The sequence below is a fragment of the Mycobacterium sp. E2238 genome (assembly GCF_001672665.1).
Lineage (GTDB): Bacteria > Actinomycetota > Actinomycetes > Mycobacteriales > Mycobacteriaceae > Mycobacterium.
Window position 1 is genome coordinate 54,264 of the sequence record NZ_LZKF01000148.1, and the last position, 42,714, is coordinate 96,977.

Below are 42,714 nucleotides of genomic sequence, written 5' to 3' on the forward strand. Positions count from 1 at the left end.
TCCAACGGTGACGATTCCGGCCTGACTCCCAATCGTTAGCCAACCGCGATGTGAAGCTCCGGCCGTGACAGGCGAATCGAGCCCTCCCCACGTGTTTCACTGCCCAGCGAACAGATTCGACCGCCGCACATGGCAGATGAAAGTTGGGATGGGTAGAGAGCTATGAAGTTCTTCGAAGAGTTGCGGAAGTTGCGTGGCGCCGCGGCGACCATGCCGCGCCAGCTGGCGGTCGCGGCTGTGGGGGCTGCCCTGGTGTCCGGCCTCGTCACCGCCGCAGGCGGCGCGGCCACCGCGGGGGCGTTCTCGAAACCGGGGCTGCCGGTGGAGTACCTGGAGGTGCCGTCACCGTCGATGGGCCGCAACATCAAGGTTCAGTTCGAGGGCGGCGGACCGCACGCGGTGTACCTGCTCGACGGCCTGCGGGCCCAGGACGACTACAACGGCTGGGACATCAACACCCCCGCCTTCGAGGAGTTCTACCAATCCGGCCTGTCGGTGGTGATGCCGGTCGGCGGGCAGTCCAGCTTCTACACCAACTGGTACCAGCCGTCGTCGGGCAACGGTCAGAACTACACCTACAAGTGGGAGACGTTCCTGACCCAGGAGATGCCGCTGTGGCTGCAGGCCAACAAGCAGATCTCCCCGGCCGGCAACGCCGCGGTGGGCCTGTCGATGTCGGGCGGCTCCGCCCTGATCCTGGCCGCGTACTACCCGCAGCAATTCCCTTACGCCGCTTCGCTTTCGGGCTTCCTCAACCCGTCCGAGGGCTGGTGGCCGACGCTGATCGGGCTGGCGATGAACGACTCGGGTGGCTACAACGCCAACAGCATGTGGGGACCGTCCACTGACCCGGCGTGGAAGCGCAACGACCCGATGCTGCAGATTCCGCGGCTGGTCGCCAACAACACCCGGATCTGGGTCTACTGCGGCAACGGGACCCCCAGCGACCTCGGCGGCGACAACATGCCGGCCAAGTTCCTGGAAGGCCTCACGCTGCGCACCAACCAGCAGTTCCAGAACACCTACGCGGCCGCGGGCGGACGCAACGGGACGTTCAACTTCCCGGCCAACGGGACGCACTCGTGGCCCTACTGGAACCAGCAATTGCTCGCGATGAAGCCCGACATCCAGCAGGTGCTGCTGGCCAGCAACACCACGGCCCAGCCGGCGCAACCGGCGCAGCCGGCACAGCCAGCCGCCTGACCCCCGACCAGCATCGGCAGTAGCGCACCGGTCAGCGCTACTGCCGATGCTTTTTGTCGGACCGTTGCATCAACAGAGCGCGCCGGTCCTGGTGAAAGTAGGTGTACCCGGTCGTTACCGCACAAAGGGACGTGGCCATCACCAGCATCCAGGTCCCGTTGACGACCACGCTGATGAAGCCGCCCACCGCCGCGCCCACGACAAAGCTGGCCAACAGCAGGAAGTAACCGAGCCAGTCCGAGACGCTTCCACCACCAGCGATGTGACGCTCGATGCCCTGGCCCATCTTGACGGTCGTGCCGGTCACATAGCTCAACGGCACCGAAACCTCACCATCTTTGACAAAAGAGGTGTTCAACGCCCCGGTGCCGAACGCCAGCAGCATCATCGGCAAGAAATCGACGAGATTCTCTTCCCAGCCCTCATCAAGGACGTCGACCACGGTGGCGGCCGCCAGACTGAAGGTGGTCAGCACCGTCGGGCCGTGCGGATGGTCCACCCAGAAAAATCGCCGGCACAGTGACGCAACGATCACGCCGACGACGAACGCCGCAATGAGCAGCCCCGCGCTTGCGGCTAGCCAGCCTTGCCCGGTGAAGTACCCGAGCACGGCACGTTGGGCGTTGCCGGTGATGAAAACCACGAAATAGCCCGCGGAGTGGGTGAAGGAGATCGCGCCGACCACACCGGCCAACACCGCCAGCACCCACGACAACCGCGCTTCGCTATTGAAGGTTTCGCTCGCCACGCTGACATGCTGTCAGAAGCTCGCCGCCCCCGCAGGGCACGCATAGCGAACTCCTATCTCGCACCTACGAGCCGGTGAGCCGGGCGATGGAGCGCAGCGGGATCGGCAGCCAGCCGGGCCGGTGTCGCGCCTCGTATCCGGCCTCGTACACGGCCTTGTCGAGCTCGTAAGCGGCCAGCAGCTCGGCCGAATCGCGGGGGTCGGTGCCCGACGCGGCGGCGTAACCCTCGCAGAAAGCGGTCCGGTTGCGTTCGACCCACTCCCGGGCGCGGGCGGCCAGTTGCTTGTCGGCCGCCTGGTCCACCAGGGGCCCGTACGCGGCGTATTCGAAGGACCGCAGCACGCCCGCCACGTCGCGCAACGGTGAATCCGGCGCCCGGCGCTCATCGAGTGGCTGCCCCGGTTCGCCCTCGAAGTCGATGAGCAGCCAGCTTTCGGGCGTGCGCAGCACCTGCCCGAGGTGCAGGTCGCCGTGTACCCGCTGGACGGTGATCGTCTGGTCCGCGAGCTTGGCGAATCGCTCCTCGATGGTTGCCGCGTACTCCTGCAGCTCGGGCACCTTCGCCACGGTCGACGACAGCCGTCCTAGCACGGTGTCGACCGGGAAGGCCGACTGCGCCGTTCCGAGGGACTCGGCCAGCGTGGCGTGCACGGACGCCACGGCCTCGCCGAGCCGGCAGGATTCGCCGGCAAAGTCACCGCCGACTTCGTGGGCATACAGGTCACCTTCCGCGAACAGGTCGCGAACGCTGGCGGTGGCCATCGCCCACCCTTCGGCCGCGTTGGACGCGAACTCGGTCACCATGCCGAGCGGCCAGGCTTCATCGGCCGTCCCGTCCGGGGCGGCCATCTCGTAGGTGCCGAGCAGCCGGGCCACGTGCGGATTACCCGCGCGGGCCAGCACCCGGTTCAGTTCGATGTCCGGGTTGATGCCGCTGCTGACGCGACGGAACGCCTTGAAGATCGCTTCCCGGTCGAAGATCACGCTGGTATTGCTCTGTTCGGCGTCGGACACATGCGGCATCGCCTCCAGCGGCAGCACCGCGTCGGGTTCCTTGTCGAACCTCACTTCGGTGCCCGACGCGGCCCGAACGCCCGACGAATCGATCAGCGACAGCAGAAACTGCGGCGCCTCGGTGTCGTACAGGCCGTCGAATCCGGTGCGGTCACCGGCGGCGCCGATGGTGGCCACGGTGCTGTACTCGGAGACCGGCGCGGTATCCCACCGCACGACCACCTGGTAACGCTCGGACGAGCCGTCGGCGTACTGGGCGTCGACCAGCACCAGGTCGAGGTCCTCCCGCAGCGGGACGACCACGGCGGCCTCGGCGGAGGTCAGTTCTCGATTGCGCCCGGCGTACCACCGCTGCTGTGGGAGCCAGTCCGACCAGGGCAATTTGGCTGGCTCAGTCATGTGCGCCGCTCCTCTTCATCCTCACATGCGGTCAGCTGGAACCAGTAGAACCCGTGCCCAGGCAACGTCAGCAGGTAGGGCAGGTGCCCGATCCGCGGAAATTCGACGTGCCCGGTCAGTTCCACCGGTGTGCAACCGCTCCAGTGCTGCAGATTCAATTCGATCGGCTGAGGGAACCGCGACAGGTTGTTGACGCACAACACCGTGTCGCCCCCGTCGGGCGCCTGGCGCACGAACGCCAGCACCGACGGGTTGGAGCCACCGAGCTCCTCGAATGTGCCGATCGCGAAGGCCTCGTGGCGACGCCGCACCGCCAACATCACGCGGGTGAAGTTCAGCAGCGACGTGGACGTGTCGCGTTGGGCCTCGACGTTGACGGCCTGATAGCCATAGACCGAGTCCTGGCTGGCCGGCAGGTAGAGCCGGCCCGGGTTGGCCTTGGAGAACCCGGCGTTGCGGTCCGGCGTCCACTGCATCGGGGTGCGCACACCGTCGCGATCACCCAGCCAGATGACGTCGCCCATGCCGATCTCGTCGCCGTAGTACAGCACCGGCGATCCGGGCAGCGACAGGAGCAGCGCGGTGAACAGCTCGATTTGGTTGCGGTCGTTGTCGAGCAGCGGTGCCAGCCGGCGCCGGATCCCTACGTTCGCCTTCATCCGGGGATCCTTGGCGTACTCGGAGTACATGTAGTCACGTTCCTCGTCCGTGACCATCTCCAGCGTCAACTCGTCGTGGTTGCGCAGGAAGATTCCCCATTGCGCCATGTCGGGAATTTCCGGCGTCTGCGCCAGGATCTCCGAGATCGGAATGCGCGACTCCCGGCGGACCGCCATGAAGATGCGCGGCATCAGCGGGAAGTGGAACGCCATGTGGCATTCGTCGCCGCCGGTGCTGGTGTCGCCGAAGTACTCGACCACATCGGCCGGCCACTGGTTGGCCTCGGCCAGCAGCACGCGGCCCGGGAACTCGTCGTCGATGACCTTACGGACACGCTTGAGGAAGGCGTGCGTCTCGGGCAGGTTCTCGCAGTTGGTGCCCTCCCGTTCGAACAGGTAGGGCACCGCGTCCAGGCGGAACCCGTCGATACCCAGGCCGAGCCAGAAGCGCAGCACGTCGATCATGGCTTCCTGCACGGCCGGGTTTTCGTAGTTCAGGTCCGGCTGGTGCGAGAAGAACCGGTGCCAATAGAACTGTTTGCGCACCGGGTCGAAGGTCCAATTGGACTCCTCGGTGTCGACGAAGATGATTCGGGCGTCGGTGTACTTCTCGCTGGTGTCGCTCCACACGTAGAAGTCGCCGTACGGGCCGTCCGGGTCGTGCCGCGACTCCTGGAACCAGGGGTGCGAATCCGAGGTGTGGTTCATGACCAGATCGGTGATGACCCGGATGCCCCGCTCGTGCGCAGCGTTCAGCAGCGCGACGAAATCCTCGACCGTGCCGAACTCGGGCAGCACCTTGTAGAAGTCCCGGATGTCGTAACCGCCGTCGCGCAGCGGCGAGTCGTAGAACGGCGGCAGCCAGATGCAGTCGATGCCCAGCCACTGCAGGTAGTCCAGGCGCCCCAGGAGCCCCCGCAGGTCGCCCGACCCGTCCGCGTTGGCGTCGAAGAATGCCCGCACCAGCACCTCGTAGAAAACGGCGTGCTTGAACCACGTCGGGTCGGTGGGCAGCGCGGCGGCGTTGTCGAAGTCATCGGACTCGGGGTGCTCGACGACACCGCCCTGGACGTGACTGCCCCCTGCGGGATGGTGCTCGACAGCTTCTCTTGCGTCGTTCATCAAATCCACGATGCCACGGGTACCCGAGGCGCGACATTCGGAATCACGCCTACTGACATGTGACGAAACACGCCCGGCGCCAAGAGAATTGGCCACCCGCCGAGCTTCGTCGACATGGGAATCAGGCCGGCGGTCCGTCCGCCAGCGTCACGTTTGTGGTGCGGTCGCCACCCCCGGCCGAGCGATAGCGCACCGTGATGTTGTCGCCGGGGTGGTGCGGAACGAGCACCTCGGTCATCGACGTGGCCCCGGTGATCGCGACGTTGTCAACCCCGGTGATGACGTCGCCGGGGGAGATCCCGGCCGCCGCCGCGGGGCCGCTGGTGACCACGCGCTCGACGCGCGCGCCGTTGCCGTTGCTGTCGGTCACACCCAGCCCGAGGAACGCGGTTGGGCCGATGTGCACGGTGTTCGAGCCGGCGCCCGACCTGATCTGTCCGGCCACGCCCATCGCGTGGCCGATCGGGATGGCAAAGCCCTGTCCGCCCGACATCTTGTAGTTGTCGGTGGCGGCGGTGTTCACGCCGACGACCTGCCCGTCGTTGTTGACCATCGGTCCACCGGAGTCACCGGGCCTGATCGGCGTGTCGGCCTGGATCAGCCCGCCCAGTGATTCGTTGGCGCCGGTCAGGGTGTCGGTCGCCGACACGCTTTGGTTGAGCGCGACGACTTTGCCGGCCACGGCGCTGGGCGTTCCGCCCTGGCCGCCCGCGTTGCCCATCGCCACGACCGGCTGGCCCACCGTGACCCCGCCGCCGATCGCGGCGGTCGGCAGCCCGGCGGCCCCGCGGAGTTGCAGCACCGCGACGTCCTGGCTGCGGTCGTAGCCGACCACGTCCACGGCGTAGGTCTGCCCGTTGCCGACGTCGAACGCGCTGATGTCCGTAGCGCCGGAGATCACGTGATTGTTGGTCAGCACGACCCCGTTGGGGTCGATGACGATGCCGGTCCCGGCCCCCACCGCGTTGTTGTAGCCGAACTTGGTGCTGATGTTGACCACTTGCGGCCCGACCTGGCCGACTAGTGCCGCAGCGTCGATCGGAGCCAGCGGCCGGGTGAACGGCGTCGCGGCCGCCGGCACGGTGCCCAGACCGAGGCCCAGCCCGACCACCGCCAGCACACTGACCAACCATGACCACCAGACCGAGCGGTGGTGCGATTTGCTCATCCGACACCCTTCCTGCTTCGCGGTAACACCAAACTGTCCCGGCCGTGCGGTTCTGGGCGGCACAATTATCTGTATATAACCGTAATGCAGGTAGCTATTCATGGCAGTGGCAAGGCCCCGATCCGCCTAGGCTGACACGGTGGGCGAATTCGACCCCAAGGCCAGCTTCACCCGATCCCCGGTGGCCCGGCTGGCCACGGTCACGCCGGAAGGCCTCCCCCACCTGGTGCCGGTGGTGTTCGCGGTCGCCGACGACTCCCCCGACGTGGTGTACACCGCCGTCGACGCGAAACCCAAGACCACGCGGCGGCTGCGGCGGCTGGCCAACATCGAAGAGAACCCCCTCGTGAGCCTGCTCGTCGACCTTTACGCCGACGATTGGACGCGGCTGTGGTGGGTGCGAGCCGACGGCGCGGCCACCGTCCACGCCCACGGGCCGGTGATGGAGGCCGCATACCGGTTACTGCGCGCCAAATACCCTCAGTATCAATCCGTTCCGTTGGACGGGCCGGTGATCGCGATCGCGGTGCGCCGCTGGTCGAGCTGGCACGCCTGACGACCGACGCTCCCTTCCCCGCCAGACCGACGCAAATGTGGCCCGCCCGTGGCCTTGTGTTGGGCCGCGGTTGGGGGAAAAGTTGCCAGTAGACCCTGTGAGCTAGGACACACCACGCTGGGCGCACCCACCGGCGACGTCACCGGGGAGAACTGGAGGAAGGACATGGCGGACAAGGCGAATGCCTCCCAGGGCGCGGCGGCCGCCCCCACCGCGAACGGTCCCGGCGATGTGCGCAACATCGTCCTCGTGGGGCCCTCGGGCGGCGGCAAGACCACCCTGGTCGAGGCGCTGTTGGTCGCCGGCGGGGTGCTGAACAGAGCGGGTTCCGTCACCGACGGCAGCACGGTATGCGACTACGACGACGCCGAGATCCGCCAACAGCGGTCCGTCGGCGTCGCTGTCGCCTCCCTGGCGCACGACGGCATCAAGATCAATCTGGTCGACACCCCGGGATACGCCGATTTCGTCGGCGAGTTGCGGGCGGGCTTGCGCGCCGCGGACTGCGCGCTTTTCGTGATCGCGGCCAACGAGGGCGTCGACGAACCCACCAAATCGCTGTGGCAGGAATGCGATCAGGTCGGCATGCCCCGCGCCGTGGTGATCACGAAGCTCGACCACGCCCGGGCGAACTACTCCGAGGCGCTGGCCGCCGCGCAGAACGCGTTCGGGGACAAGGTGTTACCGCTTTACCTGCCGACCGGCCTGCCGTCTTGCGAAGGCTTGATCGGGTTACTGTCGCAGACCCGCTACCAATACGCCGACGGCAAGCGGACCATGCAGTCGCCCGATCCATCCGACGCGGACCGGATCGAGGAGGCGCGCGGCACCCTCATCGAAGGCATCATCGAGGAATCCGAGGACGAATCGCTGATGGATCGCTACCTCGGCGGTGAGTCCATCGACGAGGCGGTGCTGATCGAGGACCTGGAGCGGGCCGTCGCCCGGGGGTCGTTCTTCCCGGTGATCCCGGTATGCAGCAGCACCGGCGTCGGCACCCTGGAACTGCTGGAGGTCGCCACGCGCGGATTCCCGTCGCCGATGGAACATCCACTCCCGGAGGTGTTTACGCCGCAGGGCGCCCCGCACGCGACGCTGACCTGCGATGCCGACGCGCCCCTGCTCGCGGAGGTGGTGAAGACGACGTCGGACCCCTACGTCGGAAGGGTCAGCCTGGTCCGGGTGTTCTCCGGGACCATCAGGCCCGACACGACGGTCCATGTGTCGGGCCATTTTGCGTCGTTCTTCGGCGCGGTCAACGGGAACGGCAGCACGCACCCCGACCACGACGAAGACGAGCGCGTCGGAGTCCTGTCCTTCCCGCTCGGCAAGCAGCAGCGCCCCGCACCGGCCGTGGTGGCGGGCGACATTTGCGCGATCGGCAAGCTGAGCCGGGCCGAAACGGGCGACACCCTTTCGGACAAGGCGGAGCCGCTCGTGCTGAAACCGTGGACGATGCCCGAGCCCCTGCTGCCGGTGGCGATCCAGGCGCACGCCAAGACCGACGAGGACAAGCTGTCGGTCGGGCTGGGACGGCTGGCCGCCGAAGACCCGACGCTGCGCATCGAGCAGAACCAGGAAACCCACCAGATCGTGTTGTGGTGCATGGGCGAGGCCCACGCCGGTGTCGTCCTCGACGCGCTGGCCAACCGGTACGGCGTCACGGTCGACACCGTCGAGCTCCGGGTGCCGCTGCGAGAAACGTTCGGCGGCAAAGCAAAAGGCCACGGCCGCCACGTCAAGCAGTCCGGCGGGCACGGTCAATACGCGGTGTGCGATATCGAAGTGGAGCCGCTGCCCGAGGGCTCCGGCTTCGAATTCCTCGACAGGGTGGTCGGCGGGGCGGTGCCGCGGCAATTCATCCCGAGCGTGGAGAAGGGCGTGCGCGCACAGATGGAGAAGGGTGTGCACGCCGGCTACCCGATGGTCGACATCCGCGTCACGCTGCTCGACGGCAAGGCGCACAGCGTCGACTCCTCGGATTTCGCGTTCCAGATGGCGGGCTCCCTGGCACTGCGCGAGGCGGCCGCGGCGACCAAGGTGAGCCTGCTCGAGCCCATTGACGAGATCTCGGTCCTGGTGCCCGACGATTTCATGGGCGCGGTGATGGGCGACCTGTCGGGCCGCCGCGGTCGCGTGCTCGGTACCGAGACCGCCGGCCACGAGCGCACACTGGTCAAAGCCGAGGTGCCGCAGGTGGAATTGACGCGCTACGCCATCGACTTGCGCTCACTGGCCCACGGCGCGGCGTCGTTCACCCGGGCCTTCGCCCGCTACGAACCGATGCCGGAAACCGCGGCCAGCCGGGTGAAGGCCACGGTCTGATTCGTCACGCACCGAACCGCTGGGCCACGGCACGGCGATCCAGTGACCCTTTGGCGGTGTGCGGCAGCTCGGTCGCCTGCCGGAAGCTGCCCGGCACCTCGAAAGGGGCCAGCCGGTCGCGGGCGAACGCGGCGAGTTCGTCCGCGGTCGGTGCGGCGGCTCCGCGGGGAACGATCACCGCTGCCACCGTCTCGCCGTACAGCTTGTCGGGAATCCCGAAGACCGCCACCTCCAGCACCCCGGGGTGGCTGCCCAGGACGCCCTCGACGCGTTCCGGGGAGATCTTCTCTCCGCCCCGGTTGATGAGCTCCTTGATGCGGCCGCGGATGATCAGCTCGTCCGTCGCCGACAGCGTTCCCAGGTCGCCGGTGCGCAGCCATCCGTCGGTGAAATTGGCTGCGGTGATTGCCGGGTCGCCGAGGTAGCCCCGGACCACGGTGGGACCGTGCAGCCAGACCTCACCGACCTCCCCCGTGGGCGCGGGCCGGCCGTCGGGCCCGACGATCCTGATTTCCGGCCCGGTCGAGCGGCCGACGAGGCCCGGTGTGGCAGCCGGGTTTTCGGTGTGGCCGATTTCTGTTGTGGCGACCTGGTGGGTCGCTTCGGTCATGCCGAAGGCGCACACCACCGGGGCCGAGAACGTGTCCTGCAGGGCCTGCGCCGTTTCGGCGGTGAGGGGGGCACTGCAGCTGCGGATGAACCGCAACGCGGCGTCGCCCGGTCGGTCGGTTTCGGCCCGCTCCAACAGGATCTGGTGAATCGTCGGGACTGCCGTGTACCAGGTGGCGCGCACGGCGCCGATGTCGTCCCAGAAGGTGTGCGCCGAGAACCGTCCCCGCGCGGGAAGCAACACCGCTCCCCCGGACACCAGGGTCCCCAGCAGCGCGGCGAGTAGCCCGTGGCCGTGGTAGAGCGGCATCACCGCCACCGTGGCGTCCCTGGGACCGAGCCCGTATCCGTCGATGATGGCCCGCACCGAGGCGGCGATGTTGGCGCGGGTCCAGGGGACCATCTTCGGCACCCCGGTGGTGCCGCCGGTGAACATGATCATGGCGTCGTCTGCGCGCAGCCCCTCCGGCGTCGAAAAGTGTTGTGCCGGAGCGCTGGTCACGTCCAGGCGCACCGCTGGGACGCCGAGTGTCACCGCGAGCGGCCACCACGGCGGAGCCGGTTCCCCTTGATCGATCGGCGCGTCGCCGTCGATGAGCACCGCCCGCGCCCCGACCGCCTCGCTGCGGGCCCGCTGGTCGGCGACCGGAAGGGCCGGGTCCAGCGGGACCGCGACCAGGTCGGCCCGCGAGGCCGCCAACAGTCCGACGACGAATTCCGCGTTGCTCCCCGAGCGCAGCGCGACGCGATCGCCGGGCCGCAGCCCGGCCCGCTTCAGCTGCGCGGCCAGGTCGTCGGCCAGCCGGAGCAGATCGTGGTAGCTGACCGGTACCCGGTCGGAGGTGGCGACAAGCGCGGGAGCGGCCGGTGACCGGCGTGCCGCCTCCTCGACCAGGTCGGCGATGCGTGGGCCCGGTGTCTCCGCCGTGGCGTGGCCGCCGATGATCGCCTCAGATTTCATCGCCGCACTCCTTCTCTCTTGGTCATCACCTGCTCGAACCATGCCGGGTGGCCGCTCCGTGCGTCCAATATCGATTCACTCACGACCGATAACCGTTGGCTATCGACGCTGGGAACCCGGCTGGCCAGCGGCGATAGACGGCGTGAATCGCTGCATAGCGGCTCGGTCTTGGACACCCGCCGGGCGGCCGCGCCACAGTATGGCTGAGGCTTTACCCAACCTCCGACCACACACGAGGAGTCGGCACCATGACCGCAGTTTCGGCATCTCCCGGCCAGGGGCACGAGTCCACGCGCCTGATCGACGGCTTCCACCTGGTGGTGGAAGCGCTCAAGGCCAACGACGTGGAGACCATCTACGGGATCGTCGGCATCCCGGTCACCGACCTCGCCCGCGTCGCGCAGGCGTCGGGAATCCGCTACATCGGCTTCCGGCAGGAGACTTCGGCCGGCAATGCCGCCGCCGCCGCCGGATTCCTGACCGGCCGACCCGGTGTGTGCCTTACGACATCGGGGCCCGGTTTCCTCAACGGGTTGCCGGCCCTCGCCAACGCCACGGCGAACTGCTTCCCGATGATCCAGATCTCGGGTTCCAGCAATCGGGCGCTGGTCGACTTGCAACGCGGTGACTACCAGGACATCGACCAACTCAACGCCGCAAGGCCGTTCGCGAAGGCGGCCTACCGGATCAGCCGGGTCGAGGACATCGGGCGCGGCGTCGCGCGTGCCATCCGCACCGCGATCTCCGGCCGGCCCGGTGGCGTTTACCTCGACATCCCCGGCGAGGTGTTGGGGCAAGCCATGGACGCGGCGGCCGGTGCGGAGACGGTCTGGCGGATCGTCGACCCCGCGCCCCGGCAGCTGCCGGCGCCCGACGCGGTCGATCGCGCGCTGCGGATGCTGGCACAGGCGCGGCGACCCTTGATCGTGCTCGGCAAGGGTGCGGCATATGCCCGGGCCGACAACATGATTCGCGAGTTCGTCGAGGCGAGCGGCATTCCGTTCCTGCCGATGTCGATGGCCAAGGGGCTGCTGCCGGACTCCCATCCGCAGTCGGCCGCAGCCGCGCGGTCGCTCGCGGTCGCGCGCGCCGACGTCGTGTTGCTGGTCGGCGCCCGGCTGAACTGGCTACTCGGCCACGGGGACTCGCCGCAATGGTCCGCCGACGCCAAGTTCGTGCAGGTCGATATCGCGCCGTCGGAGTTCGACAGCAATCAGCCGATCGCCGCGCCCGTGGTCGGCGACATCGGCTCGGTGATGTCGGCGCTGCGTGACGGCCTGGCCGCCCACCCCGTCACGGTGCCCGCGGAATGGGCCAAGGAGTTGGCCGAGCGCACCGCCCGCAACGACGCCAAGATGCGCGAACACCTGGGCGAAAACCCGCATCCCATGCGCTTTTACAATGCGCTCGGCGCGATCCGCGCCGTCCTGCAGGAGAACCCGGACGCCTACCTCGTCAACGAGGGAGCCAACGCGCTGGATCTGGCCCGCAACGTCATCGGCATGGAGGTGCCGCGGCACCGGCTGGACACGGGAACCTGGGGCGTCATGGGCATCGGCATGGGTTACGCCATCGCGGCCGCCGTCGAGACCGGCGACCCTGTGGTCGCGGTCGAGGGTGACAGCGCATTCGGCTTCAGCGGCATGGAAGTCGAGACCATCTGCCGCTACCGGCTTCCGGTGACCGTCGTCATTCTCAACAACGGCGGTGTCTACCGGGGCGATGAAGTAGCCACCGGGTCGGATCCGGCGCCCACCGTGCTCAATGCGCGGGCGCGTCACGAGCTGATCGCGGAAGCATTCGGCGGCAAGGGATATCACGTCACCACCCCGGAGGAGCTGCGATCGGCGCTGTCCGAGTCGATCGGCTCCCGGGAGCCGTCGATCATCGACTGCGAGCTCGACCCGGCGGCCGGGGTGGAAAGCGGGCATCTGGCGAGCCTGAACCCGACCAGTAAGGCGGTCAGCGCTGGTGGGTGATTCGCGACAACTGCGCGTCGAAGAACTCGTGCAGCGACAGTTGCGCCGCCGAGGCGGCGAGCGCGCGGGCGATCGGTGACCCCGGGCCAGCGGAATTGGTGGCCAGCGCGACGTCGGCCTTGAGCACCGGGTCGACCATCTGGACCGCGCGGACTTCTCGCCCCAGTGGCGACGTCCACAACCAGGTGTGCGGCACGATGCATGCCCAATTCCCCGCGGCAACCTGAGCGAACAGCGAAGCGACGGAGTCGGTTTCGACCTGCGGGGCCACTTCGATGGCGTGGTTGGCGAAGGCCTTGTCGATGATCTGGCGGTCCCGCATCTCGGGCGTGAGCAACGCCAGCGGCAACTGCGCGGCCTCCGGCCAAGTCATCGTCGAAGCGGCGGATCCCAGCATGTCCGCGGGCGACAACAACACATAGTGCTCCTCATACAGCGGCACCAGGTTCACCCCGTGGTCCTCGTCGGGCGCCGCGTGCACGATCGCGGCATCCAGTTCGAATTCCCTTAGCCGCCGGTACAGTTCGGTGCCGGACAGCCGGGACAGGATGTGCACCTTCGCCAACGGGTGCGCCGAACAGAACGCCGAGAGCACCAGGGACGCAGTCGTCGACGCGGTGGGGACCGTGCCCAGCCTCAGCATGCCGGTGATGCCCGACCGCACCGCGTGCACCTCAGACTTGAAGGCATCGTGCTCGGCGAGAATCCGCTTCGCCCACACCACCAACCGCTCACCCTCGGGCGTGAGGCCCTCGAAGCTGTGCCCGCGATTGATCAGCGTGACGTTCAGTTCCCGTTCCAGCTTGGCGATCGCGGCGGACAGCGCGGGTTGCGATACGAAGCACTTCTCGGCCGCGCGGGCGAAGTGGCGCTCTTGCGCGACCGCGACGAAGTACTCCAGCTGACGGAAGAGCACCCGCACCTCCTCTGCCGCGGGATTTTTGCTGAGGCTAACCCTTCACCGGCACGCCAGCCAGTCCAGCGTCTCCGACAGCTCCAGCACATGCACTCCGATGGCACGGCACTCTTCGGCACCGCGGTCATACAAGCCCGAGATCGCATCGGACACCAGGACCGTTCTGAAGTCTCGTTCGGAGGCCTCGTAAATCGACGTCCGAGGACAGTTCGGGAAATTGCAACCCGCAAAAACCAGTGTGTCGCTGCCACTTTCGCGTAGATGCTGTTCGAGACCCGTGCCGTAGAAGGCCCCCCACCTCGATTTGTACATCACATGCTCGGCCGGACCGACCTCTTGGAATCCACCGGCCAACAGCAATTCGTGGTCCAACTCGACGGCCTTGGGCAGCAACTCGGCGGCGATTTGCGAACCGGCGCTGCCCGGTTCGGCGAATCGCGCGCCTCCCTCTATCGATCGACGGCGAACCGGGTCGGCGTTCGACCCGTCCGGCCGGTATAGCCGGACCACATGCACGATCGGTAACCCGCGCCGACGGAACGCTTCCGCCAGCTTTGCCATCGCCGGAATCGCCGCACTGGTCCCGTCAACCCGCATCGGGGCATCGCCGGCATAGAAATCACGCTGCACGTCGATCAGCACCAACGCTGCGGAATCCGCAATCGGGCGCGTGTAAGGGTCGTCAACGACCATGCTCGCCCCCTCCCGATCCCGCCCCGACGGAGTCCAGCTCAGCCGGTGGTCGGCTCGTAACCGCCACATCAGGCGAACCAACCATGTTTGCTGAAAACCTCAATAGCCGGTCCGCCAGTAGAATATCGTTGTGTTGATTGCACCATCGCGAAGGGTATGCACCATGCGTCGAGCGGTTCGTTATCTATCCGTTATGGTGGCGATCACGACCACATGCACGCTGGGAAGCGGCGCCCGCGCAGTGGCGGCGATCCCACTTCCCCAGCCGGTTCCCGCCGTTGCCTCGGTTTTGCCGGCTAACGGCGCGGTCGTGGGGGTGGCGCACCCAGTGGTGGTGACGTTCATGGCACCGATCAGGGATCGAGGCGCCGCCGAGCGGTCGATCCACGTCGCGTCGCCGAGCAACACGCCCGGACACTTCGAGTGGGTCGAGAACAACGTCGTGCAGTGGGTGCCGAACCGGTACTGGCCCGCCCACACCCACGTCTCGGTGGGCATTCAGGCACTGACCACGGGATTCGACACCGGTGACGCATTACTCGGTGTTGCCAGCATCTCCGGTCACACCTTCACCGTCAGCCGGAACGGAGAAGTGCTGCGCACCATGCCCGCGTCGATGGGTAAGCCCAGCCGGCCCACACCCATCGGCAACTTCACCGCCCTGGAAAAGCAGCGCACCGTGGTCATGGACTCGCGCACCATCGGCATCCCGCTGAGCTCGCCCGAGGGGTACAAGATCACCGCCTCATATGCGGTTCGCGTCACGTGGAGCGGCGTCTACGTGCACTCGGCGCCCTGGTCGGTTGACTCACAGGGTTACGCCAACGTCAGTCATGGCTGCATCAACCTCAGTCCCGATAATGCCGCCTGGTATTTCAACCAGGTGAATGTGGGCGACCCCATCCAGGTCGTCGCGTAGGTGCGTGCCCGCGCCCTCGGCTTCGGGCCAGTGTGACAACCGTCACAGCCATCGAACGGAAGACTGGCCCGTGACGGTGGGTTCCCGCTAGACGAGGATCGAACGGGAGGCTGGCCATGACCGGTGATGCGGAACAACAAGAATCCACCGTCGCGGGTTCGATCAGCCCGGCGCGGGAGCGGGTTGACAACCGCATTCGCCAACTGGACGCGACGGACGAACAGTTCCGCAGCACGAAACCGAATCCGGCACTGCAACGAGCGGCGCGCGAACCGGAGCTTCGCCTGACACAGATCCTGCGGACCTTCGTCGACGGCTATGCCGACCGCCCGGCGCTGGGTTGGCGAGCGCGGTCGCTGGTCACCGATCCCGCAACCGGCCGCACCACCGCGCAGTTACTCCCCCGGTTCGACACCCTCAGCTACCGCGACCTGTGGGCCAACGTGGGTGCGATCGCCAGCGCCTGGCGGCACGACGCGGCCGATCCGGTGACGCCTCAAGACTTCGTCGCCACAGTGGGTTTCGCCAGTGCGGAGTACCTGACCCTCGATCTGGTGTGCGCCTACCTCGGCCTGGTTGCGGTGCCGCTGCAGCACAACGCGGCGGCATCACGGTTGCAACCGATCGTCGCCGAGGTCGAGCCGCGGGTGCTCGCGGCGGGCGCCGGCTACCTGGACTTGGCCGTCGAGGCGGCGCTGGGCAGCACGTCGTTGCGGCGCTTGGTGGTTTTCGACTACTCCCCCCAAATCGACGATCAGCGCCAGGCTTTGGAGCGCGCCCGCGCGAAGCTGTCCGCGGCGGGGATGGCGGTGAGGATCGAGACGTTCGACGAGTTGATCGAACGAGGTCGCGGCCTGCCGCCCGAGCCCGCGTATACCGGCGACACCGACCAGCGCCTGGCCATGATCATGTATACATCGGGCAGCACCGGACTGCCCAAGGGTGCCATGTACACCGAGCGCATGCTGTGCAAGCTGTGGACCAACGAGTTGATGCCCGACTTCGCGGACACCCCGGTGATCAACGTCAACTTCATGCCGCTCAACCACCTCGGTGGCCGGATACCGCTGTCGACCGCGTTCCAAGCGGGCGGCACCAGTTACTTCGTGCCCGAAAGTGACCTCTCCACGCTGTTCGAAGACTGGAACCTGGTGCGCCCCACCGAAATGGGGTTGGTGCCGCGGGTGGCGGAGATGCTGTACCAGCGCTACCAAAGCGCCGTCGACCGGCGGGTCTTCCAGGGAACCGACCGGGCATCCGCCGAGGCCGAGGCGCAGGTCGAGTTGCGCGAGCAGGTCTTGGGCGGCCGCATCATCACCGCGTTCTGCGGCACCGCGCCGCTTGCGGCGGAGATGCGCGGGTTCGTGGAGAGCTGCCTGGACGTGCACGTCCTCGACGGCTACGGCCTGACCGAGGTCGGGATGGTGACCAAGGATGGCCGGATCGCCGCGCCGCCGGTTCTGGGGTACAAGCTCATCGACGTTCCCGAGCTGGGTTATTTCCTTACCGACAAGCCTTTTCCGCGCGGCGAGCTGCTGGTCAAATCGCTCACCGCCACGCCCGGATACTTCAAGCGTCCGGACGTCACCGCCAACGCCTTCGACGAACAAGGCTACTACCGGACCGGGGACGTGATGGCCGAGCTGGAGCCCGGCCGGCTCGCGTACGTCGACCGTCGCAACAACGTATTGAAGCTCGCCCAAGGCGAATTCGTCGCCGTCGCCCGCCTGGAGGCCGTCTTCAGCAGCGCGGCCCTGGTCCGCCAGATCTTCGTCTACGGCAACAGCGAACGCCCGTATCTGTTGGCCGTGGTGGTAGCGACCGCCGACGCGCTGGACAGGTTCACCGGTGACCCCGACGGGCTCAAGGCCGCCCTGCACGAATCACTGCGCCAGTCAGGCAGACTCGCCGAGCTGCAGTCCTACGAGGTGCCTGTCGACTTTCTCGTCGAGGCTGAGCCGTTCAGCGAGGACAACGGGCTGCTGTCCGGCGTGGGCAAGCTGCTCAGGCCGAAACTCAAAGAGCACTACGGCGAGCGGCTCGAGCAGTTGTATGCGGACCTGGCCGCCAACCGGGTGACCGAGCTGCGGGCGCTGCGCGAGGGCGCGGCCGACCGCCCGGTCATCGACACGCTCGTTCGCGCCGCCGAAGCGCTGCTCGGCCTGGCCGGCGGCCCACCCGAACCCGATGCGCTGTTCATCGAACTCGGCGGAGATTCCCTGTCGGCCTTGACCTTCTCCAACCTGCTGCAGGACATCTTCGACGTCGAGGTGCCGGTGGGCATGATCATCGGCCCGGCCACCGATTTAGGCCGGCTCGCGGAATACGTTGAGGCCGAACGCCGAACGGGATCCGGGCGGACGACATTCGGGTCGGTGCACGGGCGGGATGCCACCGAGGTCCGCGCCGCCGACCTCACACTTGACAAGTTCATCGACACGAGAACATTGTCCGACGCCCCGGCCCTGCCGCGAGCCACCGGCACGCCGCACACTGTCCTGTTGACCGGCGCCAACGGATATCTGGGCCGCTTCCTCTGCCTGGAATGGATGGAGCGGCTCGCCGAGACGGGCGGAACATTGGTCTGCATCGTGCGGGGCACCGACGCCGCGGCCGCCGCCAAGCGACTGGAGGATGTCTACCGCAGCGGAGATCCGCATCTGGTCGAACGCTTCCGCGAGCTCGCGGCCGATCATCTCGAGGTGATCGCCGGCGATATCGGTGAGCCGAACCTGGGGCTGGACCAGGCGACGTGGGACCGGCTGGCCCGCACCGTGGACTTGATCGTCCACCCGGCGGCGCTGGTCAATCACGTCCTACCCTACGAGCAGCTGTTCGGGCCGAATGTCGTTGGCACCGCCGAAGTTATCCGCATGGCGATCACCACCCGCATCAAACCGGTGACCTACCTGTCAACCGTTGCCGTGGCCATGTCCGTCGATCCGGCCGACTTCGAAGAGGACGGCGACATCCGCACGATCAGCCCGGTCCGGCCGGTCGAGGCCAGCTACGCCAACGGGTACGCCAACAGCAAGTGGGCGGGCGAGGTACTGCTGCGCGAGGCACACGACCTGTGCGAACTGCCCGTCGCCGTGTTCCGGTCCGACATGATCCTCGCCCACAGCCGCTACGCCGGACAGCTGAACGTGCCCGATGCCTTTACGCGGTTGATCTTCAGCCTGCTCGTCACCGGCATCGCGCCGTCGTCGTTCTACGAAACCACCGACACCGGTGGCCGGCCCGTCGCACATTACGACGGGCTGCCCGCCGACTTCGTGGCCGAGGCGGTGACCGCGCTCGGTGAGCAGATCGCGACCGCCGCCGACGACACGGGATCTGCCGGGGTGTTTCGGTCCTATGACGTGATGAATCCGCACGACGACGGAATCTCCCTGGACGTGTTCGTGGACTGGCTGATCGCCGACCGTCACGACATCCGGCGCATCGACAACTACGACGAGTGGCTCGCCCGCTTCGGCACCGCGCTTCGGGCCCTACCGGACAAGCAGCGCCAACAGTCCGTCCTGCCGTTGCTGGACGCTTACCGGAGGCCGGAGAAACCGCTGCGCGGCGCGCCGGCCCCGACCGAGGGGTTCCGGAGAGCTGTCCAAGCCGCCAAACTCGGTGCGGACAAAGACATTCCGCATCTGTCGGCGGACCTGATCGCCAAGTACGTTTTCGATCTGCGGTTGCTCGGCCTGCTGTAGCCGCGGCGGGCCTACCCGGGCAGACCTTTCTTGATGGCGGCATCCTGCTTGCGCCCGATGTCGGCGGCCATGTCCGGATCGATCGGATCGCCAGGTGTGCTGTGGAATTCGAGATTGACCAGCGCCTTGCCCTCGCTGAACAGCAACACCGTCACCGCTTGCCCGTTGTCGGGCGACGTGCCGGAGATCATGGTCCCGTTGGAGCCGACGTCTATCGGCCGCCACGTGCCGTTGATCTTGCCCGCGTAATTGGCCCTGGTCCTGTCGATTCCGGCCGCGGCCGTCGCGGGGTCGGCGACGACCAGGATGCTGTCGCCGATCCGCCGGCTGTTGTCGGCGCTCGCGAACAGCTGCGCCACCCCGGGCGCATTGTTGGGGTTCAGCACCGGCGGCTGCGGCGCGGTGAGATCGCCGCCGATGTCGGTCGGCTTGATCAGTAGTGTGCTGTAATCCGTGGGTTGCCCTGGCGACGGACTGGCCACGCTGGAACCGGTGGAGCGTGCGGCGGAACTCGAATCGGTCGGGGACGCGTTGTTGCTGCCACCGCAGCCGGCGAGCGCCGCGCCAGCCACTACGGCGGCGAGCGCCCACCCGACACCGGAGATCCGAGCAACCTTCATGGGCGTTCCTTCCGCGTTCTGGCCGGCGGCGCATTCGCGCATGCGCGACCCACGCCGGAAACTGGATACCCATTTTCCAGTGCCTATGCTGGCGTGGGAGGTCATGAGCGCTGCGGGGAGGAGATCGAGATGACGGCTGCGACTGCGCGCGCCGTTCGGTTCGACCGGTACGGCGGCCGCGAGGTGTTGTACGTGGCGGACATCGACATGCCAACCCCCGCGCCCGGTGAGGTGATCGTCGAGATCCGCGCCGCCGGGATCAACCCCGGTGAGGCCGCCATCCGAGCCGGGGCGATACACGAGATGTTTCCCGCGACGTTTCCCTCCGGCGAGGGCAGCGACCTCGCCGGCGTGGTGACCACGCTGGGCCCCGGGGTAACCGAATTCGCGGTCGGCGACGAGGTTTTGGGGTTCAGCTTGCGCCGCTCCAGCCACGCGACCCATGCCGCGGTGCCGGCCGGCCAGCTGATTCGCAAACCGGCCCAACTCAGTTGGGAGATCGCGGGTTCGCTCTATGTGGTCGGCGTGACCGCGTACGCGGCCGTCCGAGCGGTGGCGCCGCAACCGGGTGAGACCGTGGCCGTCTCGGCGGCGGCGGGCGGAGTGGGCAGCCTCGTCGTACAACTGCTGGCCCTGCGCAAGGCGCGCGTGCTCGGCATCGCCGGACCCGGCAACGCCGACTGGCTGCGGGCTCATGGCGCCACCCCGATCCCCTATGGCGACGGCCTGGCCGATCGGCTGCGCGAGGCGGCGCCCACCGGCATCGACGCATTCATCGACCTGTTCGGGCCCGACTACGTGCAGCTCGCCGTCGACCTCGGTGTCGCACCCGAACGAATCGACACCATCATCTCGTTCCAAAAGGCCGGTGAAGTCGGCGCCAAAACCGAAGGCAGCGCCGAAGCGTCGACGCCGGAGGTGCTGGCCGAGATGGCCGGCCTCGTCGTCAGCGGCGCCATCGATTTCGAGATCGCCGCCACCTATCCGCTGGATCGAGTCGCCGACGCCTACGAGCAATTGGAAAAGCGCCACACTCGCGGCAAAATCGTTCTGCTGCCCAATGTTTCACAGTGAGGCGGCCCGGCCCGCCCGGTAAGCGGGGCCCGGAATCCGCCGCCACGTGCGCCCACGAGGCCCGTGCCCGCCCGATGCGACGGCCCCGGGGAAACACGGGCGTCATGGTGTTCTGGTGGAATCCGTCACCGCCGGTCGCCGGTCGAGGCGTGCCCGCCCAGCGATGCGGTGACGACGGCGATCGGCATCCGTGACACGTAGAGGTTGGCCCGCTCCTGCGGAGTCAGGGTGGTCCGCGCGTGTACCTTGCCGGCCAACAACCGCGCCGAGCGCAGCAACGCCCGTCCGCGCCCACCGGTCCGGCCGGCAACGCGGTGTGTGACAACAAAAGCCATGATCTTCTCCTTTGTGGAGGCCCGATCGGTTCAGCTCATGGCGCGGGTCAGGGGCGACTCGCGGGCACACATTGCGCGCGAATCACTGAAACACCGTGAAAGCTCAAGCGGCAGAGGAAATGCCGGAACCGGATCGGGACAAGACGGAATTGGGATACGGACTATCGCTTGGACTGGTCTCGCTCATCTCGCCCTCACCTCCTCACGGCCACGACACACGCGGGTGTCACATTTCACCTGAAACGCGAGAGGCACGAATGCCGGCGACGTGCCGGCCGATGCACCCCTCTCGTCGGAGCTTCGGCACTGCACGGCGTATCCGAGACTTAACCAACGGTCAGTCCGGAAGCCACTTGGGCTCAACCCTTGGGTCCGGGAAGAGCTGTCCTGACCCGGGGCGTCTCTCGACGTTCGGGGTCAGTGGCCTGTGTCCATGCAGACGCCTCACCTACCGAGGTGCTTGCGAAACCCTTTCTACACCGCGGTCCAGGACCCGTCAAACTGATTGACATATCCGTTACGGCAGCTCACCGCCGCTTCGAGTCGCGCGCGGCCGGTCACCCGCCGCCGGCGCCTACCCTCGACAGCATGGCCAACACTCTGCAAGATCCGAAGGTCGCGAGCGTGCTCGACCGCATGTATACCGAAGCGAAGAACCAGATGTCGCTGTTACGTCAGCGGCATGGCGACTTCGACCGGCCGATGACGGCGCAGGAGCGCGCCGACGCGATGAGCGAGTTCTACATTCCGGTCACGCCTGAAGCGGGCCGGCTGCTCTACGCCCTGGTGCGCGCGACCCGTCCGGCGACGGTCGTCGAGTTCGGGATGTCGTTCGGCATCTCCGCGCTGCATCTGGCGTCCGCCGTGCGGGACAACGGCACCGGGCGGGTGGTGACGACCGAGCTCAACGACACCAAGATCGCCGCCGCGCGGCGGACGTTCGCCGAAACCGGCCTGGACGATGTGATCACCATCCTGGAAGGGGACGCGCTGAGCACGCTGGCCGGTCTGGACGGGCCGATTGACTTTGTCTTGCTGGACGGTTGGAAGGACCTGTATCTGCCGGTGATCGAGCTGCTCGAACCGCGCCTGTCGACGGGGGCGTTGGTGGTCGCCGACAACACCAGCGCCGCGGACACCCAGCCGTACCTGGATCGGGTGCGCAATCCCGCGAACGGTTACGTCAGTTTCAACTTCGCGGTCCGGGACAGCGACAGCATGGAAATCAGCTGCCGCACCGGCGATTAAGGCCCTATCGCAGGGATTCCTCGAGCCACGGCGTCAACCACTTCACCCCTTCGGGGGTGAGGTGCACGCCGTCGCTGCGAACCTTGATGCCGTCGACCTTGGCGGTGTAAACCCCGTCCGGACAAAGCTTTTTGTTGAGGTCCAGGATTTGCACGTTCGGATGGTGGCTGACCGTCTTGCGCAGCATGGTGTTCCACAGGTTCACCCGGTCGGGCTGGTCTTCCGGATACAGCCGGCCGTCCGGCTTTTCGCCGCCCCTGCTGTACGGCACGGTGGCGACCACCACCCGAACGCCGGTGGAGCTGACGATGTTCAGCGCCCGGTCCAGCTCGGCGTTGAGGTACGCGTCGAAGGTGGGGTCGCCGATGTGGGTCCATTGCCCCTCGTTGACGCGGTCGACGGTTTCCCAGCGGCCGACGATCAGCAGCGCGACGTCGGGCTGGTCCTGGGCGACCTGCTTTGACCATCGGATCGGCCAGCCGTCGCATTCGGCTCTCTGCTCCAGGGTTTGGCCGATGTAGCGATACGGCGTGCCGCGCACCAGGCTGCAGCCGATGACGGTGTGGTCGAGAAACGCGAATCCCGGTGTGGGTGGCAGGTAGTGCATCCACGTCCACCCGATCGAATCGCCGAACACCGAAACGGTGAACGGCCGGTTGGGATCCCGGGGACCGGCCGGGCGGCTGCCACCCGGCGGGGACGGGGACACCGCGGCGACGGCCGAGACCCCCGGTGGGAGGCCGGCCTCACGCAGGCCGGGCCCGGTCCCCACCGGGACGACGAGCAGGGTCACCGCGGCGGCGCTGGCAACGGCCGCGGCCGCCAGCGGCCACCGCGTCGTCCGCGCCGGCCGCCAGCGCCGGATGGGTTGCTCGATCAGCCACCAGGATGCCGCGGCCAGCACCACCGTCGCGCCGCACCGGGCGGCGAACAATGGCAGCCCGCTCCACCCGGTGCGTTCGCCGTTGAGCGCCAGGAAGATCGGCCAGTGCCACAGATACACGCCGTAGGAGATGGTGCCCAGCCACACCAGGGGTGGCGCGGCCAGGAAGCGGGCGACCCATCCCCGCTGCTCCAGCGCCACCGGCGCCACCACGAGGACGGCGGCGATCGCGACCCCGATGAGCAGACCATGGCGGAACTCGCCGCTAGTGCCGGTGGCGTAGTGCGTCGCCGCCGCCAGGCCCGCCAGGCCGGCGAGCGGCAGAACACGGGCGACCCGCCGAGCCCACCGGGTCCGGATCAGGCACCAGCCCCGGTTCAGTGACGGCCAGTCGCGCACCAGCAGGGCCGCCGCCGCGGCCCCGGTCAGCAGCGCCTGCGCGCGGGTGTCGGTGCCGAAATAGACACGGTCGCGCGTGTCGTCGGACACCATCACGATGGCTACGGCGGCCGAAGCCAGCGCCCCCGCGGTGGCGATGACGAACGTGGCGAAGCGGACCCCGCCCACGGTGGCCCGGGTGGAGCGGCGCCTGGCTCGCGCGGCCAGCAGCAGCGTCACCGCGATCAGCAGCACCGGCCAGACGAAGTAGTACTGCTCCTCGACCCCGAGTGACCAGGTGTGCTGCAGCGGCGAGGGCGGGGCACCCTGCGTGAAGTAGTCGGTCTTCTGGGCGACGAACCGCCAGTTCGCCATCCACACGAAAGCCGCGATCGCGTCGTCGCGCAGGCCGGTGAGGGACCGATCGGGCAGCAGCTGGCGGGCCGCCGCCACCGTGAGGACCATCAACATCAGGGCCGGCAGCAACCGGCGCGCACGGCGAATCCAGAAGCCGGTCAGCTCAATACGGCCGGTGCGTCCCAGCTCGTCCAAAAGCAGCGAGGTGATCAGGAACCCGCTGAGCACGAAGAAGACGTCGACGCCGATGAATCCGCCACTCACACCGGGGATGCCGCCGTGCCCGACCAGCACCAGCGCAACCGCTATCGCGCGTAGCCCATCGAGTGCGGGAATGCCGCTGCGCCGCTCCGGCTTGTCCCAGATCGCCAGCCGACCGGCCCTGCGCACGGGAGCGACCCAGCGAGCCTGCCGAGCACGACGGGCCGGCGCGGGATGGGTCCCGCCCGGCTCAGCGCTCGCGGTTAGCGCGCCCTGACCACCATGTCGCCCGGCGCCATAGTTGATGCCGATACGTCGCTGCCCCTCCTCTTGATCGGAGCCAGCTTAAAGGCGATGCGGCCGGATCGACCGGAGACACGCGAAGACCCGCTTCGCTTTTCGCCGGTGCCGGGCGTGTTATACGGGCCCGGCCGGTTTCACGTCGGCGTTCACGTCGACGAGGGCCAGCCCGAGCTCTTCGAGCACCTCGTCGGTGTCCCCGCCGAGCTCCGGGGCCGGCCCGGCGACGCGGCCCGGCGTGCGGGAGAACCAGGTCGGCACACCGGGGAACCGCACCGGGCCGTGCGGCGTGGGCACGGTCTCGAAAAAGCCGATGGCGTCGAGATGCTCGTCGTCGAACAGGGTCGCCGGGCTGGACAGCGACGCGGCCGGGATCTCGAGTTCGCGGAACAGATCCAGCCACTCCTGCGTCGTCCGCTGCGCCATCGTTTCGGCCAGCAGCGCGTACACGGCGTCGATCTGGCGCGCGCGCCGCTCGAGTGTGGCGTACAGATCGCTCTGCCAGGGGGGCCGCACCGCGTCCATGAAGGCGGCCCAATGCTTGTCGTTGTAGATCAGCGCGGCGATGAAGCCGTCGCTGGTGCGGTACGGCCGCCGGTTCGGCGCCACCGTCCGCGGATACACCGCGGGGCCCAGGGGCGGATCGAACATGGCGCCGTTGGCGTGCTCGACGAGCATGAAGGACGCCATCGTCTCGAACATGCCGACTTCGACCTCTTGTCCCTCGCCGGTGCGCTCGCGATGGAACAACGCCATCATGGTGGCGTAGAGCGCGGTGAGGCCGGCGACCTTGTCGGCCATGATCGTGCCGACGTAATTGGGTTCACCCGTCAATTGCTCCTGGACGAACGGCAACCCGCACGCGGCCTGGATGGTGTCGTCGTAGGCGGGCAGGTCCCGGTTGGGGCCGCGCCGGCTGTAGCCGTAGCAGTTGGTGTAGACGATCGCCGGATTGATCGCCGCCACCTCGTCGTAGCTGAACCCGAGCCGGGCAACCGCTTTGGAGCGCATCGAGTGGATGAAGACGTCGGACCGCTCGATGAGCGCGCGCAGGACGGCCTTGCCCGAGTCCGACTGCAGGTCGACGGTGATCCCCCGCTTTCCGCGGTTGACGTTGACGAAGACGCCGCCCATGCCCCGGGCCGGCCCGACCGACACATAACGCGTGTCGTCGCCTTGCGGGGGCTCGACCTTGATGACGTCGGCACCCATATCGGCCATGATTTGTGTGCAGTAGGGACCCATCACCATCGCGGTGAGGTCGACGACGCGCACGCCCGCGAGCGGGCCGCCGCGCTGGCCGGCGCCGCCGCTAGGCATTGCGCGCGCCTTCCTTGCGCGCTGCGGTTTCGAAGCTGTAGCGGATGTGGCCGCCGTGACCGTCCGGCACGACGGGAAAGACCAGTGGCGCAGCCAGATACCGGATGGCATCGATTTGCTCGGCCACGTCCTCGATCGACCACGACGGTCGGTGCACGCCGGGGGTCTCGGCGATCACCGCGCGGGCGACGCGACCGGCGATGGCAATCAGGATTTCGCCGTTGACCGGGCAGCTTTCGTGCGCCAGCAAGCCCACCACGGGCGCGACCAGTTCGGTGCCCATCGGCGGATAGGCCGAGATGTCCAGTCCCTCGGCCATTCTCGTCACCGCCGACGGCGCGATGACGTTGCAGAACACCCCGTCGGCCGCGCCTTCCAGCGCGGTGACGTTGGACAGACCGAGCAGGCCGGCCTTGGCGGCGGCATAGTTCGCGACGCCGTGGTTGCCATACAGGCCGCCGATCGACGAGGTCAGCACGATGCGGCCGTAGTGGGCGTCGCACATGAGCGGGAACGCCGGCCGCACGACGTGGAAGGCGCCCCGCAGATGAACGTCGATGACGGCGTCGAAGTCCTCGTAGCTCATCTCCTTCAAGGATCCCCGCCGGACGTTGCCGGCGTTGTGGATCAGGACGTCGACGCGCCCGTAGTTGTCCAGCGCTGCTTGGATGATCGCCTGGCCGCCCTGCGGCGTGGTGACCGACTCGGTGCACGCGACCGCGTCGCCACCGGCCGCCCGGATCTCGCTCACCACATCATGCGCGGGACCGGCGTCGGCGCCTGCGCCGGTCAGCGCGCCGCCCGTGTCGTTGACCACGACCTTGGCGCCGCGGGCCGCCAACAGCAGCGCGTACTCGCGGCCCAGTCCCCGGCCGGCGCCGGTCACCACCGCCACCCGATCGTCGAATCTCAGTTCCGCCATCACGATCCCAGTACTAGGCCGTCCAGGTCGCCCCTGTCACGCCATTCGGCCAGCAGGTCGCTGAAGGCGTAGAACCCCGGCCCGTACGGTTCACCGAGGTGCGAGCGGATACCCTCGCCTCCGCCGCCACCTTCGTTGTTGTAATAGCCCGGCGTGCACTCCGAGTCGAATTGGCTGGTGTCGATCGCCGTGTCCCTGATGGTTTGGCACCATTGGTCCTGGGCGGCCTCGCTGGGTTCGACGGTGGTCGCGCCGCGGGCCAGGGCCTCGGAAATGAGGTAGGCAATGTGCTCGCCCTGCAACTCATAGTTGGCGGCGATGTTCGCGGAGATGCCCACCTGGGTGAACCCGGTGAAGAACTGGTTGGGAAAGCCGCGGCTGGTCATCCCGTGCAACGTCTTGTACCCGTCGCGCCAGTAGTCGAAGAGCGACACCCCGCCGCGGCCTTCGATCGCGTCGATGGAGTACCGGCGGCTGATCTCGGTCGTGATCTCGAAGCCGCTGGCGTAGATGATGCAGTCGACCTCGTACTCGATGCCGTTGGCCACCAATCCCTTTGCGGTCGCCCGCTCGACTCCCTTGCTGGCCGAAACGTCGACCAGGGTCACATTGGGGCGGTTGAAGGTCTGCAGGTATTCGTCGTTCGTGGTCGGTCGCTTGCACAGGAACCGGTAGTAGGGCTTGAGCGCTTCGGCGGTTTCGGGGTTCTCGACCAAACTCTCGACCCTGCGCCGCAACCGCTCCATCACTTTGAAGTCTTCCTCGTCACGGATGGCCATGAACTGTTCCGGTGTCATCGCGGCGGGATCGGCCAGCGCGAGGACGCGCGCCGCGGTGTTGCGGCCCAACTCGGTCCAGAAATCGCAGACCAGATCCGGCTGGCCCAGCGCCATCCCCTCGAATGTCCAGGCGTGGAAGTTGCGCTGCCGCTCCTTCTGCCAGCCCGGCTTCAGCGTCTTCACCCACTCCGGATCGGTCGGCGCGTTGTTGCGCGCACCCACCGAAGAGGGCGTGCGCTGAAAGACGTACAGCTGCTTGGCGTGCCGGCCCAGGAATGGCACGACCTGGATCGCCGTCGCCCCGGTGCCCACCACCGCGACGCGTTTGTCGGCGAGCTTGTCCAACCCACCCGACGTGTCCCCGCCGGTGTACTCGTAGTCCCAGCGCGAGGAGTGAAAGCTGTGCCCCTTGAAGTCGTTGATCCCCGGTATGCCGGGCAGCTTGGGCCGGTGGAACGGTCCCGAGGCCATCACGACGAAGCGGGCCCGGATGTCGTCGCCGCGGTCCGTGCTGATCCGCCACCGCTTGCCGGTCTCGTCCCAGTGCAGCTCGCGGACCTGGGTGGAGAAGATGGCCGAGTCGTAGAGCCCGTAGTGCTTGCCGATGCGCCGGCAGTGGTCGTAGATCTCGGCACCGTCGGCGAACTTCTTCGACGGGATGAAGTTGAGCTCCTCGAGAAGCGGCACGTAGCAATAGGACTCGTTGTCGCACTGAATGCCCGGGTATCGGTTCCAATACCAGACCCCGCCGAAGTCGCCACCCAGCTCGATGATGCGAACGTCTTCGACGCCCGCCTTCTTCAGGTAGGCGCCACACAGCAGGCCACCGAAGCCGCCGCCGATCACGGCGACGTCGATGTCCGCCGAGATCGGCTCTCGCACCAACGGCGGTGAGTGCGGGTCGGTTTCGTAATATCCCGCGAAGTCGTCGACCAGTTCGACGTACTGCTTGGATCCTTCCGGGCGCAGCCGCTTCTCGCGCTCCCGGCGGTACTTCTCGCGCAGCGCCTCGAAGTCGACGTCGTCCGGGGTTTGCGATGGCGGGCAATCCGGGTTCGTCATGCCAGGGCGTTCTCCGGCAGTGCCGCGGCGTGCAGGGGCGCGTCCATCTTCTGCACGGCGGGCAGCACCTCCTTGGCGAACAGTTCGGTGCTGGCCATCGCTTCGGCGTAGGGCATGGTGCCGAACTGCGGGACGATCGTCAGCTCCGCGAACGAGCACGCCTCCTGGGCCGCCTTGATCCGGTTGAAGATCTCCTCCGGCGTGCCGATCAGCAGGTTCGACGCGTGGTACCCGGGCGTCTTCGACGGGCCGGCCTTGGCGTCACCGGTCACGGACGACGCGAGGACGGCCGTCGCGGTGGCCTCTCGCGCGGCGTAGGCCTCGTAACCCTTGACGCCCTTGAAGTTCGAGGCGTCGGCGAACCCGTAGTGCACGGTGACGTCGCGGTTGGCCGTCCAGATCCACTCCTCGGATGCGGCGGGGTCACCGGTGGTGCAGTACATGAACATCACGTTCTTGGGCTGGCAGGGCGGCAGGCCCTCCTCCTTGCGGAACGTGTTGACCTTCTGCACTTCCCGTCCGGCGTCCTCGATCGGCTTGTTGCCGACGAAGAGCGGGACCATGCCGCGGCGGGCCAGGATCTCCAGCGACTCAGCGGTCGAGGACGAGCTGTAGATGCGTGAAAAGAGGTCGCTGCTGAGCGGTTCGGGGCGTAGCGACATTTCGGGGACCTTGAAGATCTCGCCGTCGTAGGAGAACCGATCGCCGGAGAACGCCAGCTGCAGGATGTCGAGGGTCTCGTTGAACCGCTGCCTGCTCTCCTCCCGCGGCACGCCGACGGCGTCGAACTCTCCCTTCGAGACGCCTCGACCGATGCCGATCGTGGTGTAACGGCCGTTGGACAGGATGTCGAGGTAGGCGATCTGGTGCGCGAGCCGGATGGGATGCCACCACGGCGCGACGACGACGAAGGTGCCCAGGCCGACCCGCTCGGTGCGGCCGGCGAAATAGCTCAGCGCCTGAATGGGGTTGGGCGTCATGCCATATGGGGTCCCGCAATGCTCGGGCATCCAGATGCCGTCGAACCCGAGCGGCTCGGCCAGGTCGGCGATCGCCAGGGTCGCCTGGACGCATTCCCAGTCCGGGGTGGCCGGCGGCCGGCTGAAGTCTTCGGCCAGCACGCGCTCCCAGTCGTGGGAGTTGTGCGCGCCGAAACCAAGATTGACCTTCATCGTTGCATCTCCGTTGCTAGTTCCTTCGGGGCACCGCTGCCCAGGTAACGGGCGAGGTTGCGGTGCAGGTTGGCGGTGCTGCGTTCCATGTACGGGTTGGGCTTGGGGCCGCGGAAGCCGTACGACTTCATGCCTTTCTGGACGGCGGCCATGTTGGAGAAGTCCTGCGGCAGCACGCTGCGCCAGTTCGGGTCATCCGGCGGCGCGTACACCCATTCGGTTTGCGGCTCTTCGCCTTTGGGGTAGAGCTCGTAGCACGAGGCTTCGAAGATGCACTTGTCGGGGTCGTAGCCGAAGGGCCGGGCGCTGTAGCACAGCGCCGTGGTCAGGCCCTGGCCGATCTGGAAGTTCGGGAAGATCTGCCACGCGGTACCACTCTTGGCCAGGTGTTCGGGGTCGATGGTCGGCCACTCGACGCCACGCGCCGCGTCGTCACGTCGCGCCGAGGACAGCCAGTGCTCGAGTACCCGACCGGCGGGGGTGTCCGCGGGCAGCTCGTCGACCAGCCGCCGCGCCGCCTCCACCAGGGTCTTGGTGGTGGTGGCGTTGGTTTCCTCCAGCGTGTAGATCTGCATCTCCGCCGTCGAGATCCGCGGGTCCGCACCGGTTCCCAGGCGGATCTTCGATTTGGTCTCTTCGAGCCCCTTGGGCGCGTCGTAGCCGATGTTGCTGTGCTTGCCGTGCGCCATCGCCCAGCCGCGGAAGTTGCCGAATTTGTTGAACTGCGGATGGGTGGTGGCGACGTGGTAGGTCTCGTTGAAGGCCTCCATCGCGACCTTCCAATTGCATTCGAAATGCAGCCATTTGCGCCATTTGCAGCGCATGTCCTGCAGGCGGAACGGGTCGAGCATGGTCGCGGCGGGCTCGAGGTAGTCCCGCAACGGTTCGCACGCCGGATCCATGTTGATCCAGACCCAGCCGCCCCAGGTGTCGACGTTGACCGGCGCCAGGTGGGTGTTCTCCGGCGTCAGGGCGCCCTGCCAGTCCTGCCGCTCGGGCACGTGGGTGCAGACGCCGTCCTGGTCGTAGGTCCAGCCGTGAAACCCGCAGACGAACGACTTCTTGTGGCCGCAAGCGTTTCTCGCGCCGTCCGGGGTGTCGACCAGCCTGCGCCCGCGGTGCATGCACACGTTGTGGTGCGCCTTGAGCGTGTCGGGTCCGGTGCGGATCACGACGACGGAGTCGTCCAGGATGTCGTAGGTGAGGTAGCTGCCGACCTTGGGCAGGTCTTCCACGCGCCCGACTTGCTGCCACACCTTGCGCCAGAGCTTGTCGCGCTCGGCGCGCAGGTATTCCTCGGAGAGGTACGCCTCCGCCGGGATCGTGACCGGCTCGGTCATCTCCTCGGGCGCGGCCGCGCCGTTCTGTGCCATCGGGCCCCTCGCTTTCTACCCGTCCCAGCGCGTGATCGCCGCGCGGAATGTGTCGTCCTTGAGGAACACCGAGGTGTTGTCGGCACCCAGGTGTCCCCACTTGAGGTTCAATCCGCCGTCCACCAACAGCGTTTGGCCGGTGATGTAGCTCGACAGGTCCGAGAGCAGGAACAGGACCGCACCGGCCACCTCCGCCGGCCGGCCGCGGCGTCCCATCGCGATGGCGCGGCGGTCTCGTTCGGGATCGGAGTCGACATAGGTGCCCGACGCCGGTGTCTCGGTCACGCCCGGCGCGACGGCGTTCACCCGGATCGGGGCCGCGCCGTCGGCCAGTTCGAGAGCCATGGTGCGGGTCGCCGCCACGATCGCGGCTTTGGCCGTGCCGTAGGCGATGTGGAAAGGCGCCGTGTTCATGCCGCTGATCGACGAGATCGACACGATGGAGCCCGCACGGTTGTGCCCCTTCAGTTCCGCGGCCACGGCCTGACTCATGAAGAACATCGTTTCGAGATTGCGGGTGAACAGGTCGCGCCAGTCGGTGCGCGTCACCCGTGTCGATGGCATCCACGTCGACGGGTCCGCGCCGCCGGCGACGTTGACCAGCCCGTGCAGTTCACCGTCGGCCCGCCGCACGGCGTCGATCGTGGCCCGCACACCGTCTTCGGTGGAGGCGTCGGCCGCGACGGGCACGACGGCGAGGCCCGCGGCCCGCAGCGGCCCGAGGTGCCGGTCGAGGTTGTCCTGCCCCCGGCTGACCGCGACCACGGTCGCGCCGGCCTCGGCGACCACGCGGGTGATGGTGGTCCCGATGCCGCCCCCCGCCGCGCCCGAGACCACGACGACGCGCCCGTCCAGGTTCAGCAGGCCGGTCGCCATCGGGTCAGCCAATTGTCCGGACAAGATAATGATGTGCACTCATCAGAGAGCATGATTCTCTCGCTTATGGCGGCCCGTCAAGTGCCGGCTCGAAACCGTCCGCGACTATTGTCTGGACCATTGATCGATTGCTAACGTGCGAGCGGTGATGGCCGGAGTGTCACAATCGTGGGGCCGCTACGTAGGCGAGCGGGCGCCGAGCGTCGCCGACGGCTGGAGCCTCACCCGCCTGACGCCGCCGAGCCGGCTCTTCGGTGCGAACGGCCTGCGCACCGGCCCGGACGGCCGCATCTACATCGCCCAGGTGACCGGCAGCCAGATCAGCGCGTTCGACCCGGCGACCGGTCGGCTGGACGTCGTCAGCGCCAAGGGCGGCGACATCATCGCGCCCGACGACGTGGCCTTCGACCCCGACGGCAACCTGTTCGCGACCGAGGTCATGGACGGCCGGGTGAGCGTGCGCGATCCGGCCGGCCACACCCGGGTGCTGCGCGACGACGTGCCGTCGGCCAACGGCATCACGTTTTACCAAGACCGGCTCTTCATCGGCGAATGCCGCGACGGTGGCCGCCTGCTGGAGTTGGACCCGGCCGACGGTGCGGCGCGGGTGCTGCTCGACAACGCGCCGTCGCCCAACGCGATGGAGTTCGGGCCCGACGGCATGCTGTATTTCCCGCTGATGGGGGCCAACGAGATCTGGCGCATCGACCCCGGCGCCGGTCACCCCGAGCGGGTGGCCGGTGACCTGGGCGTTCCCGACGCGGTGAAGTTCGATTCCCGCGGGCGCATCGTGTCGACGCAGGTGCACAGCGGCCAGGTGCTGCGCATCGACCCCCGCAGCGGCGACCGGACCGTGCTGGCCACGCTCAACCCCGGCCTGGACAACCTCACGTTCGTCGGTGAGCGCCTGTTCGTCTCGAACTTCACCGGCGAGATCACCGAGATCCTCGGCGACGGCCGTACCCAGACCGCGCTGCCGGGCGGACTGAACTGGCCGCTGGACCTGGCGGTCGGCGCTGACGGCAACCTCTACATCGCCGACGGGACGTACTTTTATGTGCTGCTGCCCGACGGCACGATGCGGACCGCCGGAATGCTGTTCAGCCCGGGCTATCCGGGCTTCCTGCGGGGGCTGGCCGCCCTGGCCGGCGGCGAGTTCCTCGTGACCACATCCAACGGGCAGGTGGCCCGCTACCGGCCGGCCGGCAGTGAAAGCGAGGTGTTGGCAGAGGGTTTCGATCAGCTCTACGGGATCGCGGTCGCCCCGGGGGGTGCCGTGGTCGCGGCGGAACTGGGCGCGGGGCGGGTGGTGTCCATCCGGTCCGGCGCGGTCGAGGTGGTCGCGACCGGGCTCAGCGAGCCGGTGGGGGTGGCCGTCACGCCCGGTGGCGGATGCCTGGTTTCCGAGGCGGGTGCCGGGCGGGTGGCCCGACTGGACGGCCCGGGCGGCACGGTATGCGACGGCCTGCAGCGGCCCCAGGGCATCCTGGTGCGCGACGGGCAGCTGTATGTGGTGGACGCCGGCGCCAAGGAGTTGGTCGCCGTCGACCTGGACAACGGCGCGCGCCGCACCATCGCCTCGGGCCTGCCGGTGGGTGCGCCGCCCGGCGTGACGCCCAAGCCGCTGCGCGGCATGCCGCCCTTCTCCGGGCCGCAGGGCCCGTTCGCCGGCATCGCCGCCGGGCCGGACGGCACGCTGTACGTCTCGGCGGATGCCGACGGCAGCGTGCTGGCATTGCGGCGGGAATCCGAAGGGGCGAGATGACCGAAGCCAGAGTCGTCGACCACCGGTACCTGCAGGTCGCCCGCGCGTTGCGGAAAGAGATCGTGGAGGGCGTCTATCCGGTGGGCTCGCAATTGCCGACCGAACACGAACTGTGTGAGCGATTTGCGGTGAGCCGCTACACCATTCGCGAGGCGCTGCGGCGCCTGCGCGAGGACAATCTGGTGTCGTCGCGCCCACGGACCGGAACCCTCGTGGTGCCGCGGCCGTCGGCCGACTCCTACGTCCAGCACGTCATGTCGATCAATGACCTGCTGGCGTTCGCGACGGACACCCGATTCGCCATCGAATCGGTCGCCATGATCACCATCGACGACGAACTGGCCGACCGGACCGGGCTGACGACCGGCGAACAATGGCTGACCGTGCGCGGCTTCCGACGGGCCGTCACGACCGAGTCACCCGGGTCCGCGCTGTGCCGCACCGAGTACTACATCAACCGCGCGTTCGCCGGGGTCGGCCGGTTGCTGCAGCGCCACGAGGGCCCCATCTTCCCGCTGATCGAGGACCTGTTCGGCCTCAGCATCGTCGAGGTCCAGCAGGAGATCGCCGCGGTGGTCATCTCCGGAGACCTGGCGGCCGGCCTCGAGATCGATTCGGGGACACCGGCATTGCAGGTGCAACGGACCTACACGACCTCCGACGGGCAGGTCGCCCAGGTCACCATCAACACCCATCCCGCGTCGCGCTTCCGGCACTCGATGACGATGCGCCGCGTTCGTGGCTAAGCTGCCGCAATGGCATCCACCCGGAAGCTGATCGGGGGGCGGCGGGTTCGGTGGGACGACGAACACGCCGCCGAGGCATACGCGCGCGGTTGGTGGGTCGCCGGCACGCTGGCCGACGCGCTGCGCGAGGCCGCCGAGCGCACGCCGCGACGGGTGGCGGTGGTCGACGGGGACCGGCGGCTGGATTGCCTGAGCCTGTACCAGCAGGCGACGGCGCTGGCGCACGCGCTGCACGCGCGGATCCCGCCGGGCAGCGTGGTGTCGTTCATGCTGCCCAACTGGCACGAGGCCGCCGTGATCTACCTGGGCAGCACGCTGGCGGGGATGGTGGCCAACCCCATCCTGCCGTCCATGCGCGACCGGGAACTTCGGTTCGTCCTGGAAGACGCCGACAGCCGAATGATCTTTGCCCCAGCGCAGTTCGGTCGTCACGATTTTGCCGCGATGCTGGGCCGGGTGACCGCGCAGCTGGAGTCGCCGCCCGAGGTCGTACTCGTCCGGGGGGACGCGGACGGGCAGAGCGTGCCCTTCTCCTCGCTGATCGAGGAGCGGGCGTCGCGCGCGGCGCTGCCGACGCTGAATCCCGATGCCGTCCGCATGATCCTCTACACGTCGGGTACCACGGGACGGCCGAAAGGCGTTCTGCACAGCCATAACTCGATCCACGCACTGATTCGCCAGCTCGGTGAGCACTGGCTCGTCGAGCCGGGCGACGCGTTCCTGGTCGCGTCGCCGATCGCGCACATCGGCGGTTCCATCTATGCCTTCGAATGCCCGCTGCTGCTGGGCACGACCGCGGTTTTGATGGACCGGTGGGACGGTGACGACGCCGTCGCACTCATGCAGGCCGAGCGGTGCACACACATCGCCGGGGCGACACCGTTCCTGGAACACATGCTGGCCGCCGCGGAGCGCGCCGGCACCCGGCTGCCGGATCTCAAGCTGTTCGTCTGCGGCGGGGCGTCGGTGGCGCCCGCGCTGATCCGCAGGGCCGCGGCCTTTTTCGAGTCGGCGGTCGTCACCCGCGTGTACGGATCGACGGAAGTGCCCGTCACCACGGTCGGGTCGTTCCGGGACATCGATCACGCAGCCGACACCGACGGTCGCGTCGGCCTGGCCGAGGTCAAGCTGGTCGGTGGGGAGATCCACGCGCGCGGGCCGCAGATGCTGACCGGCTACCACCACCTTGAGGACGAGGCGGACGCCTTCGACGATGAGGGCTTCTTTCGCACCGGAGACTTGGGGCGCTGGCTCGACGATGACTACCTGGTCGTCACCGGACGCGCCAAGGACATCATCATCCGCAACGGTGAGAACATCTCGCCGAAGGAAGTCGAGGACATCCTCGCCGGCCACCCCGGCATCGCGGAGATCGCCATCGTCGGACTGCCCGACGACCGGACCGGGGAACGGGCCTGCGCCGTCGTGGTTCCCGCGGGCGGTCCCGGCCTGGATGTGGCCAGCCTGCGTGGCTTCCTGGAAGAGTCGGGGCTGGCGCGGTTCAAAGCCCCTGAGCAGCTGGTGCTTTGGGATGTGCTGCCCAAGAACGACGCGGGAAAGATATTGAAGCATCAGATCAAGGCGGCGCTGATGAAGGCGGAGCAATGACATGCAGGTAGCGGTGGTGACCGGGGCGAGCGGCGGGATCGGCTTCGGTTGCGCGGCCAAGCTCGCCGAGGCCGGCATGGCGGTCGTGGCGACCGGGAGAAGCGACGAGAAGCTCGCCGAACTGGCGCGCCACATCGGCGACGCCGACCGGGTGGCGACGGTAGCCGTCGATCTCACCGACGACGATGCACCCAAGCGGATCACCGACACGGCCCTGGACAGGTGGGGTCACATCGACTTCCTGATCAACATCGCGGGGATAGGCAGCCCGAAGCCGGTGCACGAGACGGACGACGAATCGCTGGACCATTTCCTCGGTTTGATGCTGCGGGCCCCGTTCCGACTCATCCGGGAGGTGTTGCCGCACATGCCCCCGGGATCGGCGATCATCAACGTCACGTCGACCTTCGCCGTGGTCGGCGGCCTGCGCGGCGGTGCGTACTCGGCGGCCAAGGGCGGCCTCACGGCGCTGACCACCCACATCGCCTGCCAGTACGGGGCGCAGGGGATACGCTGTAATGCGGTGGCGCCCGGGGTGATTCAGACCCCGATGACCGAGCATCGCCTGCACGACGAGCGGTTCCGGCGCATCAACACCGAGATGACACCGCATCAGCGGCTGGGAACGGTCGACGACGTGGCGAGCACGGTGGCGTTTTTGTGCTCGCCCGGCGGGGCATTCATCAACGGCCAGACGATCGTTGTCGACGGCGGGTGGAGTTCGACGAAGTATCTCTCGGAGTCGGCGCTGACGTCGGAGTGGAAGCCGCGCTGATCAGCCCGTCTCGAAGTGGCGGCGGATGCCGGCCAGCATCTCGATGTGCGCCTTGACGGCCTCGCGCGTCGTCATCGGGGCCAGCGGCCGGGGCGCCGCTATCCGAATCCGCTCTCTGACACGGGTACCCGCCGCGGTCGGCTCGAAGCTCACCGTCCCGCGCAGGTGAACGCCCGGGGACTGGTCGGCCTCGGTCAGCACGTCGCCCACCGCCGGCACCCGCAGCCGAGCGCGGTAGGTGATGGTCATCGTGAACGGCCCCAACGGGATTCGGTCCCGAACCCGATAGCTGTGCACCACACCGTCCGCGGTTTCGTTGCGCGACAACGTCTCCACGGACACGATCAGCGGGTGGACGAGCTTGATGTTGTCCAGGTCCACGTAGAAGTCACGAACCTCGCCAGGGGGCCCGGGCACGTCCTCGGTCAGCGTGCGCTCGGCGTGGGCGACCCACCAGCTCATGCGGAGAACTCCGCGAGGAATTCGGCCGTGCGCCACCAGATCAGCACGGCGAACGCCCCCAGCACCAGCAGTGTGACCGCCGCCTGGATCATGTTGCGGCGCTCCCGTGGCGGGTAGACGTAGGCCGCGGCGACCAGTCCGCCCGTGACCAGCCCACCCACGTGCGCCTGCCAGCTGACGCGTTGCGAGCTGAACAACGGCACCAGGAGGTTGAAGACGAGGTTGATCGCGATCACCGCCACCACCCAGCGGACGTCGGCGGCCAGCCTCTTGCCCACCACGAAGGTGGCGCCGAACAGGCCGAAGATGGCACCCGAGGCACCCGCCGTCGCCGTGTCGAGCGGCGAGATCAGGTAGACCAGCACCGAACCGCCCAGCCCACTCAGCGCGTAGAGCCCACCGAAACGCATTCGGCCCAAACACATTTCGAGGGGCGGGCCCACCACATACAGCGCCCACATGTTGAACAGCAGATGCGTGGCCCCGTAGTGCAGGAACGCCGAGGTCACCAACCGGTAGAACTGGCCGTCGGCGACCGCCGGCGGCCACAACGCGAGCTCCTTTTCCAGATTCCCCGAGGCCATCTGCAGCACGAACGCCGCCACGTTGACCGCGATCAGGGCGTACGTGATCACCGGCGTGGCCGACCGCAGCCGCCCGCCGAACCGGGTCCGCGGCTGCCGAATGGTCCGGGCGCCCGCCCGGACGCACTCCACGCACTGCTGACCGACGGCGGCGTCGCGCATGCAGTCCCCGCAGATGTAGCGCTCGCAACGGTTGCAGCGCACGTATGTCGGCCGGCCCGGATGCCGATAGCAACTCGGGGCCGCGGGCGGCGAATCCGGCGGGCTGGGTGCGCTCATCGCCCCATTGTCGCCCGCACCGCCGGGAGGGGCGCGGCGCTTTGGCAAAGCTGTTTTGCGGCTCGCCACTCGCCTACTGTGTTGTGCGTGGAGTCGACGTGACCACCGGAGTGGTCGAGCGCTACCTGGACTGCCTGGCCGCACACGACTGGGACGGCCTCGCCACGACGATCGCCGACGAAGGCCTGACCCGCGAGGGGCCGTTCTGCGACGTCGTCGAGGGCAAGCAGCACTACGTCGCCTACCTGCGCAAGGTCCTCACCAACTTGGACGGTCACCGGCTGGATGTGCAGCGGGTTTCGCACGTGAACGCCCGCCTGTCCTACGTGGAGCTGACGGAGTCGTTCGAGATCGACGGGGTCACCAAGCGGTGGCCGGAATGCATTCTGTTCGAGCGGGGCGACGACGGGCTGATCGCGCGCGTCAGTGTGTTCTTCAAGCAGCCCGCGGCGCAGTGAATCGTAACGGTGGCAGGCAGACTATTCCCTCGCCCACGGAATTGACCTAGCGTGTGATGGGTGGAATCAAACGGAAGCCCTGAATTGGTGCCCGTCGAAACATTGCACTCAGGTGATCCCATCATGGATTGCGGTCAGCGGTACATAGTCCTCGAGTCCAAGGCCGTCGGCGACAGCTGCGTCGTCCTCGAGCTCGAGTCCAGGGTGGACCACCAACTGCAGGTCATCGAGAAGTCGTTCCCGGCCGGGTACCACGTCAACAGGGCGAACCACCGAATTCTATAGACCGAATTTACTCAGCCGAATATTGCGCGAGTAGCCGGTGGACGGCTACCGCGCATTCGTGTTATTCAGGCTGAAACGCGAATTGCGGTCGGCTGGAATTAGCCGCCGCGCGGCGGCCGCGGGTCGTTGGGATTGTCCGGATCGGGGTCACCGAACCACCGCGACGGTGCACGCTCGCCGTATGCGTCGTGCCATTCCCACCACTCGTACGGCGCGGTTTGCGGGTAACCGTCCGGCGAGTCCTCCCAGTTCTCCTGGCGCCCGAGCGCCGTCATGTCGAGGTAACTCCAGGTGTTGCCCATCACCTCGTCGCCGCGGTTGTTGATGAAGTAGGTCCGGAACACGCGGTCACCGTCATGGATGAACGCGTTGGTGCCGTGCCATTCGTCCACGCCGAAGTCGGCATCGAAATCGTCGGTGAGCGTGTACCACGGCATGTGCCAACCCATCCGCGCCTTCAGCCGCGCGATGTCGGCCTGGGCTGCCCGCGAAGCGAACACCAGGGTGGTGTCCCGAGCGTTCAGGTGGGCGAGGTGCCCGACGTGGTCGGCCATCATCGAGCAGCCGCGGCAGGCATGGTCGGGCCAGCCGTCCACCCCCGGCTCGAAGAATGCGCGGTACACGATCAGCTGACGCCGGCCCGCGAAGAGGCCCAGCAGGTTGACCCGGCCCTCGGGCCCCTCGAACGCGTAGTCCTTATCGACGGCCAGCCAGGGCATCCGCCGGCGGGCCGCCGCCAGGGCGTCGTGGGCCCGCAGGACTTCCTTCTCCTTCACCAGCAGTTGTTCGCGCGCGGCCGCCCAGTCCCGCGCCGACACGATGGGGGGTGTGTTCATTGCGTTGTCCTCCTTAGGGTTTCGAGGTTCTCAGGCCACCGCCGACAGGCCGGTCGTAGTGAGCAGGTACGCGTCGCCGCTGCCACGACCTTCGGTGGCGATCGCCAGGACGGATTCGCCCACCTGTTCCGCGGTGAGCGCGGGTCCGCCGGCCCGCACGAACGACTCGACGTCGACCCCTTGCCGTTCGGCGTACGCCGCGACGGCCCTGGCGCCGAGACCGGTGGCGGGTGTCAGCCGCGGCAGGACGGATACGAAGCGGATCCCCAGGCCGGACCGCTCCGATTCGGCGGCGGCGTAGCTGGCAATGAACCTGACCGTGGCCTTGGCCCCCGCGTAACCCCCGCTCAGCGGCGACCCGGCCACGGCGGCGCCGCTGGACACGGCGATCACCGAACTGCCCGGCGCGAGCGGGCGCCGCAGCGCGTAGCGGATCCAGTGAAACGCTTGCGCGACATCCACATTCCAGTTCTGGCTGAAGCTGTGCCAGCTCTGGTCCTGCAGTGGGCTCATCTGCGGCGTCGCCCCGGCGCACAGGACCAGCGTGCGCGGCCGGTACTCGTCGATGAGCCGCTGCGCCGTCGCCGGGTCGGCGGCGTCGGCGACCACCGGAAGGAAGCCACCGCCCAACTCGTCGCGCACCTCGTTCAGCCCGGGCCCGTTGCGCGCAACGCCGACCACCTCGGCGCCGGCCACCGCCAGGGCGCCGGCGATGGCGCGGCCGAATCCGCGGCTCGCCCCGGTCACGATCGCCCTGGTGCCGGCCAGCCCATCGGCTGTGAGTGGCTCGTTCATGTTCTTCCTCGCTCTCATCGAATGTGCGTCCACAAGTTGAGAGACGTCGCCGCACCGAAATTCATCGCTCGCGGACCGATGAATTTCCCCGGTCCGCCGTCTCTGTACTGGAGTAGCGTTCGGTCGCAGCCGAGACAGGAGAAGCCATGCCGGCGAAAGAGGACTTCATCGCGCAGGCGGCGCCGTTTCGGGCAGAGCTGATCGCGCACTGTTACCGCATGCTCGGGTCGGTGCACGACGCCGAGGACCTCGTGCAGGAGACGTATCTCAACGGCTGGCGCGGCTACCAGGCGTTCGAGGAACGCGCCGCGCTGCGAACCTGGCTGTACCGGATCGCGACGACGGCCTGCCTGCGGGCGCTGCAGAACCGCGCCCGCCGCGTGCTGCCGGCCGGGTTGGGTGACGGATCGACCGACCCGGACGCCAGCCTCGACGCGGTCGGCGGTGCGCACGAATGGCTGGAGCCCATCCCCGACTCGCTGATGTTCACGCCGGAGGACAACGTCACCGCGCGGGAAAGCCTGCGGCTGGCCGTGATGACGGCCCTGCAGGAGCTCCCGGCCCGCCAGCGAGCGGTGCTCATCCTGCGCGACGTCGTGCAGTTCAGTGCCGCCGAGGTTGCCGAGCTGCTCGAAACGACACCGGCCGCCGTCAACAGCTCGCTGCAGCGGGCGCGGGCGCGGCTCGCCGAGCTCTCCCCCGCCGAGGAAAGCCTGTCCGAACCCGATGACGCCGCGCGCCGTGAACTCCTCGACCGATATTGCGCGGCATTCGAAAACGCCGATATGGCCGCCCTCACCGCGTTGCTGCAAGCGGATGTGAAACTCGAAATGCCGCCGCTGCCCGTGTGGTTCGCCGGGCGCGACCCGGTGCTGCGGTTCCTCGCCGCGCGTGCTTTCGCCAAGGCCGGTGATGTCGCGATGATCCCGACCGCCGCGAACGCACAACCCGCCGTCGCCGAGTACCGCCGCGGCCCGGACGGGACGATGCGGGCCCATTCCATCCACGTCCTCACCGCGGGCGCCGCCGGCATCGCCACCATCACCGTCTTCCTGGACCCCGGCCTGTTCAGCAGGTTTGGTTTTCCGGCGAGCCGGTAACCTGTCCGCAGGGGAAGCGACTGCACCACCGGTCACCGAAGGAAGGCACGACCCACCGGCGTCACCGCTGTCGTCGCACGTCCACCGTCGCAAATGTGGACAGGCCCCCAACCCCCCAGGATCATTAGGCGCGGTAGAGGTAATCGAAGGGTGACCGAGTGAGGATTCCGGGCGTTGCCAGCCTCGTTGCCGGCATGACCGACGGGGCCGCGCAGGTGGTGCGGGCCGGCGTGGCCACCGCGGCCGGGGCCGCGGACGCTCTGCAGGCGTTGACCAACCCGGTCGCCGAACTCGCGGTCCCGGTTGTGCAGTCGATGGCCCAGACGACGGGCCGGGCCGTCGGATTGACCGGTTCCACCAACGGTTCCGGGCCCCGCGTCACCCCGCCGGTCCGTTGGCAGAGCGGGCGGCGCGTGCATCTGGACCTGGACCCGTTACTGCCGTTCCCGGACTGGCACGAGCACGCGCCGGCGGTCGAGGAGCCGGTCCGCCGGATTCCGGGAGTGGCCTCGGCCCACGTCGAGGGCGCCCTCGGCCGGCTGGTGGTCGAATTCGAGAACGAACCCGATGGCGATGCCGTGCTGGACCGGGTTCGCGAGACGATCTGCCGCGTCGCGGCGGACTTGACCTTGGTCGCCCCCAAGGAGGCATCCCGGACCGCGCCGTTCGCCGACCCCGGAAATCCGTTGGCGATCCTGGTCCCGTTCAGCGCCGCGGCCATGGACGTGGCGGCCATCGGCGCCGCGGTGACCGGCTGGTTGGGCCGCCTCCCCGTCGCGCCGCGAAGCGCCCGCGCCGCCGCCGCGCTGCTGAATCATCAGCCGCGGGTGGTTGCCGTGCTGGAGTCGCGCCTGGGTCGCGTCGGCACCGACATCGCCCTTAGCGCGTCGACCGCACTGGCCAACGGGCTGACGCAGGCGGTCGGCACGCCGCTGCTGGACCTGGCACAACGCAGCCTGCAGGTCTCCGAGGCCGCGGCGCACCGTCAGCGATGGCGGGACCGCGAACCGGAGCTGGCCTCACCCGACCGGCCGCAGGCTCCGGTGGTTCCGATCATTTCCTCGGCCGGCCCCAAATCGCAAGCACCACGGCACAATTGGGCCGCGGCCGCGGCCGGTGAGGTTTCCCACGTGGTGGTGGGC

At 68.0% G+C, this 42,714-nt stretch carries 34 protein-coding genes, 2 pseudogenes and 1 riboswitch; of the genes and pseudogenes, 16 read left to right on the top strand and 20 right to left on the bottom strand.

Translation table 11 applies throughout. The annotated features are described in order from the left end of the window. Positions 1-162: 162 nt before the first annotated feature. Positions 163-1,203 carry a diacylglycerol acyltransferase/mycolyltransferase Ag85C gene (gene ag85C, locus A5711_RS12595; RefSeq protein WP_067946892.1) on the top strand — a complete coding sequence of 347 codons (1,041 nt, stop codon included), beginning with the start codon at positions 163-165 and terminating at the stop codon, positions 1,201-1,203. 37 nt (positions 1,204-1,240) lie between these two features. On the opposite strand, the gene A5711_RS12600 is transcribed toward ag85C, so the two are convergent. From A5711_RS12600 to A5711_RS12615, 4 genes are all read right to left on the bottom strand, one after another. Then, positions 1,241-1,951 (bottom strand): YoaK family protein, encoded by a 711-nt coding sequence (locus A5711_RS12600; protein WP_067946894.1) that lies wholly within the window; start codon positions 1,949-1,951, stop codon positions 1,241-1,243. Positions 1,952-2,015: 64 nt separating this feature from the next. Next, positions 2,016-3,365, bottom strand: a complete 1,350-nt coding sequence (locus tag A5711_RS12605; RefSeq protein WP_067946896.1) for a phosphotransferase — start codon at positions 3,363-3,365, stop codon at positions 2,016-2,018. Continuing rightward, positions 3,362-5,146, bottom strand: a complete 1,785-nt coding sequence (gene treS, locus A5711_RS12610) for a maltose alpha-D-glucosyltransferase (RefSeq protein WP_067946973.1) — start codon at positions 5,144-5,146, stop codon at positions 3,362-3,364. Before treS ends, A5711_RS12605 begins: the two co-directional genes overlap by 4 nt. 121 nt (positions 5,147-5,267) lie before the next feature. Continuing rightward, a complete protein-coding gene (locus A5711_RS12615; protein ID WP_067946898.1) occupies positions 5,268-6,314 on the bottom strand; it encodes a S1C family serine protease in 1,047 nt (348 codons plus the stop codon). 139 nt (positions 6,315-6,453) lie between these two features. Between A5711_RS12615 and A5711_RS12620 the strand changes: the two genes are divergently transcribed. After that, the gene (locus A5711_RS12620; RefSeq protein WP_067946900.1) at positions 6,454-6,870 is read left to right on the top strand and encodes a TIGR03668 family PPOX class F420-dependent oxidoreductase; all 417 of its coding nucleotides are present in this window, start codon (positions 6,454-6,456) and stop codon (positions 6,868-6,870) included. 165 nt (positions 6,871-7,035) lie between these two features. After that, positions 7,036-9,195, top strand: a complete 2,160-nt coding sequence (locus A5711_RS12625; RefSeq protein ID WP_067946902.1) for an elongation factor G-like protein EF-G2 — start codon at positions 7,036-7,038, stop codon at positions 9,193-9,195. A gap of 4 nt (positions 9,196-9,199) precedes the next feature. Here A5711_RS12625 and A5711_RS12630 read toward each other — a convergent pair whose 3' ends face one another. Then, on the bottom strand, positions 9,200-10,765 hold the full coding sequence (locus A5711_RS12630) for a FadD7 family fatty acid--CoA ligase (RefSeq protein ID WP_067946903.1): 1,566 nt from the start codon (positions 10,763-10,765) through the stop codon (positions 9,200-9,202). Between the two features lie 248 nt (positions 10,766-11,013). On the opposite strand from A5711_RS12630, the gene oxc reads away from it, so the two are divergent. Beyond that, complete coding sequence (oxc, locus tag A5711_RS12635; protein ID WP_067946905.1) at positions 11,014-12,744, top strand: oxalyl-CoA decarboxylase; 1,731 nt, start codon at positions 11,014-11,016, stop codon at positions 12,742-12,744. Here oxc and A5711_RS12640 read toward each other — a convergent pair. Then, a complete protein-coding gene (locus A5711_RS12640) occupies positions 12,728-13,660 on the bottom strand; it encodes a LysR family transcriptional regulator (RefSeq protein WP_067946975.1) in 933 nt (310 codons plus the stop codon). The two genes, oxc and A5711_RS12640, sit on opposite strands and share 17 nt — an antisense overlap. A 42-nt stretch (positions 13,661-13,702) precedes the next feature. Then, on the bottom strand, positions 13,703-14,353 hold the full coding sequence (locus A5711_RS12645; RefSeq protein ID WP_067946907.1) for a cysteine hydrolase family protein: 651 nt from the start codon (positions 14,351-14,353) through the stop codon (positions 13,703-13,705). A 163-nt stretch (positions 14,354-14,516) separates the two neighbouring features. Here A5711_RS12645 and A5711_RS12650 point away from each other — a divergent pair, with 163 nt between their 5' ends. Continuing rightward, on the top strand, positions 14,517-15,272 hold the full coding sequence (locus tag A5711_RS12650; protein ID WP_067946909.1) for a L,D-transpeptidase family protein: 756 nt from the start codon (positions 14,517-14,519) through the stop codon (positions 15,270-15,272). 116 nt (positions 15,273-15,388) lie between these two features. Next, positions 15,389-18,979, top strand: coding sequence for a carboxylic acid reductase (car, locus tag A5711_RS12655; RefSeq protein WP_082975721.1), 3,591 nt, complete (start codon positions 15,389-15,391; stop codon positions 18,977-18,979). Between the two features lie 11 nt (positions 18,980-18,990). Here car and A5711_RS12660 read toward each other — a convergent pair whose 3' ends face one another. Then, the gene (locus tag A5711_RS12660; protein WP_067946978.1) at positions 18,991-19,599 is read right to left on the bottom strand and encodes a hypothetical protein; all 609 of its coding nucleotides are present in this window, start codon (positions 19,597-19,599) and stop codon (positions 18,991-18,993) included. A 129-nt stretch (positions 19,600-19,728) separates the two neighbouring features. Here A5711_RS12660 and A5711_RS12665 point away from each other — a divergent pair, with 129 nt between their 5' ends. Further along, positions 19,729-20,673: an NADP-dependent oxidoreductase gene (locus tag A5711_RS12665; protein WP_067946911.1), complete on the top strand. Its 945-nt coding sequence runs from the start codon at positions 19,729-19,731 to the stop codon at positions 20,671-20,673. Between the two features lie 125 nt (positions 20,674-20,798). Here A5711_RS12665 and A5711_RS12670 read toward each other — a convergent pair whose 3' ends face one another. Continuing rightward, the gene (locus tag A5711_RS12670) at positions 20,799-21,008 is read right to left on the bottom strand and encodes a hypothetical protein (RefSeq protein WP_067946913.1); all 210 of its coding nucleotides are present in this window, start codon (positions 21,006-21,008) and stop codon (positions 20,799-20,801) included. Positions 21,009-21,285: 277 nt separating this feature from the next. Then, positions 21,286-21,471, bottom strand: a riboswitch (M-box (ykoK) riboswitch). Positions 21,472-21,596: 125 nt separating this feature from the next. Between A5711_RS12670 and A5711_RS12675 the strand changes: the two genes are divergently transcribed. Then, a complete protein-coding gene (locus tag A5711_RS12675) occupies positions 21,597-22,256 on the top strand; it encodes an O-methyltransferase (protein ID WP_067946915.1) in 660 nt (219 codons plus the stop codon). A 4-nt stretch (positions 22,257-22,260) separates the two neighbouring features. Here the strand turns inward: A5711_RS12675 and A5711_RS12680 are convergent, their stop codons facing one another. The 7 genes from A5711_RS12680 to A5711_RS12710 all read right to left on the bottom strand — a co-directional run bounded on the left by A5711_RS12680 (position 22,261) and on the right by A5711_RS12710 (position 31,879). Continuing rightward, a complete protein-coding gene (locus A5711_RS12680) occupies positions 22,261-24,264 on the bottom strand; it encodes an acyltransferase family protein (RefSeq protein ID WP_067946917.1) in 2,004 nt (667 codons plus the stop codon). A 228-nt stretch (positions 24,265-24,492) separates the two neighbouring features. Further along, on the bottom strand, positions 24,493-25,695 hold the full coding sequence (locus A5711_RS12685; protein WP_067946919.1) for a CaiB/BaiF CoA-transferase family protein: 1,203 nt from the start codon (positions 25,693-25,695) through the stop codon (positions 24,493-24,495). Then, positions 25,688-26,617 carry an SDR family NAD(P)-dependent oxidoreductase gene (locus A5711_RS12690; RefSeq protein ID WP_067946921.1) on the bottom strand — a complete coding sequence of 310 codons (930 nt, stop codon included), beginning with the start codon at positions 26,615-26,617 and terminating at the stop codon, positions 25,688-25,690. Before A5711_RS12690 ends, A5711_RS12685 begins: the two co-directional genes overlap by 8 nt. Continuing rightward, on the bottom strand, positions 26,617-28,458 hold the full coding sequence (locus A5711_RS12695) for an NAD(P)/FAD-dependent oxidoreductase (RefSeq protein WP_067946923.1): 1,842 nt from the start codon (positions 28,456-28,458) through the stop codon (positions 26,617-26,619). Before A5711_RS12695 ends, A5711_RS12690 begins: the two co-directional genes overlap by 1 nt. Then, positions 28,455-29,630, bottom strand: a complete 1,176-nt coding sequence (locus A5711_RS12700) for an LLM class flavin-dependent oxidoreductase (RefSeq protein WP_067946925.1) — start codon at positions 29,628-29,630, stop codon at positions 28,455-28,457. The genes A5711_RS12695 and A5711_RS12700 overlap by 4 nt, the downstream gene beginning before the upstream one ends. Then, positions 29,627-30,970 carry an SRPBCC family protein gene (locus A5711_RS12705; RefSeq protein WP_231972001.1) on the bottom strand — a complete coding sequence of 448 codons (1,344 nt, stop codon included), beginning with the start codon at positions 30,968-30,970 and terminating at the stop codon, positions 29,627-29,629. The genes A5711_RS12700 and A5711_RS12705 overlap by 4 nt, the downstream gene beginning before the upstream one ends. Positions 30,971-31,018: 48 nt before the next feature. Further along, a complete protein-coding gene (locus A5711_RS12710) occupies positions 31,019-31,879 on the bottom strand; it encodes an SDR family NAD(P)-dependent oxidoreductase (RefSeq protein ID WP_067946929.1) in 861 nt (286 codons plus the stop codon). Between the two features lie 148 nt (positions 31,880-32,027). Here A5711_RS12710 and A5711_RS12715 point away from each other — a divergent pair, with 148 nt between their 5' ends. From A5711_RS12715 to A5711_RS12730, 4 genes are read left to right on the top strand one after another with little or no spacing between them, the layout of a single operon-like run. Continuing rightward, positions 32,028-33,644, top strand: a complete 1,617-nt coding sequence (locus A5711_RS12715) for an SMP-30/gluconolactonase/LRE family protein (RefSeq protein WP_067946931.1) — start codon at positions 32,028-32,030, stop codon at positions 33,642-33,644. Continuing rightward, positions 33,641-34,390: a GntR family transcriptional regulator gene (locus A5711_RS12720; protein WP_067946933.1), complete on the top strand. Its 750-nt coding sequence runs from the start codon at positions 33,641-33,643 to the stop codon at positions 34,388-34,390. Before A5711_RS12715 ends, A5711_RS12720 begins: the two co-directional genes overlap by 4 nt. A gap of 9 nt (positions 34,391-34,399) precedes the next feature. Then, positions 34,400-35,998, top strand: a complete 1,599-nt coding sequence (locus A5711_RS12725) for an AMP-binding protein (protein WP_067946935.1) — start codon at positions 34,400-34,402, stop codon at positions 35,996-35,998. 1 nt (position 35,999) lies between these two features. Then, entirely contained in the window at positions 36,000-36,773 is a 774-nt protein-coding gene (locus tag A5711_RS12730) for an SDR family NAD(P)-dependent oxidoreductase (protein WP_067946937.1), read from the top strand. Here the strand turns inward: A5711_RS12730 and A5711_RS12735 are convergent, their stop codons facing one another. After that, a complete protein-coding gene (locus A5711_RS12735) occupies positions 36,774-37,235 on the bottom strand; it encodes an SRPBCC family protein (RefSeq protein WP_067946939.1) in 462 nt (153 codons plus the stop codon). It abuts the gene before it with no gap. Next, complete coding sequence (locus A5711_RS12740) at positions 37,232-38,098, bottom strand: rhomboid family intramembrane serine protease (protein WP_067946941.1); 867 nt, start codon at positions 38,096-38,098, stop codon at positions 37,232-37,234. Before A5711_RS12740 ends, A5711_RS12735 begins: the two co-directional genes overlap by 4 nt. A gap of 98 nt (positions 38,099-38,196) precedes the next feature. Between A5711_RS12740 and A5711_RS12745 the strand changes: the two genes are divergently transcribed. Both A5711_RS12745 and A5711_RS27590 read left to right on the top strand, forming a co-directional pair. Then, positions 38,197-38,556, top strand: coding sequence for a nuclear transport factor 2 family protein (locus tag A5711_RS12745; RefSeq protein ID WP_082953284.1), 360 nt, complete (start codon positions 38,197-38,199; stop codon positions 38,554-38,556). 60 nt (positions 38,557-38,616) lie between these two features. Continuing rightward, positions 38,617-38,841 carry a hypothetical protein gene (locus A5711_RS27590; protein WP_007167137.1) on the top strand — a complete coding sequence of 75 codons (225 nt, stop codon included), beginning with the start codon at positions 38,617-38,619 and terminating at the stop codon, positions 38,839-38,841. 98 nt (positions 38,842-38,939) lie between these two features. Here the strand turns inward: A5711_RS27590 and A5711_RS12755 are convergent, their stop codons facing one another. Both A5711_RS12755 and A5711_RS12760 read right to left on the bottom strand, forming a co-directional pair. Continuing rightward, positions 38,940-39,677 carry a DUF899 domain-containing protein gene (locus tag A5711_RS12755; RefSeq protein ID WP_067946945.1) on the bottom strand — a complete coding sequence of 246 codons (738 nt, stop codon included), beginning with the start codon at positions 39,675-39,677 and terminating at the stop codon, positions 38,940-38,942. A 30-nt stretch (positions 39,678-39,707) separates the two neighbouring features. After that, positions 39,708-40,472 (bottom strand): SDR family oxidoreductase, encoded by a 765-nt coding sequence (locus A5711_RS12760; protein ID WP_067946947.1) that lies wholly within the window; start codon positions 40,470-40,472, stop codon positions 39,708-39,710. A 119-nt stretch (positions 40,473-40,591) separates the two neighbouring features. Here A5711_RS12760 and A5711_RS12765 point away from each other — a divergent pair. Continuing rightward, positions 40,592-41,572, top strand: a pseudogene (locus tag A5711_RS12765) (sigma-70 family RNA polymerase sigma factor); the annotation flags it as partial. 158 nt (positions 41,573-41,730) lie between these two features. After that, positions 41,731-42,714, top strand: a pseudogene (locus tag A5711_RS12770) (cation-translocating P-type ATPase); the annotation flags it as partial.

Excerpts from the sequence above, each read along its gene's own strand:
- A5711_RS12615 (WP_067946898.1), bottom strand. The coding sequence starts at position 6,314 with ATGAGCAAATCGCACCACCGCTCGGTCTGGTGGTCATGGTTGGTCAGT.
- A5711_RS12660 (WP_067946978.1), bottom strand. The coding sequence starts at position 19,599 with ATGAAGGTTGCTCGGATCTCCGGTGTCGGGTGGGCGCTCGCCGCCGTA.
- A5711_RS12665 (WP_067946911.1), top strand. The coding sequence starts at position 19,729 with ATGACGGCTGCGACTGCGCGCGCCGTTCGGTTCGACCGGTACGGCGGC.
- A5711_RS12730 (WP_067946937.1), top strand. The coding sequence starts at position 36,000 with ATGCAGGTAGCGGTGGTGACCGGGGCGAGCGGCGGGATCGGCTTCGGT.
- ag85C (WP_067946892.1), top strand. The coding sequence starts at position 163 with ATGAAGTTCTTCGAAGAGTTGCGGAAGTTGCGTGGCGCCGCGGCGACC.
- A5711_RS12715 (WP_067946931.1), top strand. The coding sequence starts at position 32,028 with ATGGCCGGAGTGTCACAATCGTGGGGCCGCTACGTAGGCGAGCGGGCG.
- A5711_RS12740 (WP_067946941.1), bottom strand. The coding sequence starts at position 38,098 with ATGAGCGCACCCAGCCCGCCGGATTCGCCGCCCGCGGCCCCGAGTTGC.
- A5711_RS12755 (WP_067946945.1), bottom strand. The coding sequence starts at position 39,677 with ATGAACACACCCCCCATCGTGTCGGCGCGGGACTGGGCGGCCGCGCGC.
- A5711_RS12650 (WP_067946909.1), top strand. The coding sequence starts at position 14,517 with ATGCGTCGAGCGGTTCGTTATCTATCCGTTATGGTGGCGATCACGACC.
- treS (WP_067946973.1), bottom strand. The coding sequence starts at position 5,146 with ATGAACGACGCAAGAGAAGCTGTCGAGCACCATCCCGCAGGGGGCAGT.
- A5711_RS12705 (WP_231972001.1), bottom strand. The coding sequence starts at position 30,970 with ATGACCGAGCCGGTCACGATCCCGGCGGAGGCGTACCTCTCCGAGGAA.
- A5711_RS12710 (WP_067946929.1), bottom strand. The coding sequence starts at position 31,879 with ATGGCGACCGGCCTGCTGAACCTGGACGGGCGCGTCGTCGTGGTCTCG.
- A5711_RS12690 (WP_067946921.1), bottom strand. The coding sequence starts at position 26,617 with ATGGCGGAACTGAGATTCGACGATCGGGTGGCGGTGGTGACCGGCGCC.
- oxc (WP_067946905.1), top strand. The coding sequence starts at position 11,014 with ATGACCGCAGTTTCGGCATCTCCCGGCCAGGGGCACGAGTCCACGCGC.
- A5711_RS12645 (WP_067946907.1), bottom strand. The coding sequence starts at position 14,353 with ATGGTCGTTGACGACCCTTACACGCGCCCGATTGCGGATTCCGCAGCG.
- A5711_RS12725 (WP_067946935.1), top strand. The coding sequence starts at position 34,400 with ATGGCATCCACCCGGAAGCTGATCGGGGGGCGGCGGGTTCGGTGGGAC.
- A5711_RS12695 (WP_067946923.1), bottom strand. The coding sequence starts at position 28,458 with ATGACGAACCCGGATTGCCCGCCATCGCAAACCCCGGACGACGTCGAC.
- A5711_RS12685 (WP_067946919.1), bottom strand. The coding sequence starts at position 25,695 with ATGCCTAGCGGCGGCGCCGGCCAGCGCGGCGGCCCGCTCGCGGGCGTG.
- A5711_RS12700 (WP_067946925.1), bottom strand. The coding sequence starts at position 29,630 with ATGAAGGTCAATCTTGGTTTCGGCGCGCACAACTCCCACGACTGGGAG.
- A5711_RS12675 (WP_067946915.1), top strand. The coding sequence starts at position 21,597 with ATGGCCAACACTCTGCAAGATCCGAAGGTCGCGAGCGTGCTCGACCGC.
- A5711_RS12605 (WP_067946896.1), bottom strand. The coding sequence starts at position 3,365 with ATGACTGAGCCAGCCAAATTGCCCTGGTCGGACTGGCTCCCACAGCAG.
- A5711_RS12760 (WP_067946947.1), bottom strand. The coding sequence starts at position 40,472 with ATGAACGAGCCACTCACAGCCGATGGGCTGGCCGGCACCAGGGCGATC.
- A5711_RS12625 (WP_067946902.1), top strand. The coding sequence starts at position 7,036 with ATGGCGGACAAGGCGAATGCCTCCCAGGGCGCGGCGGCCGCCCCCACC.
- A5711_RS12735 (WP_067946939.1), bottom strand. The coding sequence starts at position 37,235 with ATGAGCTGGTGGGTCGCCCACGCCGAGCGCACGCTGACCGAGGACGTG.
- A5711_RS12720 (WP_067946933.1), top strand. The coding sequence starts at position 33,641 with ATGACCGAAGCCAGAGTCGTCGACCACCGGTACCTGCAGGTCGCCCGC.
- A5711_RS12630 (WP_067946903.1), bottom strand. The coding sequence starts at position 10,765 with ATGAAATCTGAGGCGATCATCGGCGGCCACGCCACGGCGGAGACACCG.
- car (WP_082975721.1), top strand. The coding sequence starts at position 15,389 with ATGACCGGTGATGCGGAACAACAAGAATCCACCGTCGCGGGTTCGATC.
- A5711_RS12670 (WP_067946913.1), bottom strand. The coding sequence starts at position 21,008 with ATGGCTTTTGTTGTCACACACCGCGTTGCCGGCCGGACCGGTGGGCGC.